The organism is Tatumella sp. JGM118, assembly GCF_018257515.1.
Taxonomy (GTDB): Bacteria; Pseudomonadota; Gammaproteobacteria; order Enterobacterales; family Enterobacteriaceae; genus Tatumella; species Tatumella terrea.
This window is the reverse complement of the sequence record NZ_JAERJR010000001.1, coordinates 173,015-230,685: the sequence shown is the minus strand read 5'-3', so window position 1 is coordinate 230,685 and position 57,671 is coordinate 173,015. Positions and strand designations below refer to the sequence as shown.

General features: G+C 51.7%; 53 protein-coding genes and 3 pseudogenes (1 of these 56 cut by a window edge). 29 read left to right on the top strand and 27 right to left on the bottom strand.

Annotated features, from left to right (window positions below; genetic code table 11):
- Both JK223_RS01085 and gss read left to right on the top strand, forming a co-directional pair.
- On the top strand, window positions 1-6 hold the final stretch of the coding sequence (locus tag JK223_RS01085; RefSeq protein WP_212712371.1) for an acetolactate synthase large subunit. It extends 1,659 nt beyond the left edge of the window; the window shows 6 of its 1,665 coding nt (coding positions 1,660-1,665); its start codon lies beyond the left edge, outside the window; its stop codon occupies window positions 4-6.
- Between the two features lie 489 nt (window positions 7-495).
- Window positions 496-2,376 carry a bifunctional glutathionylspermidine amidase/synthase gene (gss, locus tag JK223_RS01080; RefSeq protein WP_212712370.1) on the top strand — a complete coding sequence of 627 codons (1,881 nt, stop codon included), beginning with the start codon at window positions 496-498 and terminating at the stop codon, window positions 2,374-2,376.
- 444 nt (window positions 2,377-2,820) lie between these two features.
- Here gss and JK223_RS01075 read toward each other — a convergent pair whose 3' ends face one another.
- Complete coding sequence (locus JK223_RS01075) at window positions 2,821-3,696, bottom strand: LysR family transcriptional regulator (protein ID WP_212712369.1); 876 nt, start codon at window positions 3,694-3,696, stop codon at window positions 2,821-2,823.
- Window positions 3,697-3,800: 104 nt separating this feature from the next.
- Here JK223_RS01075 and budA point away from each other — a divergent pair, with 104 nt between their 5' ends.
- Together budA and alsS are read left to right on the top strand one after the other, a co-directional pair.
- Window positions 3,801-4,583 (top strand): acetolactate decarboxylase, encoded by a 783-nt coding sequence (budA, locus tag JK223_RS01070; protein WP_212712368.1) that lies wholly within the window; start codon window positions 3,801-3,803, stop codon window positions 4,581-4,583.
- A 33-nt stretch (window positions 4,584-4,616) separates the two neighbouring features.
- The gene (gene alsS / locus JK223_RS01065; protein ID WP_212712367.1) at window positions 4,617-6,293 is read left to right on the top strand and encodes an acetolactate synthase AlsS; all 1,677 of its coding nucleotides are present in this window, start codon (window positions 4,617-4,619) and stop codon (window positions 6,291-6,293) included.
- Here alsS and JK223_RS01060 read toward each other — a convergent pair.
- A complete protein-coding gene (locus tag JK223_RS01060; protein WP_212712366.1) occupies window positions 6,255-6,476 on the bottom strand; it encodes a hypothetical protein in 222 nt (73 codons plus the stop codon). The genes alsS and JK223_RS01060 overlap by 39 nt on opposite strands.
- 626 nt (window positions 6,477-7,102) lie before the next feature.
- Here JK223_RS01060 and JK223_RS01055 point away from each other — a divergent pair.
- Both JK223_RS01055 and JK223_RS01050 read left to right on the top strand, forming a co-directional pair.
- Window positions 7,103-8,230 (top strand): glycosyltransferase family 9 protein, encoded by a 1,128-nt coding sequence (locus JK223_RS01055; protein ID WP_212712365.1) that lies wholly within the window; start codon window positions 7,103-7,105, stop codon window positions 8,228-8,230.
- 132 nt (window positions 8,231-8,362) lie between these two features.
- Entirely contained in the window at window positions 8,363-8,533 is a 171-nt protein-coding gene (locus JK223_RS01050; RefSeq protein WP_212712364.1) for a hypothetical protein, read from the top strand.
- A gap of 1 nt (window position 8,534) precedes the next feature.
- On the opposite strand, the gene JK223_RS01045 is transcribed toward JK223_RS01050, so the two are convergent.
- The gene (locus tag JK223_RS01045) at window positions 8,535-10,340 is read right to left on the bottom strand and encodes an SgrR family transcriptional regulator (protein WP_212712363.1); all 1,806 of its coding nucleotides are present in this window, start codon (window positions 10,338-10,340) and stop codon (window positions 8,535-8,537) included.
- A 154-nt stretch (window positions 10,341-10,494) separates the two neighbouring features.
- Between JK223_RS01045 and JK223_RS01040 the strand changes: the two genes are divergently transcribed.
- Window positions 10,495-11,313: a shikimate 5-dehydrogenase gene (locus JK223_RS01040; RefSeq protein ID WP_212712362.1), complete on the top strand. Its 819-nt coding sequence runs from the start codon at window positions 10,495-10,497 to the stop codon at window positions 11,311-11,313.
- 81 nt (window positions 11,314-11,394) lie between these two features.
- Window positions 11,395-12,770: pseudogene (locus JK223_RS01035) on the top strand (fructose-specific PTS transporter subunit EIIC).
- A 306-nt stretch (window positions 12,771-13,076) separates the two neighbouring features.
- On the opposite strand, the gene JK223_RS01030 reads toward JK223_RS01035, so the two are convergent.
- The 4 genes from JK223_RS01030 to JK223_RS01015 all read right to left on the bottom strand — a co-directional run bounded on the left by JK223_RS01030 (window position 13,077) and on the right by JK223_RS01015 (window position 17,353).
- Window positions 13,077-13,568 (bottom strand): ecotin family protein, encoded by a 492-nt coding sequence (locus JK223_RS01030; protein ID WP_212712361.1) that lies wholly within the window; start codon window positions 13,566-13,568, stop codon window positions 13,077-13,079.
- A gap of 74 nt (window positions 13,569-13,642) precedes the next feature.
- Window positions 13,643-15,964: a Fe(2+) transporter permease subunit FeoB gene (gene feoB, locus JK223_RS01025; RefSeq protein WP_212712360.1), complete on the bottom strand. Its 2,322-nt coding sequence runs from the start codon at window positions 15,962-15,964 to the stop codon at window positions 13,643-13,645.
- Complete coding sequence (locus JK223_RS01020) at window positions 15,961-16,209, bottom strand: FeoA domain-containing protein (protein WP_212712359.1); 249 nt, start codon at window positions 16,207-16,209, stop codon at window positions 15,961-15,963. Before JK223_RS01020 ends, feoB begins: the two co-directional genes overlap by 4 nt.
- A gap of 196 nt (window positions 16,210-16,405) precedes the next feature.
- Window positions 16,406-17,353, bottom strand: coding sequence for an aminoimidazole riboside kinase (locus JK223_RS01015; protein ID WP_212712634.1), 948 nt, complete (start codon window positions 17,351-17,353; stop codon window positions 16,406-16,408).
- A 351-nt stretch (window positions 17,354-17,704) separates the two neighbouring features.
- On the opposite strand from JK223_RS01015, the gene JK223_RS01010 reads away from it, so the two are divergent.
- On the top strand, window positions 17,705-18,937 hold the full coding sequence (locus JK223_RS01010; protein ID WP_212712358.1) for an aromatic amino acid transport family protein: 1,233 nt from the start codon (window positions 17,705-17,707) through the stop codon (window positions 18,935-18,937).
- On the opposite strand, the gene JK223_RS01005 is transcribed toward JK223_RS01010, so the two are convergent.
- The gene (locus JK223_RS01005) at window positions 18,908-19,306 is read right to left on the bottom strand and encodes a hypothetical protein (RefSeq protein WP_212712357.1); all 399 of its coding nucleotides are present in this window, start codon (window positions 19,304-19,306) and stop codon (window positions 18,908-18,910) included. The two genes, JK223_RS01010 and JK223_RS01005, sit on opposite strands and share 30 nt — an antisense overlap.
- Before the next feature lie 584 nt (window positions 19,307-19,890).
- Between JK223_RS01005 and JK223_RS01000 the strand changes: the two genes are divergently transcribed.
- Window positions 19,891-20,457 (top strand): class I SAM-dependent methyltransferase, encoded by a 567-nt coding sequence (locus JK223_RS01000; protein ID WP_212712356.1) that lies wholly within the window; start codon window positions 19,891-19,893, stop codon window positions 20,455-20,457.
- Window positions 20,458-20,512: 55 nt separating this feature from the next.
- On the opposite strand, the gene JK223_RS00995 is transcribed toward JK223_RS01000, so the two are convergent.
- Window positions 20,513-21,079 (bottom strand): molecular chaperone, encoded by a 567-nt coding sequence (locus JK223_RS00995; protein ID WP_212712355.1) that lies wholly within the window; start codon window positions 21,077-21,079, stop codon window positions 20,513-20,515.
- A gap of 975 nt (window positions 21,080-22,054) precedes the next feature.
- Between JK223_RS00995 and JK223_RS00990 the strand changes: the two genes are divergently transcribed.
- A complete protein-coding gene (locus JK223_RS00990; RefSeq protein ID WP_212712354.1) occupies window positions 22,055-23,110 on the top strand; it encodes an acyltransferase in 1,056 nt (351 codons plus the stop codon).
- Between the two features lie 479 nt (window positions 23,111-23,589).
- Here JK223_RS00990 and JK223_RS00985 read toward each other — a convergent pair whose 3' ends face one another.
- Entirely contained in the window at window positions 23,590-23,838 is a 249-nt protein-coding gene (locus JK223_RS00985; protein ID WP_212712353.1) for a GlsB/YeaQ/YmgE family stress response membrane protein, read from the bottom strand.
- 287 nt (window positions 23,839-24,125) lie between these two features.
- Window positions 24,126-24,761 carry a membrane-bound lytic murein transglycosylase EmtA gene (gene emtA / locus JK223_RS00980; protein ID WP_212712352.1) on the bottom strand — a complete coding sequence of 212 codons (636 nt, stop codon included), beginning with the start codon at window positions 24,759-24,761 and terminating at the stop codon, window positions 24,126-24,128.
- A 165-nt stretch (window positions 24,762-24,926) separates the two neighbouring features.
- On the opposite strand from emtA, the gene ldcA reads away from it, so the two are divergent.
- Window positions 24,927-25,868, top strand: coding sequence for a muramoyltetrapeptide carboxypeptidase (ldcA, locus tag JK223_RS00975; RefSeq protein WP_212712351.1), 942 nt, complete (start codon window positions 24,927-24,929; stop codon window positions 25,866-25,868).
- Here the strand turns inward: ldcA and JK223_RS00970 are convergent.
- Entirely contained in the window at window positions 25,859-26,305 is a 447-nt protein-coding gene (locus tag JK223_RS00970) for a hypothetical protein (RefSeq protein ID WP_212712350.1), read from the bottom strand. The two genes, ldcA and JK223_RS00970, sit on opposite strands and share 10 nt — an antisense overlap.
- Window positions 26,306-26,430: 125 nt before the next feature.
- Between JK223_RS00970 and JK223_RS00965 the strand changes: the two genes are divergently transcribed.
- The 3 genes from JK223_RS00965 (at window position 26,431) to JK223_RS00955 (ending at window position 28,738) form a co-directional block, all read left to right on the top strand.
- Window positions 26,431-26,811: a DUF4186 domain-containing protein gene (locus JK223_RS00965; protein WP_212712349.1), complete on the top strand. Its 381-nt coding sequence runs from the start codon at window positions 26,431-26,433 to the stop codon at window positions 26,809-26,811.
- A gap of 534 nt (window positions 26,812-27,345) precedes the next feature.
- Window positions 27,346-28,368 carry a Ppx/GppA phosphatase family protein gene (locus tag JK223_RS00960; protein WP_212712348.1) on the top strand — a complete coding sequence of 341 codons (1,023 nt, stop codon included), beginning with the start codon at window positions 27,346-27,348 and terminating at the stop codon, window positions 28,366-28,368.
- 121 nt (window positions 28,369-28,489) lie between these two features.
- Complete coding sequence (locus JK223_RS00955; RefSeq protein WP_212712347.1) at window positions 28,490-28,738, top strand: CsbD family protein; 249 nt, start codon at window positions 28,490-28,492, stop codon at window positions 28,736-28,738.
- 519 nt (window positions 28,739-29,257) lie between these two features.
- On the opposite strand, the gene JK223_RS00950 is transcribed toward JK223_RS00955, so the two are convergent.
- Window positions 29,258-29,452, bottom strand: coding sequence for a hypothetical protein (locus tag JK223_RS00950; RefSeq protein WP_212712346.1), 195 nt, complete (start codon window positions 29,450-29,452; stop codon window positions 29,258-29,260).
- A 356-nt stretch (window positions 29,453-29,808) separates the two neighbouring features.
- Between JK223_RS00950 and JK223_RS00945 the strand changes: the two genes are divergently transcribed.
- Window positions 29,809-29,985, top strand: a complete 177-nt coding sequence (locus JK223_RS00945; protein WP_212712345.1) for a hypothetical protein — start codon at window positions 29,809-29,811, stop codon at window positions 29,983-29,985.
- 197 nt (window positions 29,986-30,182) lie between these two features.
- Here the strand turns inward: JK223_RS00945 and JK223_RS00940 are convergent, their stop codons facing one another.
- Entirely contained in the window at window positions 30,183-30,902 is a 720-nt protein-coding gene (locus JK223_RS00940; protein ID WP_249213396.1) for an aspartate/glutamate racemase family protein, read from the bottom strand.
- Between the two features lie 121 nt (window positions 30,903-31,023).
- Window positions 31,024-32,502, bottom strand: coding sequence for a PhoPQ-activated pathogenicity-related family protein (locus JK223_RS00935; protein WP_212712344.1), 1,479 nt, complete (start codon window positions 32,500-32,502; stop codon window positions 31,024-31,026).
- An 899-nt stretch (window positions 32,503-33,401) separates the two neighbouring features.
- Between JK223_RS00935 and JK223_RS00930 the strand changes: the two genes are divergently transcribed.
- Both JK223_RS00930 and JK223_RS00925 read left to right on the top strand, forming a co-directional pair.
- A complete protein-coding gene (locus JK223_RS00930; protein WP_212712343.1) occupies window positions 33,402-33,827 on the top strand; it encodes a GNAT family N-acetyltransferase in 426 nt (141 codons plus the stop codon).
- A 262-nt stretch (window positions 33,828-34,089) separates the two neighbouring features.
- Window positions 34,090-35,733, top strand: coding sequence for a dihydroxyacetone kinase subunit DhaK (locus JK223_RS00925; RefSeq protein ID WP_212712342.1), 1,644 nt, complete (start codon window positions 34,090-34,092; stop codon window positions 35,731-35,733).
- A 615-nt stretch (window positions 35,734-36,348) separates the two neighbouring features.
- Here JK223_RS00925 and JK223_RS00920 read toward each other — a convergent pair.
- Window positions 36,349-36,870: a GNAT family N-acetyltransferase gene (locus JK223_RS00920; protein WP_212712341.1), complete on the bottom strand. Its 522-nt coding sequence runs from the start codon at window positions 36,868-36,870 to the stop codon at window positions 36,349-36,351.
- Window positions 36,871-37,310: 440 nt separating this feature from the next.
- Window positions 37,311-38,819: a glycine betaine/L-proline transporter ProP gene (proP, locus tag JK223_RS00915; protein ID WP_212712340.1), complete on the bottom strand. Its 1,509-nt coding sequence runs from the start codon at window positions 38,817-38,819 to the stop codon at window positions 37,311-37,313.
- A gap of 348 nt (window positions 38,820-39,167) precedes the next feature.
- Between proP and JK223_RS00910 the strand changes: the two genes are divergently transcribed.
- A complete protein-coding gene (locus JK223_RS00910) occupies window positions 39,168-40,061 on the top strand; it encodes a dihydrodipicolinate synthase family protein (RefSeq protein ID WP_212712339.1) in 894 nt (297 codons plus the stop codon).
- A 225-nt stretch (window positions 40,062-40,286) separates the two neighbouring features.
- Here JK223_RS00910 and JK223_RS00905 read toward each other — a convergent pair whose 3' ends face one another.
- Entirely contained in the window at window positions 40,287-42,419 is a 2,133-nt protein-coding gene (locus tag JK223_RS00905) for a TonB-dependent siderophore receptor (protein ID WP_212712338.1), read from the bottom strand.
- A gap of 643 nt (window positions 42,420-43,062) precedes the next feature.
- On the opposite strand from JK223_RS00905, the gene JK223_RS00900 reads away from it, so the two are divergent.
- Window positions 43,063-43,836: a nucleotidyltransferase domain-containing protein gene (locus JK223_RS00900; RefSeq protein WP_212712337.1), complete on the top strand. Its 774-nt coding sequence runs from the start codon at window positions 43,063-43,065 to the stop codon at window positions 43,834-43,836.
- 359 nt (window positions 43,837-44,195) lie between these two features.
- Here JK223_RS00900 and JK223_RS00895 read toward each other — a convergent pair whose 3' ends face one another.
- From JK223_RS00895 to JK223_RS00885, 3 genes are all read right to left on the bottom strand, one after another.
- Entirely contained in the window at window positions 44,196-44,900 is a 705-nt protein-coding gene (locus JK223_RS00895; protein WP_212712336.1) for an alpha/beta hydrolase, read from the bottom strand.
- Window positions 44,901-45,186: 286 nt separating this feature from the next.
- The gene (locus JK223_RS00890; protein ID WP_212712335.1) at window positions 45,187-46,527 is read right to left on the bottom strand and encodes an ABC transporter ATP-binding protein; all 1,341 of its coding nucleotides are present in this window, start codon (window positions 46,525-46,527) and stop codon (window positions 45,187-45,189) included.
- 682 nt (window positions 46,528-47,209) lie between these two features.
- Window positions 47,210-47,827: a LysE family translocator gene (locus tag JK223_RS00885; protein WP_212712334.1), complete on the bottom strand. Its 618-nt coding sequence runs from the start codon at window positions 47,825-47,827 to the stop codon at window positions 47,210-47,212.
- 65 nt (window positions 47,828-47,892) lie between these two features.
- On the opposite strand from JK223_RS00885, the gene JK223_RS00880 reads away from it, so the two are divergent.
- The 9 genes and pseudogenes from JK223_RS00880 (at window position 47,893) to JK223_RS00840 (ending at window position 53,439) form a co-directional block, all read left to right on the top strand.
- Window positions 47,893-48,831: a LysR family transcriptional regulator gene (locus JK223_RS00880; protein ID WP_212712333.1), complete on the top strand. Its 939-nt coding sequence runs from the start codon at window positions 47,893-47,895 to the stop codon at window positions 48,829-48,831.
- Window positions 48,832-48,979: 148 nt separating this feature from the next.
- Window positions 48,980-49,425, top strand: a pseudogene (locus JK223_RS00875) (STM2901 family protein).
- Window positions 49,419-49,745, top strand: coding sequence for a DUF1493 family protein (locus JK223_RS00870; RefSeq protein WP_212712332.1), 327 nt, complete (start codon window positions 49,419-49,421; stop codon window positions 49,743-49,745). Before JK223_RS00875 ends, JK223_RS00870 begins: the two are co-directional and overlap by 7 nt.
- 139 nt (window positions 49,746-49,884) lie before the next feature.
- Complete coding sequence (locus tag JK223_RS00865; RefSeq protein WP_212712331.1) at window positions 49,885-50,349, top strand: STM2901 family protein; 465 nt, start codon at window positions 49,885-49,887, stop codon at window positions 50,347-50,349.
- Entirely contained in the window at window positions 50,343-50,681 is a 339-nt protein-coding gene (locus JK223_RS00860; protein ID WP_212712330.1) for a DUF1493 family protein, read from the top strand. The genes JK223_RS00865 and JK223_RS00860 overlap by 7 nt, the downstream gene beginning before the upstream one ends.
- Window positions 50,682-51,000: 319 nt before the next feature.
- Window positions 51,001-51,855 (top strand): RNase A-like domain-containing protein, encoded by an 855-nt coding sequence (locus tag JK223_RS00855; protein ID WP_212712329.1) that lies wholly within the window; start codon window positions 51,001-51,003, stop codon window positions 51,853-51,855.
- Window positions 51,833-52,123, top strand: a complete 291-nt coding sequence (locus JK223_RS00850; RefSeq protein WP_212712328.1) for a contact-dependent growth inhibition system immunity protein — start codon at window positions 51,833-51,835, stop codon at window positions 52,121-52,123. The genes JK223_RS00855 and JK223_RS00850 overlap by 23 nt, the downstream gene beginning before the upstream one ends.
- 487 nt (window positions 52,124-52,610) lie before the next feature.
- Window positions 52,611-52,904: a contact-dependent growth inhibition system immunity protein gene (locus JK223_RS00845; protein WP_212712327.1), complete on the top strand. Its 294-nt coding sequence runs from the start codon at window positions 52,611-52,613 to the stop codon at window positions 52,902-52,904.
- A gap of 205 nt (window positions 52,905-53,109) precedes the next feature.
- Window positions 53,110-53,439: a DUF1493 family protein gene (locus JK223_RS00840; protein WP_212712326.1), complete on the top strand. Its 330-nt coding sequence runs from the start codon at window positions 53,110-53,112 to the stop codon at window positions 53,437-53,439.
- 594 nt (window positions 53,440-54,033) lie between these two features.
- On the opposite strand, the pseudogene JK223_RS16830 reads toward JK223_RS00840, so the two are convergent.
- The 6 genes and pseudogenes from JK223_RS16830 to JK223_RS00810 all read right to left on the bottom strand — a co-directional run.
- Window positions 54,034-54,228, bottom strand: a pseudogene (locus JK223_RS16830) (DNA translocase FtsK); the annotation flags it as partial.
- Between the two features lie 703 nt (window positions 54,229-54,931).
- On the bottom strand, window positions 54,932-55,456 hold the full coding sequence (locus JK223_RS00830) for a type II toxin-antitoxin system YafO family toxin (protein WP_212712324.1): 525 nt from the start codon (window positions 55,454-55,456) through the stop codon (window positions 54,932-54,934).
- A 338-nt stretch (window positions 55,457-55,794) separates the two neighbouring features.
- Window positions 55,795-56,319, bottom strand: coding sequence for a hypothetical protein (locus JK223_RS00825; RefSeq protein ID WP_212712323.1), 525 nt, complete (start codon window positions 56,317-56,319; stop codon window positions 55,795-55,797).
- Window positions 56,316-56,945 (bottom strand): glycoside hydrolase family 19 protein, encoded by a 630-nt coding sequence (locus JK223_RS00820; RefSeq protein WP_212712322.1) that lies wholly within the window; start codon window positions 56,943-56,945, stop codon window positions 56,316-56,318. Before JK223_RS00820 ends, JK223_RS00825 begins: the two co-directional genes overlap by 4 nt.
- A gap of 2 nt (window positions 56,946-56,947) precedes the next feature.
- A complete protein-coding gene (locus JK223_RS00815) occupies window positions 56,948-57,229 on the bottom strand; it encodes a phage holin family protein (protein ID WP_212712321.1) in 282 nt (93 codons plus the stop codon).
- A complete protein-coding gene (locus JK223_RS00810; protein ID WP_212712320.1) occupies window positions 57,216-57,599 on the bottom strand; it encodes a phage holin family protein in 384 nt (127 codons plus the stop codon). Before JK223_RS00810 ends, JK223_RS00815 begins: the two co-directional genes overlap by 14 nt.
- Between the last annotated feature and the right edge of the window lie 72 nt (window positions 57,600-57,671).

Here is a 57,671-nt window from a genome sequence, read left to right as displayed (position 1 = left end):
CTGTAAGCCTCTGCGGCCCGCAAATGCTATGGGCCGCCTTTCCACATAACCCGCCAGCCCGGACGAGCGTAAGAACATGCTACGGAGAGAGTCAGGTGACGAATAAAGGATCCCGCTGTCAGTCTCAGTTGCCAACAGGGGCTGCGGGCGGCTGTTCCACATAACCCGCCAGCCCGGACGAGCGTAAGAACAAGCTACGGAGAGAGTCAGGTGAGAATAAACGGTCCCGCTGTCGGCCTCTGTTGCGCAAAAGGGCTGCGGGCAGTCTTGTCGCCAGAGGATACCCTGATGAAAGTGACAACGTCACGTAAACCCCGGTTTATTTCATAAATTTTAGTGCTATGATTATTTTGCCCGCCCCGTCTGCCGTCCGCTGTATCCGGCACCCTGCTCCGGGAAACACTCCCTGAACCCGCCCCGCCCGGGACGCTCCTGACATCAGGGATACTGAACACGCCCGGCCTCAGGCTGGCTGTTTTTCGATTAAGGCAAAAAATGACTGTGGAACTTACGCAAAATCACGCTCCTTTCGGCACAGTATTAGGTTACGCCCCCGGTGGCGTCGCCATCTATTCTTCTGATTACGATTCGCTGGACAGCGAAGAGTTTCCGGACGATGCGTCACTGCGGAGTTATCTTGGTAACGAATACATGGGCTATAAGTGGCAATGTGTCGAATTCGCCCGTCGCTTTCTGTATCTGAACTACGGTGTGGTCTTTACCGATGTGCGGATGGCTTACGAAATCTTCGCCCTGCGCTTTCTTCGCCAGGTGGTTAATGACGATATTCTGCCATTGCAGGCTTTTGCTAACAGCAGTGCCCGGCCACCGGTGTCCGGCGCGTTACTGATCTGGCAACAGGGAGGGGAATTTGAAACCACCGGCCATGTCGCGGTCATTACCCGTGTCTATGCCGGAAAAATACAGATAGTTGAACAGAATGTGGTCCATAGCCCGTTACCTGCCGGACAGCAATGGACCCGTGAGCTGGTGTTGCGCTGTGATAACGGTCGCTATGTTATCGAAGATACCTTTGATGACACGGAGATCCTCGGCTGGATGGTTCAGACCTGCGATAGCGTCGACAGCCTGCCTGCGCCCGAAACTGCGGCGGAATACCTGGCAATCCACGCTAAACGCCTGCCGGACGCGGACAGATTTTCCGGTGAATGGCTGGATAACAATAACCCGGTTGAACATGCCTATATGCAGGCCAATCACGGTGCGGTGATCAATGCCGATCCCTGTCAGTATTTTACGATCTCCCGCAGTGCAGAACAGGAACTGATCAGCGCCACCAATGAACTGCACCTGATGTACCTTCATGCCACCGATAAAGTACTGCGGGATGACAGCCTGCTGCGCCTGTTTGATATCCCTGAAATTCTCTGGCCACGCTTGCGGCTCTCCTGGCAGAGGCGCCGCCATCATATGATCACCGGCCGGCTCGACTTTTGTCTGGATGAACGGGGCCTGAAAGTCTACGAATACAACGCGGATTCTGCCTCCTGTCACACAGAAGGCGGCATCGTGCTGGGGAAATGGGCACGTCAGGGGGGCGTTAACGAAGGTAAAGATCCCTGCCGTCGTCTGATCAATACGCTGGCGGATGCCTGGAAACACAGTGATGCCCTGCCGTTCGTGCATATTCTTCAGGATGAGGATGTTGAGGAAAATTATCATGCGCTGATGATGCAACAGGCATTAACCGATGCCGGCTTTGAAAGCAAAATTCTGCACGGCCTCGGGGAATTACACTGGAGTGCCACCGGTCAGTTGATTGACGCGGATGCCCGTGAAGTGAACTGTGTCTGGAAAACCTGGGCCTGGGAAACCGTGCTGGAACAATTGCGGGCCGAATGTGAAGCCGAAACGCCGGCCGCGTTACCGATCCGTACCGGAGAAGCCGACCATCAGGTCCGGCTGATGGATGTACTACTGCGACCTGAGGTGATGGTGTTTGAACCGTTGTGGACCGTGATCCCGGGCAATAAAGCGATCCTTCCGGTGCTCTGGTCGCTGTTCCCGCACCATAAATATCTGCTGGATACTGACTTCACCATTAATGAGGAACTGCAACAGACCGGCTATGCCATCAAGCCTATCGGGGGACGTTGCGGCAGTAATATCGGACTGGTGAGTCACAGTGAACAGTTACTCGGCGAGACAGGCGGCCGGTTTTCCGGGCAGACCAGTATCTATCAGCAACTCTGGTGCCTGCCACGGGTGGCCGGACGATATATTCAGGTCTGTACGTTCACCGTCGGGGGCCACTACGGCGGGGCCTGCCTGCGTTCTGACCCGACGCTGGTGATTAAGAAAGAGAGCGATATCGAGCCACTAAGGATCATCGACGATCAGGACTTTATCGGCTGACGCCTGACGCTTAGAGGTATCCTGCGGGAGTTCTGAAGTCATCGCTGCCCTTTTTCCCGGGGATAGCTATCCCTGTGATAACGCCTTTATTCGCGGATCATAAGCCTGAGAAAAATGACTCTGCGTAATCTCTTTGCTGGCATACAGGGAGCCCCGGGACAGAACACCCGCCAGCAGGACATGTTAAGCAGGATATGCAGTGACAGAAAAAGTCAGACGGCGACGCTATTGCCCGATGGCCTTCCCTGATGTACAGCGGGCCACGGACAGCCTCCCCGGCAGGACACGTTAAGCAGAATATGCAGTGACAGACTAAGTCAGACGGGGGAGCTATGCAGACCGGAAAACTCCGTTTCGATCATAAATGATATTGCGGGGATCCGTTTTCATTCCGCGCCCCCCTGCCACCCTCCTGGCGGAGGCCATACCACGCCACCGCGTCGCTTACAGCAAAGCCAGAAAATGCTCGCCCGCTTTACTCAGGTTATGACGCCGCCAGGCCAGTGCAACCTGAGCTTTCAGTGGCGCGCCTTCGATAGGCAGATAACAGACATTCGCCTGGTCAATTCTGCTGTGTGAGATCGGCACTATCGCATAACCAAAGCCGGTCGCCACCATACTGATAGCCGATGTCGTCTGCGGCGATTGCGCAAAGGTCGGCGGCGTAAACCCCGCATGATGACAGGCCGAGATCACCGAGTCATAGAGTCCGGGCGAGATCTCCCGCGGGAAGATAATCAGCGTGTCATCGCGTAAGTCTGCCAGTGAGCTGAGTGCAGGACGCTCTGCCAGCGGATGATTCAGCGGTAACGCTACGACCATCTCTTCATTATCGATCACCCGATAATCCACTTCCCGGCTTCTGTCGCAGGGCAGACGAATAAACGCGATATCGATGGCACCTTTCAGCAATTCATTAATCAGCGCTGACATATGCAATTCGCCGGGCAGCAGATTAATCATCGGATAATGGTCGCGGAAGTTGTGTAACAGCGTAAAGACCTGTGGGTTGAGTGCGGTTGAGGACGCGAAACCTATCCGCAGCGACCCGCTCAGTCCCCGTCCGACACTGCAGGCTTTCTCAAACGCCGAATCAGACATTTTCAGGATTTTAATTGCATCTTCATATAGCACTTTTCCTGCCGGTGTCAGTTCAACACTGCGGGTCAGCCGGCGCAGCAGCGGGCTGCCGATTTCATGCTCCAGCCGCTGTATCTGCTGACTTAACGGCGGCTGGGAAATCCCCAGACTTTCTGCCGCACGGGTAAAATTCCCCGCATCCGCGACCGCAACAAAATAGCGTAAATGCCGAAGTTCCATATCAAAAACGTCTTAAAGTGAGTAGTGCATCATATTGGAATTATCCCCGCCATCCTGTCAACCTTTAGGCCATAAGGTTAAACATAAAACCTCAGGGATAAATCATGGAAACGAAACATTGCGGGTGTTCCTGCATCAGTGATATTACCAGGGCAGCGTTAAAATTAGAAAAAGATCGCGGGGAGAATATCGTCTACCAGGCCTCACTGATGAGTGCATTACTCAGCGGCGTCTATGAAGGCGAGACGACTATCCGTCAGTTACTGGAGCACGGTGATTTCGGACTCGGAACCTTTAACCATCTGGATGGGGAGATGATCGCGTTCAACAGTGATGTGTTTCAGTTGCGCAGTGATGGCAGTGCGCGGAGTGCCTCACCGGATCAGAAAACCCCGTTTGCGGTGATGACCTTTTTCAATCCGACACACGAATACACCATCAGAGAACCACACAGTCGTCAGCAGATCCACGACATTATCGATGCCAATGTCGCCAGTCAGAATATCTTCTGTGCGCTGCGCATCGATGGTCATTTCGACAAAGTCGATACCCGAACCGTACCGGAACAGCACCGTCCTTATAAACCCATGATGCAGGCGGTTGAAGAACAGCCGGTGTTTCATATTGAGCAACAGGACGGAGTGCTGATTGGTTTCCTGACACCGGAATTTATGCAGGGGATCAATGTCGCCGGTTATCACGAACACTTTATTAACCAGCAACGCAGCAGTGGTGGTCATGTGCTCGATTATCAGGTCAGGGAAGGCCGGCTCACCTTTGGTACCATTGAAAAACTGGTGATCGATTTTCCTAAGGACGAAGACTTCCGTAACGCCGATCTTAATCCTGAAGATCTGAGTGCAGCCATCCAGTCTGTTGAAGGCTAATCCGCTATCGAACAGGCGAGTAAGGACCTTATTGTGAACAAGAGTGATAAAAAAACCGAGTGGAAATGTGGTGCCGACCTGGTCGTTGCCCAGTTAGAAGAACAGCAGGTCAAATATGTGTTTGGTATTCCCGGCGCTAAAATTGACCGTGTTTTCGATTCGCTGGAAGATTCTTCGATTATTACCGTTCCGGTGCGACTGGAAGCCAATGCCGGATTTATGGCCGGTGCCATTGGCCGTCTGACCGGTAAAGCCGGAGTGGCACTGGTTACCTCCGGTCCGGGTTGCTCAAACCTTATCACCAGTGCGGCAACCGCGACGTCAGAAGGTGACCCTTTTGTGGCTATCGGCGGTGCGGTCAGCCGTCAGGACCATCTGAAACAGGTTCACCAGACCATGGATACCGTTTCCATGTTCCGTCCGGTCACAAAATACTCCGCTGAGGTTACGTCCTCGTCTGCGATTGCAGAGGTTCTCTCTAACGGCTTCCGGGCGGCTGAGTTTGGGCGTCCCGGCGCCTCATTTATCAGTCTGCCGATGGATATTGTGAATGAACCGGCCAGCGGGCATGTACTGAGCGCACGGCTGCCCTCGCTGGGTACAGCACCGCAGAAAGAGATTAATGAAGTCTCTGCCCTGATCGCTCAGGCGAAAAATCCGGTCCTGCTGCTGGGTCTGATGGCCAGTCAGCCTCGTAATGCCGATGCCGTTCGCCGTCTGCTGACCCGCAGTGAAATTCCGGTCACCAGTACCTATCAGGCGGCCGGGGTGATCGACCAGAACCACTTTTCCCGCTTTGCCGGACGTGTGGGCCTGTTCAATAACCAGGCCGGTGATCAGTTACTGCGGAATGCAGACCTGATTATCACCGTCGGTTACAGCCCGGTGGAATACGAGCCGGTGAAATGGAATCAGGGAACGGCCCGGCTGGTCCATATCGATGTCTTACCGGCCGAAACCGACAGCCACTATTCTCCGGACATTGAACTGATCGGGGATATTGCCGGAACCGTGGATCTGCTGGCAGAACAGATTAATCACCGCTATGCACTCAGCCAGAGCACCACGCTTATCCTGCAGGAACGTCAGCAGCAGCGTGAGTTACTGGCCCAGAAAGGCCGCAGCCTGCAGCAGTTTGCCATTCATCCGCTGCGTCTGGTCCGTGCCATGCAGGATATCGTTAACAGTGATGTGACCCTGTGTGTCGATATGGGGAGCTTCCATATCTGGATCGCCCGTTATCTGTATAGCTTCCGTGCCCGTCAGGTACTGATCTCTAATGGTCAGCAAACGATGGGGGTAGCCCTGCCCTGGGCGATCGGTGCTGCACTGGTTGACCCGCAACGGAAAGTGGTTTCTGTCTCCGGGGACGGCGGCTTTATGCAATCGAGCATGGAACTGGAGACCGCGGTGCGTCTGGGTGTGAACATCCTGCATATTATCTGGGTCGATAATTGCTACAACATGGTCGCTATTCAGGAAGAGAAAAAGTACAACCGTGCGTCCGGCGTGGATTTCGGACCGATCGATTTCAAAGCCTATGCCGAAGCTTTTGGTGCCAAAGGTTTCGCGGTGACCTCCTCAGAGACGCTGGAATCGACCCTGCGGGCCGCCATGGATGTACAGGGCCCGGCCGTGGTGGCTATTCCGGTTGACTACAGTGCCAATGCATTACTGATGAGCCAGCTGAATATGGCTGAAATGTTCTGAGTCACCGCCACAGCGAAACGTTAAGTGACGGTGAAAAACGGGTGCCTGCGGGTGCCCGTTTTTGCAGGGACAGCCGGCGAACATCCCGTTCAGCAGGTTACCCGTCACCGCGTTATCTGTCATATCCCGCGCCGCGCCGGTTTTCTCTGCCACCAGTACCGGCGGTGACAAAGGTGAGCGCACTCACTCCCCGGGGGAGCTGAAAGATGTCCCGCTGGCCGGCCCGCGGGCTGTTCTCCCCCCTGCCCCGGGAGTCAGCACCCCTGCGACAACACGCCCTCCTCCTGGTCAGGTCTGAGGACTTAGATCCCTGCCTGCTTAGCGCTTATTTCTGTTATTGCTGTCCGCGCGGTAGTTCAAGGGTATACCGTTATTCACCGGCAATCCCGGTCTGAGGACGGGCATTGTCAGTTTCTGCTGCCGGTTATCCGTGCATCGTTTTATCACTGCGGGAAACGCAGGAGGCACCTCAGACAGGGCAGACCGGCCGCCAGGGCATGAACGCCCGACGGGTGTGTATCAGCCTTCCTTATTTGTAGAATAATATTTACCAATATGATAAAAAAATTGCTGTCCGGGGGGCGGCTTACAGGCCATAATTTCAGTGGGTTAACGGTGCACCGGTGACCACAATGTGCTCCGGAGACGCTGTTTATCCGCTTTAGACTGGCACCGGCAACCGCTTCCTGCTTTTCCCGACAAAACATACCGGTATGGATTAACAGATCACGTTAATTTACTCATTATCCTGTTTCTGAAAATCCTGAGCTCCCGGGCCCTTACCTTTCAGAGATACAGAAGGTCTGGCTATGGGCGTTTTAAAAACTATCAATCACAGAAAGAACCGTATTATCCGCCATCTTAAAGGCCGCCTGCTCGCCCACTGGCTGAATCTTCAATATTTCCGGCAGCCACCCGAGCTGACCCGGCTGCGCCATATTCTGTTACTGCGTCTCGATGATAAAGCCGGCGATATGGTCGTGACCACCTTCACCGCCCGCCATCTGGCAGACCAGGGATATAAGGTCTCGGTACTGACCGGCCCGGTGTGCGGGCAGATGCTCTCCGGGTGCGACTATCTGGAAAAGATCTTCCTGTATAAAAACAGAATGTCATTGCATCAATTACGCGCCGAAAAATTCGGGGCAGTGATCGACTTTGATGATGTCCATGACTATGAGCGGTTAAAGTTACTCTGGCGTCTGGGGGCTGGGTGTAATATCGGCTTTAATAAAGACGGGCTGAAAATCTACCATTATTCCCTCGCCCACCTGGACGCAGATACCCACATTACCGCTCGGCACCGGAAAGTTCTGGCCCTGTTTTCTATTTATCCGCAACACACCCGTTATTTCCTGGGGGGATCGCCGCAGGAGCGGGAAAAAGTCTGTCGTGCCCTCAGTTATTCCCCGGGGGAGAGTGTGATTGCCATTAACCCGCTTTCCGGCGCGCCGGATAAAGATTTCTCTGTCACTCAGGTGCAGGCAATTATCGCTTATCTGCGCCAGACTAGGCCGGACTGTAAAATCGTGATCACCGGCATCCCGCAGAAAGTCAGGGAATTTGCCGGCCCCGGAGTCTGTATCATTCCCGACAGTACCATTAGTACGGCCATTGAAACGGTCAGGATCGCCGAACTGGTGATCAGTATCGACACCTCGATAGTCCATATCGCCAATGCCCTTAACCGCAACCTGCTGGCGGTCTATAACCGGCGACGGCTGAAAGATACCGGACTTCCCGGTTATAAAATCTGGGCACCGAATTATGTTGCTGCGCGGCAGATTGTGGTCAGCGAACCGCAGGTCAGAGATGCTCCCGTCGACGCGATCCTTACCGGTATCGAGGCCTTCCTGAACCGCGGCACGGGTCTGCGGCAGGATGCGCAGATTGCCGCGAGCCCGGCGGCAGATATCCGGGAAAACCAAGGAAAATGACGATTTATCCGCGCTGATCGCAGGTTTTTTACCCGGCAGGGCACGGGATCTGATGAAAATAAAGTGCGGCAAAAACCCTGTTATCCGCTACACTTAACAGTATCTGAGGCCGGAACCGCCGGAGGTATAGTTATGATAGCCGGATTCGTTGCACTGATGATTTCCCATTCCCGGGTGCTCCCTGTGACCAAAGCGCTCTATCCGACAGAAACTCAGTGTCAGTCTGCACTGAAGCATGACCAGAAACAGCGTCCGGGGGCGGAACTGCTCTGCGGTGAGGTTATGCGCAGCCGCCTTCTCTGAGTCATTGCTCTTCATTTCCCGGGCCTGTGGCAGGTGCCATCCAGGCCCGGGTGAAATCAAACCAGCCAAGATTATTCAGCCGGATCCCCTGTGCCTGTCCCGGGCTTTTCAGCCGCATCCAGTGGTGAAACAGCGGCTGTAACCAGCCGTCATGGATCACCTGCTGAGTCAGTTGCTTGCCCTGCAAAGATTCATCCCGCCAGGCGTGCTGCCATTGTGTAAAGCGTTCAGCATCCCCGCCGGAAACCGAATGCCTGAGCAGCGGCAGGCTGAACAGCCACGCGCCGGCATTCCAGGTTTCAGGGACCGGGAAGTTGACTGTGCCCAGCCAGAGATCGGCACTCTCCTCCCCGCCAGCCCACTCTTCATAGTCCTGTTCGATCAGTTCCAGCACAATGTCCTGCGCCTGTAACAGATGCTGCATCTCACGGGCCAGCATTTCAAATTCAGGATGCTGGCGATGAAAGGCCAGCCGGAGGACGCGCCCTGGCTCCCCGGCGGGTAAGGAATCCGGACGGACCGCCTCCCCTTCAGACATCCTATGCAGCCAGTCCGGCATCAGACTGGCGGCAGGGATCCAGAAGGGACGGATCGCCGGCACAAAACGCTGAATAAGCGTATAGGGATTGAGAATTTCGCGGATCCAGCGCCGTGCCGTGCTCTGCTGCCAGTGGGGAGAACGGCTGTCACAGAGCAGAAAATAGCCCCCTTTTTCGGGGAACATCTCACCGCAATCTTCGCCAGGTGGCCCGGTCAGGCTGAGAGCCTGTCCCGAAATATACTCGATGTCACTCAGGCTGGAGCTAAGCCACGCTGACGGTTGTGCCCTGTTGCGGTACTGAGCCTCTGCCCCTCCCTGAGGAAGGCCGGCGGCCTGTTTCAGCGTTAGCGGCCAGACGATGACCTCTATTTCATCGAGGAGTCCGCGCAGACCGAAGTAGTGGTCAAAGGCCCGCATTCTCAGATGCAGGCGGTTATTTTCTTCCACCAGATAAGGCCCGGTCCCGACCGGCGAAGCTGCAAAGCCGGGCCGGCTGGCAAAATCGGCCGGTAATATCAGTGCCGCACTGTCCGTCAGCAGCAGAGGTAACCGGGGATCCGGCTGGCTGAGGGTGATCTCCACCGTCAGGCGTCCTCTGGTATTAATCCGGGACAGGTGGGAGAAAAGTGGCTGAGTAGCGATGCGTTGCAGCGATACCACGACGTCCTCACTGGTCAGTTCCCGGCCATCGTGAAAACGCACCGCCGGACGCAGATGAAACGTCCAGTCACGGAAGTCCCGGTGCGACCAGAAATGCGCCAGGTCCGCTTCGGCAAGACCGGTCTGTTCATTGACCCGGGTCAGACCGCTGAAAATTTGCTTCACCAGATGGATTTCAGAGCGCCGCAACGGTGTGCCCGGGGCAAGGTTCGGCATGGTGCGGTAATAGGGGATACGCAGCGACTGGTAATCTTCCCGAACCTGATACCCCAGTTTCTGCCGCAACAGCCCGGCCACCAGCTGCTGCTGGTCCCCCAGCAGACCGACCGCACTCCGGATATCGCCCTCATCCAGTAGTTGTTCCGCTTTTCTTAACAGCAGTTGCGCTTCGCTGTAATACAGGACCAGTTCCGACTGATGACCCCGGCCGGCACTGGGTTGCCAGTTCAGCCAGCCGGCCTGTTGCATACGCAGTAATAACCCCCGCATGTGGCGCTTTGAGCAGCAGAGTTTGTCCGCCAGCTCCCCCAGTGTCAGTGTCACTTCACGCTCAGGATAAAACGCCAGCAGTCGGCGGTAATGTTGTTCAAGCCGTGGGAAAGACATAAAAGCGGAACTCCCGGGATAAAAAGACAGCCGTTTTTAACTTCCTCTTTTTAGTCCATTATCAGGATAACGGCAAGTGTTGTTACCGTTGTCCGGAGACAAGCCCCCGTGCCCTGCCTCCGAAATGCCTGACTGAAAAAACAAGGAGCTGTAAATGACCCGTCATCTGAATAAAGACACCACCCTTTGTATGTCTCTTGCCGCGCGTCCCAGCAATTTCGGCACACGGTTTCATAACTTCCTTTACGATGCCCTGAACCTTGATTATCTGTATAAGGCGTTCACCACCACAGATCTCGCCGGGGCTATCAGCGGCGTACGGGCGCTGGGGGTTCGGGGATGTGCCATCTCAATGCCTTTTAAGGAACATGTGATCCCGCTGGTGGATGAACTGGATGCCTCGGCGAAAGCGATTCATTCCGTCAATACGATCGTTAATACCGAAGGTTACCTGAAGGCCTATAACACCGATTACATTGCCATCGCGACATTGCTCAGGCAGTACAAAGTCGATAGCGGGTTGACGTTTGTGCTGCGTGGCAGCGGTGGTATGGCAAAAGCGGTCGCCTGCGCCCTGCGGGATGCCGGATTTACCCGTGGCAGGATCATTGACCGGGATCCGGCAAAAGCTGGCCGACTGGCCGATCTGTATGGGTTCGAGGCTGGCAGTGACATTACCGGGTTGCAGCCGCAACTGCTGATAAATGCGACCCCGCAGGGGATGGCCGGCGGCAGTGATGAACAGACTCTCGCCTACCGCGAGGAAGAGATCGCCGCCGCAGACATCATCTTTGATGTGGTGGCATTACCGGAGACGACCCCCCTGATCAACGCGGCCAGGACGCTGAAGAAGACGGTGATCACCGGCTCTGAAGTCTTTGCGATTCAGGCCGTCGAGCAGTTTGCGTTATATACCGGGGTCCGCCCCTCAGAAGAACTGTTCCGCCAGGCCGCCGCCTGGTCCCGGCAGTAACGACTTAGCCCCGCTGTCGCCTGACAGACAGGCACCTGTGTGTACTGATAATACCGGCCTCAACATAAAAAGGTGTGTCTGATGAACGAACGTATCATTGCAGTGACCGCCTGCCCGACCGGTGTGGCCCATACGTTTATGGCGGCGGAAGCCCTGAAAACAGCGGCCGCAAAACAGGGGTTTCTGTTTAAAGCAGAAACCCGTGGGTCGGTGGGTGTCCGTGACACCTTCAGTGATGAAGATATCCGTGAGGCTGAGGTGGTGATTATCGCCGCTGATATTGAGACTGACCTTTCGCGATTTCACGGTAAGCGGCTTTACCGGACCAGCACCGGCCAGGCGCTGAAAAAACCGGAAGAAACACTGCCCGATGCGCTGCGCCTGGCGACGCTTTATCAGAGTAACACGGCGTCCGCGAAGGCGGGGCGAACCGAACTGCCGGCAATTTATCAACATCTGATGACCGGAGTGTCGCATATGTTGCCACTGGTGGTCGCCGGAGGGTTATGTATCGCCCTTTCCTTTGTCTTCGGGATCAATGCGTTTAAACAACCCGGCACTCTCGCCGCCGCGCTGATGGAAATTGGCGGTAAGGCCGCCTTTGCCTTAATGGTGCCGGTACTGGCGGGCTATATTTCCTATTCTATTGCGACCGTCCGGGTCTGGCCCCCGGACTGTTCGCCAGGATGCTGGCCTCCGCCAGCGGCGCGGGCTTTCCTGGCGGGATCATCGCCGGTTTTCTGGCGGGCTATACGGCCCGGTTCCTGACACAAAAAATCACCCTGCCGTCATCTATGGAGGCCCTGAAACCGGTGCTGGTGATCCCGCTGCTGGCGACCGTGATCTCCGGGCTGGTGATGATTTATGTGGTCGGTGGCCCGGTGTCGGCCGTGATGAGAGGGCTGACCCACTTCCTGGCCGGGATGACGACTGCCAATGCGCTGTTACTCGGCATTCTGCTCGGTGCGATGCAATGTTTCGACCTCGGGGGTCCGGTCAATAAAGCGGCCTATACCTTCGGCGTCGGCCTGCTGGCATCCCGGTCTTACGGGCCGATGGCCGCGATTATGGCGGCAGGGATGGTCCCTGCACTGGGGATGGGTATTGCCACCTGGCTTGCAAAATCGCGGTTTACGCCGCCGGAACTGCAGGCCGGTAAGGCGTCTTTTGTGCCGGGTCTGTGCTTTATCTCTGAAGGGGCTATCCCGTTTGCTGCCCGTGACCCGATGCGGGTTATCCCGTCCACGATGGCAGGCGGTGCGCTGGCCGGCGGATTATCGATGTATTTCGGTTGTACGCTGATGGCCCCCCACGGGGGATTATTTGTCCTGGCTATCCCCCATGCCGTCGGGCACGTCGGAATGTATTTAGTGGCGATTATTGCCGGGATTCTGGTGACCGGTGGAATGTACGCGCTGCTGAGACGGGCACCGGCACAGGACCCGGTTCACGCCTGACGGCAGAAAGGGGCACATTGTGCCCTTTTCTGAATACCTCTGACCTGTCCTGTATCACCGGCACCCCGGCAGTCACTCTGACATGGTCACCTGAGAGTGATATCTCTTTCAGCAACGAAAATCAGGGGAGGACAGGCTACCGTTAACTCTCCCCCGCTTCTTCCCTGTTCCCCCGGGAGCCCTACCGCCCTGTAACCCCTTCGCTACTCTCTGCAGGCTTACCGGCTGCGTTGGTGTTACTGGCTGAGGCACAGGGTCATCCTCACTGCCAGGCGGGCGGGCCGGAGGCGAAAACACGTCCACGGGTTAACGTAGTTCTGATTTCACCACATCCTCACCGCCTTTCCACAGTCGATAACTGACCTGTATCCCCTGCGGGGCATAGACCACCAGCGGTAGTTTGCTGTTGTAGCGCAGCAGTTTTTCGGAGGCGGCCGGTAACGTCACCAGCCGGGAGGTCTTCTTCGCCGGAATGCAGGCCCGGCGTGTCGAGATAAGCCCGGGTTGCAGAGTGACCCGGTAGTAAGGATATCCCCACCCTTTGGCCGTTTCCTCTGTCATCGAACCGGCAAGATGCACCAGGTTACAGTCAGTCATCGCTTTTTTACCGATGATCAGCTCCACACGATAGTGCTGTTCATTGCTCAATGGCGGTAACAGGATGACGTTACGTTGCATATGCGCTTCGGCCAGCGGATACGGTTTCATCACCCGGTCTTCATCGGTGGTGGCGGCCTGTGTGATCAGGCTGGTGCCTGTCAGCGGTATAAGCAACATCATCCACGTAAATTTTCGCATAAGATCTCCATAAATCACCGGTAATTGCTGCCCGGGAGCGCTGCCAGACAGTGACTCCCGTAGCGTGACACTGCTTAATGGCATCCTGACCGTGAACCGCATCCCTGGCAACCTCCGCAGGCAGAGACCGGGACAGATTGCACGGAAATACGCGGTTTACACCGGCCCAGAATTCCGACCAGGATCAGGTTATAAAGAATTACCGCAAAGAGTATAGCCCCGGCCCTGAACGGAGAAGATGAAAAACTGAGGATCTGCCAGGCAACCGTCGCCACCGACCAGGCGGTACTCAGTCCCCAGAAGACAGAAAACAGCATCCAGCCACGGCTGCTTTCCCGGGCAATCGCCCCTATCACAGAGGCGCAGGGCACATACAGCAGAACAAAAAGCAGATAACAGAAGGCCGCCCCGCTGCTGGCAAATTTCTGGTGCATCACCTTCAGGGCGCCGCTGCTGATCTCCGCATCGCCCTGGCTGGCCGCGATAGGATTTTCCAGCACCTGTAACGTGAACGTGGTCGCCAGACTCTCGCGGGTTTCCTGCCAGGCGGCAGCAAGTTCACTGAGGGGGCGGAACGTCTCAGGGTCAAAACGGTCCTCATCGATCACCTGCGAGGTATAGAGCGTGTTCAGCGTTCCAATCACCACTTCTTTGGCCATCGCCCCGGTGATCAGTCCGACCGTTGCCTGCCAGTTATCCGGCTGCACCCCGAACGGGATCAGCAGCGGTGTCAGCGCTTTACTGACTGTCTCCAGCGCGGCCTCCTCTCCGGGCCCCGCCGGGTGCCCCTGCAGAGTAAAGCTGTTCAGCCCGCTGATCAGCAGGCTTACCATCACAATGACCTTTCCGGCGCGCCAGACGAACTCCCGCAGACGCTGCCAGCTCTGTAATCCGACACTTTTCAGGTGCGGCAGGTGATACAGCGGTAATTCCATTACAAAGGGACTGGCTTCACCACGCAGCAGGGTATGTTTCAGTAATAATCCGGTCAGTATGGCAACGAGGATGCCGCAGAGGTAGAGACCGAATACCGCCAGCGCCCCGTGGCTGCTAAAAAAGACCGACGAAAAGACAACAAAAATCGCCAGCCTGGCACCGCAGGACATAAACGGGGCCATCAGCAGGGTCATTAACCGCTCCCGGGGCGCATCCAGCGTCCGGGTTCCCATCACCGAGGGAACGTTACACCCGAAGCCGATGATCAGCGGGACAAACGATTTCCCCGGCAGTCCCAGCGACTGCATCAGCCTGTCCATCACAAAGGCGGCGCGGGCCATATAGCCGGCATCTTCCAGGAACGCCATCAACAGGTACATGATGCCGATTTGCGGAATCAGGGGGAGGACGGTGGTGATCCCGCCGCCAATGCCACTGGCCAGAAAATCCGTGACCCCGGGTGGCAGACGACTCATCCACCCCAGCCACTGGATGCCGTGCACAAACAGGGTGACAGAACCGGACTCGAAAAGAGGCTGTAAGGCCCCCCCGACGTTGATGGCCAGGAAAAACATCAGGTACATCAGCAGCAGAAAAACGGGTAACCCCAGCCAGCGATCCATTGCCAGCCGATCCAGCCAGAGCGTCAGCCGGTGAGGTTTGGCAACCCGATGGTGGGTGACTTCCTGCGCCAGTTCCCGGCAACGCTGCTGACGATACCCGGCGATCTGCAACGCCATCGTATCGGCCTTTTCTGCCTCCGGCAGTATTTCTGACAGAATCTCCTGGCTCAGAAACCGGCGGCTATAGAGGTCACCTTCCAGCACCTGTAATCCCAGCCAGGTCTGTAACTGTGGAGAAAAGTGCCCGGTGATATTCTCTGAAATCTGCCGGCGAATAGCGGCCAGTTCCGCCGGGAGTTCCAGTGAACAGGCTGTGCCGGGGCCGTGTGTCTGAAGGTGAGCGATGGCATGTTTCAGGGCCTGTATCCCTTCTCCGCGCGTTGAGACCATCGGGATCACCGGGCATCCCAGCGCACGGCTCAGCAGATCAATATCAGGGACGACATCACGCTGCTGTGCCACATCCATCATATTCAACACCACAATACAGGGGATACCCGTTTCCCTGAGCTGTAACGTCAGCCAGAGATTCCGTTGCAGTGCTGCGGCATCCACCACGTTAATCAGTAATGCGGCATCCTGTTGCAGGATGAACTCACTGGCAATCTGCTCATCCAGTGATGTCTCCGGCGAGGTCATGGTCAGTGAATAAAGCCCTGGCAGATCCACCAGCCGGACCAGGGCATCCCCGGCCGAAAAGAACCCCTCTTTTCTTTCTACCGTGACACCCGCCCAGTTGCCTACCCGCTGTGAGGCGCCGGTCAGCTGATTAAATAACGTGGTCTTACCGGTGTTCGGGTTACCCGCCAGCCCGATGGTTAATGGTTGCTGACTCATACTGACGCGCTCCTTTCACTGCTCGGTAAGGGTTCCAGTTGCAGCAATGCCAGGTCTCTGCGGCGTAACATAATGGTCAGTGTCGGCGTACTGATTTCCAGCGGGTCACCCAGCGGAGCCGCCCTGACGACCTCAAAATCTGCCCCCGGTAGCAGACCCAGTGACAAGAGTTTCTGACGAAAGGCCGCCGGCGTTTGCGGACTGATGGCCCGGATCCGATAGCGGCAGAAGGGTTTGACTGGCATAAGCTGTCCTTACTCGGTTGAAACCCGTCACGGGCGGTAGAGTTTCAGTATAATGAGAATCGTTCTCATATAATTTGATGTAAGACAAGCGGGGAGAAAAAATACCGGATGAAGGAACACCGGCGAACCTGCGGGGATAATTACCGAAAACAGGGCAGATAAGCCGTCAGTGGGTATCAGCTTATCTGCCGGATAATTATAACGGTTTCAGTGACAACAGACCGGCTCCGCGGATAAAATCGTTCAGCTTTGCCGGTGTCGGTAACGCCGGTAAAGCCCCTTTGTGGGTGGTGGCGAGTGCCCCGCAGGCTCCTGCCTGTGACAGCAATGCGCTCAGCCGTCCGGTTTCCGGCAGCCCGTGTCGTGCCAGCCATGATAACAGCCCGGCCATAAAGGCATCGCCGGCGCCGGTCGTATCAATACTTTTGACGTTGTAGCCGGGGAAGCTGAACTTTTCCTGTCCGCAGAAGACAATCCCGCCCTCCTTACCCCGGGTAATCACCTTCAGCGGGGCCGGATAGCGTGACAGTAAGTCCAGTGCTTCATCCCAGTCAGAGGTTTCATCTTCCGTCAGCCAGAACAGCTCTTCATCCGAAAGTTTCAGAATATCCGCACTGCCGCACTGTTGTTCGATGATACGACGCATCTCGGCTTTGTCTGTCCACATCTGTTCCCGCAGGTTTACGTCAAAGCTGACCCATCCTTCGCGGGCTTTCACTTTTTTGCTGGCCTGAACCACCGCCTCACGGCAGCTTTCGGCAGCCAGTGCCAGTGAACAGTAATGCAGGATATCTTTACCGAATACCGGCAGATCCCGGGAGGTCAGAAACTGGTCGGCGGAAGGATTAACCAGGAAAGAGAAACTGCGTTCACCGCTGGTCGCCAGATCCACCACCACCGTACTGGTACGGTGTGTCTCATCGGTCAGCATAGATTCTGTGCCGACCCCCTGCTCTTCCAGCGTACGTTTCAGGAAACGGCCAAAAGGATCATTTCCGATGCGGCCGATAAACGCACTGTCACCCGCGAGCCTGGCCACACCCACGGCAACATTCAGGGGTGCACCTCCTGCGCAGGCCTGGTAATTCATATCACCGGCAGGGAGTAAATCGACGACTGCGTCACCCAGAGCCCAAATTTTCATCATATATCCTCGTTACTGACGGCCAGCCATGTGCATCGTCCACAGCCCGACTCTTCATTTTATCTTTAATCTGAAATCTTCACCGACAGCAGGCCGGGAGGGAAATTATAGCGTTAAATACTGAAGGCTCCGCCATAACCTAACGATTTGTCTACTATTTTATCTGATAAGTTCACTACAATGACAGTACGAATGCGACAGTATTGCTCCTAAAGTCTGAACTTCTTAGGGATATTCTTAACTTTAATTACTCGTTCAGTCCATCAGATCCCTTAGCCCCGATAACATATAACTTTTTATTATGGTAAATTACCCCACTTTTTTTTCTCACCAGGTGGATACATTCGCAGAATGATTAAATGTTGGTCAAAAGAAGAGACTTTGTGGAGTTTTGCGCTATATGGTACTGCTGTCGGCGCCGGGACATTATTTTTGCCTATTCAGTTAGGATCGGCCGGGGCGGTAGTGTTATTTCTGACCGCCTTACTCGCCTGGCCCTTAACCTACTGGCCGCACAAAGCGTTATGTCAGTTTATTCTGGCCTCGAAAGCCGATAACCAGCAGGAGGGTATTACCTCTGCCGTTCAGCAATTTTTCGGTAAAAAAATCGGTAACCTGATTTCGATCCTTTACTTCGTCGCGTTCTTTGTCGTGATTCTGATCTACGCTGTCGCCATCACCAATTCACTGGCTGAACAGCTGGCGAAGCATACGGTGGTCGGTGAAGGTACGCGGATTTTGCTCAGTCTGGCCGTGGTCGCGACCCTGAATCTGATTTTTCTGACCGGGCGGCATGTGACGATAAAGGTCATGGGGTTTCTGGTATTCCCGCTGATAGCCTATTTTCTGTTTCTCTCGGTGTACCTCAGCAGTCACTGGCAGCCTTCCCTGCTCACGTCCGGGTTGACCTATACGCCTGATACGCTGCATGACATCTGGTTTTCGATTCCTGTGATGGTTTTCGCGTTTAGTCATACACCTATCATTTCTACTTTTTCCGTGGCTCAACGCGAGAAGTATCATGATCAGGCGATGGCTAAATGCAAAAAAATCATGAAAGTGGCTTATCTGATTATCTGTCTGAGTGTCATGTTTTTTGTCTTTAGCTGTTTTATGGCGATCCCGGCCGCCGATGTGGAGATCGCTAAGACGCAGGGACTGACCATTCTGTCTGCATTGTCGATGATGTCTTCGTCGGCGGGCTGGCTGAGCGCCTCGGGGATCATTGTCGCCGTTGTGGCAATGTCAAAATCCTTCCTCGGGACCTACTTCGGGGTCATTGAAGGTGCTACTCAGGTTGTGTCTTCATCCGCACAGTTGGCCGGCTTCAGGCCCGGCCCCGGACTGAGCCGCGCATTATCGGTGGCGATAGTGTCTCTGCTCACCTTTATTGTGTGTTGTATTAACCCGAATGCGCTCTCGATGATTTATGCCATCAGTGGCCCGTTAATCGCGTTGATCCTGTTTATTATGCCGACGCTTTCGACCTGGCTGGTCCCGGCGCTACGCCCTTACCGGTCTGTGGCCAATTTTCTGGTACTGATCGTGGGTCTGTTATGTGTTTCGGTAATGTTTTTTAAATAAGTTCTGCCGTGGCCCGTGAGTTAGCGGGCCACGACTTTTCAGCGTCTGCGCTCGTTCTCCGCATTTCACCTTCGGATTGTGCTTTCCGCCTTCAATCCTCTGCATTCCATCTTTTGCTTTTTGCGTTCTGAGCCCTGTATGCCGGCTTCTTATTATCAGCTTCTGTTCCGGTCTCTGCTTTTTGGAGCTTGTTCTTTGCATTCCGGCTTCTGCCGTCTTCCTTGCGCATTTTACTTTTCGGCTGCTTCCTTCTGCGCTCTCTATTCCGGCTTCCTTTTTATCAGCGTTTGTTCCGGTCTCTGCTTTTTGGATTCCGCCTTCTGCTGTCTGCCTTCTCCCTTTTGCATTTTGCATTTTGCATTTTTTCAATCAGGCTTCTGTTCCCATAGCAGACCTGTGCACGGCTGCTTATCCGGAAAACATCCTGCCCGTTTCCATAGGAATATCCGGTCCGGCGCAATAGACCGTACAGCAGCGATCATTCGCTTAACTGCCCTTCCTGATTGTCGTTCAGCCACGGCTAAGCGGGAAAAAGGAAAGTGACGTCGCATGACGCAGTGCTGGCCTGACGTCCCGGGCGGAATATCCGTGATAAATGATAGGGTGATTGGGATGTTACCCCTGATACCACTGAGACCACTGAGACCACTGAGACCACTGATATATATGGTATGGGTGATATGACGGATATGGGTGATATATGAAATAACCGGTGTAACTTATATGACCAATACCACTGATATAAATGACAGGACGGTTGTCGCTGATATGACCGCACCGCTGAGAGCCGACCTGTCAGCTTAGATGCCCGGTGCCTGTCAGAATTCGGGCGAACATCGCACATTCACAGCTTGCAGACTATTCTGATAATGTTCTCTTTCGTTATCATAAGAGGCACTTTATCTCTGAATCGGGTACATAGTAATAAGGTTAACTTGATCATGGAGGTTTACATGCTGGCATCTGCCATCAGCCTGGTACGTTCTAAGGCAGGTTTTGTTCAACAGTTTATCCGTAACCCCAGAAAAGTAGGCAGCATTACCCCATCATCGATGGCCTTGTGTGAATCTATGGCTAACTGTGCAGACTGGACCACAGTTCAGAATGTCGCGGAACTGGGTGCCGGAGACGGTGTTCTTACTAAAGTTTTACTGAAGCATATGCCGGCTGATGCGGCGATAGATGTGTTTGAAATCAGTCAGCCACTGGTTTCCCGGTTACGGGCAATCAATGATCCCCGCCTGCAGGTCCATGCAAAATCAGCTGAACGACTGCAGGGCCGGTATGATGCGATTTTCTCCGGTTTACCGCTGCTTTCACTACCGGTACCGGTGCGGCATGCAATACTTTCCGCCGTTCACCAGGCTCTGACACCCGGCGGTGTTTTCGTGCAGTTCCAGTATACCTCTTTAACCCAGTCAGAGCTTTCGCGCTACTTTACCTGGCAGCGACAACGGGTATTAAAAAACGTGCCACCCGCCTGGGTCTATAGCTGTACTCACCACTGGTCGGAAAGCTGACCGATCCGGAATTCCGGGTGACTGACGATAACACCCGGTCTGTGTTTTCAGCGGATTACTCTGCCGGATCCGAATCCTGTTGCTCCGCCAGCTCTTCATACATCGCCTGAATCGCTCCGCGGGCAATAGACGCCAGAGTGCGGTAAAACGGTGTCCGTGCATGGGCTTCTGTTTTGCCCAGAAAGGCCCCACACCATGGCAGCAGATACTGATCGAATAACGTAAATTGTGCCAGATACTCATCCTGCTGAGACTGATCCTCCAGCCAGGAGGTTGCCAGTAACAACATACCAAAATGATCTGCCGGAGTATCGGTCAGTGGCATGCCGCGCTGCTGAAGAAACGACCGCACCTCCTCTTCACGGGGACCCTTTTCCCACTGAGAGCCGAACGGAGAAACCGCCGGCTGTTCACCGCCAAACAGCGCCTGGTAGTCAGCTTCCAGCTCTGGCAGGTCACAATTATTCTGCAATGTTTTCAGCAGGTCGTCCTGTTCGAGTGGCCACTGTGGTTGCAGCTTACCTTCACGGATCAGTGTGAACAGGGGCTGTAAAACAGGATCATTCGGGGCACGGTTAAATAATGAGCCCAGGATACGGCAGATTAGCGAAAATTCATTCATTGAGGTTATCTCTTGCAAAGTTCAGTGTTGATGCGGGCCGCCGATCACCAAACTCAGCGATTCACCCCACGCTTTCTCAGGCGCCGTATTTAATGTTGCCTGCTACGCCTTGTCAATGCCGGCAACCGATTTATCGCTGCGGTCAGCCATCTCTCCCGGAGATCCGGAGGATGTTCCGTCCGGCCAGGTGAGGTTATCTGAGGTCAGGCTGCAGAGTTTTCCATAGTATGCCGCACAATCTTTGCTGGCCGGAACGACCGCTATCCGCTACTATCCCTGCCCGCCGTCCGCCGTCAGACCCTGCCGTCTGTCACATGCCCTGACCGGCAGCGGGCCTTATTAACGCCGGGCATAATTATTCCGGGGCCTCCGGTTAACCCGCACCTGCGGCCTGTCATCCTCCGGCCTCTCCGCAGGTCAGCGGCAGAAATTATCGTGTCTTCTCTGACGGTGCGCTGATAGGTGTGTCAGCACCGCACACCTTTTATGCACCCCGTAAGCAGAACTGGTGTTATTTCAGACCTTCTGAACCGGATTAATTTCACGGTACCGTAAAAGATATTATCAAAAATATATTTCTATTCCCGACGATAATACGTCACCTGCCTTTATATTTAACACACCTTACGGGAAATGAAATTAAAACAACATTAATGAAATGCCCCACTTCTTACTCCGGATTAATAGTTATCATCGCCGGCCTTCACCGGTACTCTCTGTAATCCCTGTCACGTATTTAAGAAATAAAAATTGACCCTGTATTTACCCTGCATTAAATTCACTTCCTTTTATTATCTGCTTTTAAATAAATACCGCTCACGGAGAGTCAGACAGCTCAGGTTCAGGAGAGTGACGATATCAGCCTTCCCGTCAGCGATATAACCCCGGGGGATCATATAAAAATCACTCATCACTTTATTATTGATGATGTGGCATCCCTGTAATCAGGTCTGACTTAGCAAAAGACTGTCTGGCATGACGACTTTCCCTGCGGTAAAAATTTATGGATTAAAGATGAATGGAATAAGATTCAGGTCGTTAGATGGTTTACGTGGGAGCATGGCGGTATTAGTTTTGTACAGCCATTTAATCGGCAGCTATTTTGGATGGCGGCCTGACCGGCCCCTGGCGGGAGCCACCTTATGCGTGCTTTTCTTCTTTATGCTTAGCGGATTCGTATTGTCAGCATCACACTCTAAAAATGAAGGCTTCTCTTACCTGCTGATACGCTTTGCCCGTCTTTGGCCATTACACTTCATGACTACAATAAGCATGTTATGTATTTATATTTATAATAAAAGAAACGGATTTTACTATTCCTCTGAAGAAGTTTTCACATTAGACACGGTCCTGAAAAACATTCTGTTTCTGCATGGAATGATACTTTATAAATTCAAACTGCTTAACGAACCGTCATGGAGCATCAGCCTCGAATTCTGGTGTTCTTTGCTGATCCCTTATGTATTTCTGAAAGCCCGCTTAAAAATCAAACTGCTTCTCATCCCTCTGCTCTTGTTTATCTCTTATCTGTGCTATCCCTTAAAGCCCCCATCAAATGTTCTGATGGCAGCGATTTGCATGCTGATGGGGAATGTCGCTTATTCTGTGAAGGATTCCTCGTTTATCCGGTCCTTATCAACCTCTGCTCTGTTCAAACCTCTCGCCTGCCTGTGTGTTATTTATTGCACGGCAGGAATATGGACAGGCTTCCGGGGGATAAACGCCTACCTGTGTCTGCTTTCATTTATTCCCTTATTGTTCCTTGATTTAACCGCAGAGGAATTCTTCGTGAAACGTTTCTTTTGCTCGGGGATCATCCTGTTCCTGGGCTCAGTCAGTTTTCCTTTGTATCTTTTCCATGAATCGGTGATTGTTTCCGGTATCGTGCCGAAAAAACTAGCCTTCCCGCTATATTCTTTGTCAGTATTAGTCATCAGCTTAGCCATATCCTATGTCTACAACGAAAAAATCGGTAATCCTCTTTACAGAAAACTGAAGACGTTAATCTCACGAAAGAAATCAGATGTCTGAGCCGATGCCGGTGAAATCACCGTGTCTCTTGCTGTGATAAACTCATAGCCGTGGCCTCATCTGTCCTGAGAGGGTATTCCTGATGCCCCGGGACGTTAATCACTCACAATAAGGCCACTGGCTCCCTCCTGATGACCAGATGATCCACGCCTGCGGGCTGAAGATCCGGGCGTCCCGGAAAATGCTACAGGTATCATTTACCGTTGCAGTGACAGCCTGCCAGCGGGGGCGTCAGTCCACCGATAGCGGGTCCGGTAATTAAAAAGTGGCCAGTGTAAACAGCGATACCGCGGGGGGCGATGGTTTTCCTGCTACACCGGGGCTCCCGGCTGCGGTTTTCATCACAGGCCATTAAGGCGGGACTCTCCGGCTGTCTCTGAGGTCATTCCCTGATGTCCTGCCAGCGATAGCGCTGAGCGTGGCCGTAAAAATGCCATAAAAAAAGGCCATCCGGAGATGGCCCTTTTCTGAAAGACGAATCAGCTTCTGACTTTTCTGTAAATCCACAGCACGACCAGAGATCCAATCACCGCGACAACGAAACTGCCGAAGTTAAATCCATCCACTTTCCCGAAACCGAAAAGGGTGCTGATCCAACCGCCGACAACCGCGCCGATAATCCCCAGGATAACGGTGACAAAGAAACCGCCGCCATCTTTACCTGGCATAATCCATTTGGCGAGAATACCTGCAATCAGGCCAAAGATAATCCATGAAATAATGCCCATAACTGCTCCTTACATGAAATGAGTCTGCGTCAAATTTTACCCGATGGCCCGGTTTTCCGGCCACAGGGATGATAACCCTCACACCTGGCAAAGGTAATCCGTGATAAAGCCTGGCACATTTTCAGGCATTGTCACGTTACGCATAAGATTTTGCTATAAATAATGGCGGAACAGGGAATTATCTGCCGCCGGAGATAAGTATAGTAACAGAAAGGGAATTATGCGATATCTGCGGCGAACACCATGACCGGATGGCGTTTTTTTCACCCGCCGGTCATTCGCAGGTATCAGCTATCCTGATAGGCGTTGGTGACTTTCCATAAATAACGCGGCGCCTGGCTCGCAGGATGTTTGCGCTCAATATAACGATAAAATTGCTGCGGCGTCATATCATTGATCATGGCAATCGCCCGCTCACGGTCAGAAGAGAACGTACGTAATAATGCACCCGCACCGTTTGAATAGGAAACAATCGTGGCGTATCGCATCGTCACCGGATTATGGATGCCTGACAACATGGTCTTCTGCAGGATCCTGATATAGGCCGTACCGATTTCAATATTTCTTGCCGGGTCTTTCAGGTCTCTGCGGCTTGGCTCGCCATGTTTGCCCTGAACCCGATAGACTTCACGACCGGCAGTTGAGGCTTTAATCTGCATCAGACCGACCGCGTCGGAACGGCTGACCGCATTAGGATTTCCACCGGACTCGACACTAATAATGGCGCTGATTAAACGTTGATCAACACCATAATGACTGGCAGCGTCTTCGGTAAAAATAGACCAATTGTCATTGGTCAGAACTTTTGAGGGTGGTGCTTCAATTAAAGGTGTATATTTCTGCTGTGCAATTTGTTGCCGGGGCGGCTCACTGGCACATCCTGCCAGGAATAAGGCAGAAAGCACAAGATACTTTATTTTCACGTGTTTTTATCCTGATAGTTTTGCGTCGCCTATGATACAGGGTTAGAACCCGGGTGAAATTACCGTTTGTCTGAAATCACCGGTGGCTTAAAGACGTGACTTCGACGGCTGTTTTCTTCATGATGTTATCTGTGTTGTTTACTTTCTCCTGAAGACGATAATGCTATGACTTCCCGATATACTATCCGACTGATTGCCCCTTCCGGTTATTGCATCAATCAGGCAGCGGCCTGGCGCGGCGTTCAATACCTGCAGGATCTCGGTCACCGGCCGGAGAACACGGAGGTCATCACGCGACGTTTCCAGCGGTTTGCCGGTACCGATGCTGAACGCCTGGCAGACCTGAATGACCTGGCCGACAGCCCCTCGCTACCCGATATCGCTTTGGCTGTCCGGGGTGGGTATGGTGCAGGCCGGTTACTCTGCGATATCCGTTATTCCGCCCTGGCGGATCGCCTCGCTCAGCATCCCGTAGCGCTGTGTGGCCACAGCGACTTTACCGCCATACAACTGGCGCTGTTCGCTCAGACCGGATTCATCACCTACAGTGCGCCGATGCTTGCCGGTAATTTTGGTGCAGAACACCCTTCAGCATTTACCCTGCAACACTTCCGCGACATCCTGAGGCAAAAAAGTTATACCATCCGCTGGCGTGGAAATACACCAGAAAATCTGTCACTGAAAGGGACGCTTTGGGGAGGAAACCTGGCTATGTTGTGCTCGCTGACGGGGACGCCGTGGATGCCGGTGGTGAAGCAAGGGATTCTGGTGATTGAAGATGTGAATGAGCACCCTTTCCGGGTGGAACGGATGCTGCTGCAACTCTGGCATGCCGGTATTCTGCAACAGCAGCAAGCCGTGATCCTCGGAAGCTTCAGCGGCGCGACACTGTCTGAGTATGATCAGGGGTTCAGTTACGACACGGTATGGCAGACTTTGCGCGAGCTGAGCGGGATCCCGTTTATTTCCGGACTGCCTTTTGGCCACGAGCAGGAGACCGTCACACTGCCTATCGGCGCCAGCGCTCACCTGCAGGTCGCGGACGGCGACTGTTCGCTGACACTGACCGGGCATCCGCTTCCGCCCGCATCCCTGACTCACGAATAGCGGTGTTCTGCGCGGCGGCCGTCACCGGCTTCGTCATTTTTCGCCGTGTGGGTATCACTCCACGGCGTCAGCGTCAGTAACGGATCAGGACGGGTATAAGTTCTTTCGCAGGGGACCAGTGCCGTCGTACCGGCATACACAAAAAAGGTATTCTGTGTCGCTTTATCTACCATCAACTGGTCTCCGTTACGAAACAGGGTGATCCATACCGGCTGGCCGTCATTGAGCCGGGTCCTCTCCTGGCCCGCGGCTATCTGGAAGTTATCGTTGTCCCACATCAGGGTTGAGATACCGTACTCCGCACGGTCAATCGTCATGGTGTCCCGCCCCGGACAGGAGATCTGAAACTCATCGCCATCATTGGGCGGAGTTAAAGCCAGCGCGGCCGTCAACGGCGTCATTATTGCCAGTGTAGTGACCAGTATTTTATTCATCATTCGTCCCGGAATATCTTCTGTCAGAAATATCTGTATTACCCCGGTCACGATATCGCTGTTGCACGACAGAAAAAGTCGCAGTACGTTACAACATTATAAAATTCATGACGGGTTATGACTATCTCATGAGCATTCAGACCGGGCCGTTACCTGCCCGCGCGCAACTCTTCCGGCGACTGGCCGCTTCACGATTCCGCAGTCGCTTCCATCTCGGTGATAAAGAAAGGCAGTACTGTCTGGATAAGGGAGCCGGGGTCGTGATGAGCCATGCCGCAGATTTTGTCCGTGACCGCCTCTCTGCTGCTGAACCGGCCAATGATGGCCGGCAGACGCCGATGCGCGGGCATCCGGTATTTATTGCGCAGCACGCAACAGCAACCTGTTGCCGGGGGTGTCTGCAAAAGTGGCACAACATAGCGCAGCATCAGCCGCTGGATGAGCACCAGCAGCAATACATCTGCGATGTGCTGTTCAGCTGGTTACAGCAGGAAATTAACCGGCCCTGACTACGATAAGCCCCCCGGCGCCGTCCACCGATGACAGATTTACTGATAAGTCAGTCAGATAACGTCCGGGTGCCGGACGGAGAAGCGAAGAGCTGAGAGGATGTTTTGCTTTTCTGATCATCGTTTTTTTACTGCCGGTGCTTGCCGGTTGTACATCTTCACCGAAAGGGGCGGATATACCGTTATAGCCCCGCCCCTGCCGGGAGGGCGCCACAGGCCCGTGGCGCCCCGGATAGCCGATCAGGATAGCCATGTCACCCTGCCCCGGGACAGAATCAGTTCAGATAGCGGGTGACTGAAATCTTCTGACCCCGCGTGCCACCTCCCCCCGGTGGTCATCCTGCAGGGGGTATGCCCGCCGTCTTCCGGCTGATCGTGTCAGGCTGAGGGATGCCCTGCGGAATCTGAGGGTAACCTGACAATGTCCCCCTGCCGGTCGGGTCATCATCATCAACCAGGATGATGTTTCTTCTGTTGCTGTGACATATTTTGTAGTAATTTTTTATCCGTCTTCAGATAACAAGGAGTTAAGCCATGCGGGCTTTACCAAAATGGGCAACCTCACTACTGAGTGTTGTTCCGGTCGTCTTTTGTTTTTCAGTTTCCGCCTCCCCTTGCCTGCAAAATCGCGCAGCCATTGATATCGGTTCCGGCAGTACGAAAATTGCGGTGGCCGAAGTCGATACCTGCCAGCATCAAATCCGTAAGATGCTTTATCAGCAGCAACTGCCGGTATCTTATAACGATGCACTGATGCATGCGACAGACAGTCGCTTACCGGATAGCATCATCGGTCAGGGGCTGGATGCCCTTAAGCAGGAAATAAAACAGGTCAATCGTTTCCATCCGGTCACTATTGAAGGCGTTGCGACTGCGGTGTTCCGTAATGCAGAAAACGGACAGCAGGTTGTTCAGTTATTTAATCAGCAAACCCCGGCGCATATTCGCATTATCAGCCAGCAGCAGGAAGCCCTGCTCGGTTTTGCCTCGGCAAAGGCAGCATTAAATCAATCCGGGGTAAAAAACGACGATATCCTTGTCTGGGATATCGGTGGCGGATCCATGCAGATGACCACCTGGGATACGCAGAGCGGGCGTCTGACTCCCGTGATTTACCAGGGTAAACTGGCCTCGGTCACTCTGAAAAATTACATTGTCAGCCTGTTAAAACATCAGCCACTCCGCCCTGACAGTTCGCCTAATCCGATAGGTCATGATGCCGGTGACGCCCTGAAGTTTGTGGAATTCTATGCCAGCAATGATGTGGATGCCTCACTGAAGCGGCTGATCCCGCACCGTAAAATTATCGGCATCGGCGGAGTGCATGATTATTCCCTGCGTCAGCAATTTGCGGATAAGCCTGACAGCTATACACTGACACAGCTATCCACCCTGGCGGGACAGCAGGTGACTAAGGGTGATAATGAATTGCATGGCGATTACCGGGCCACAGATGTCAGTAACCTCCTGCTGGTGGAAGGCTATATGCGCGCACTGAACATTCCTGAAGTCACCCTGGTGAAAGCCAGTCTTGTCCAGGGATTACTGGTTCGCTAAAGACCGATATCTGTAGCAATAAACCCCCGCTCATCAGAAAATTCTGGTTCCCTGATGGGGAAAAAAACCTCTGCTATACTTAAATTGATTTTACATAACAGTGAAACAAAGGAGAGTTTGCATGATTGGTAAAGTACAGGATAAAGCTGAAGAACTGGCAGGTGCAGCACAGGAAACTTATGGTGATGTGACTGATTCACCAGAGCATTCTGTTAAAGGTGCTGCACGTAAATATGCCTCCCAGGCAAGCTATGCGGTTCGCGATGCTGCAGATACGATCAAGACTCAGGTATCTGATAAGCCCTATGCCGGTGTTGCTATTGCAGCGGCAGTGGGCGTTGTCTTCGGTTACCTGCTGGGACGTAAATAATTTTCTGAATTAGTCCCGGATCCGGAAGTCTCTTCCGGCTCAGGTACGACTCTCTTACCCCGCAACTTCGGTTGCGGGGTTTTTATTTTTACAGCAGTAACGTCATACCGCCCTTTACTGTCGTACATTGCGGCGACACCGTGCGTTTCCCTGCATCTTCTGAAACACCCTGTGCCACCCCTGCCGCACATTTAAATTAACCTGTTGATATTAAAATATTTTTACCCATGACAGCGAATTATCACAAAATTTTTTTGATGAATTCATTGAGCGGGCTTGCAATTGAGAATGATTACCACTATCTTTAGCTTTATCGAATACCTGACTGATTTAATCAGGTATTTGATACGACATTGCTCACATTGCTTCCAGTTATCTTTGCCCGCTGACCGCGGGCTTTTTTTTGCCCGGAAAAGAGGTCAGCGCCTGATTTAACGTACGGAAAGAATATCTGTGAAAGGAAAAGCCCGTTTGACAGAGTCTGTCAGAGCGTCTGACAGTACTCAGGGTGATAAGGCATTAGCCGAGGTGAATACAACCATTGACCAGGTTTGCGACTCCGGCAGGATTCATTTCGACTTTCTCCTGCATGCCGTTGGCCAGTTTAACCATAAACGATTTGTTATCGCTGTTCAGATGACCGCTTTCAATTTCTGTCATTTCCGTGACAGCCACATAACAATAACGCCCGTGTAAAAACATTTTTGCCAGCATAAAGACTCCTTTTTGATTACCGGTAAAATTATCCTTTACCAATGTTACAACCATTTTGCAGTGTATGTTTTCCATAAGTGGCAACAGAAAAATTTCGCTGCCATAACATGCCTCACCGGAGGGCTAACGTCCATGACCCGGATCATAGAAAAGGCTTTTTTCAGTCAAAATCCGTCGGTTGCGCCGGGTTCTGCGGCATAGTCCCTCTGCCCTGCCGGGACACCGGAAATAAAAACTTCGCAGTAACTCCGCCACTCTCCCGCTGTTACAGCGCCTGTCAGTAATTTAACTCTCAATGACAGTAATTTACTGTCGGGCATTTAGGATGCTGTGGACACTTTCACGGAGAGCAATGCATGAAGAAAAGATCCTTTGCCCTACTGTTTTTATTTATTTCCGTTGCGCCTTTTGCCAGGCCGCTGCATTCGCAGATGCCCCCTGTGCATGCAGGTTACCGGCAACCGACGGTAGCGGATACTGCAGAAATCCCCGACGAACATATTCGCGAACCTATGACCCGCGATAAATTCTGAGTATTTCCGGTCTCCGGCAGTCTGCAACACTATAACGCGGCGGGCTGTCCTGTATCACAGGGAGGGCCGCTCGGCTGTCCGCGGACCACACAGTCTCTTTACTCCGGATTATTCCGGAGATTTGCGGGCCGGGGGCGGGGTAAGCCTGCACGGATGCCCTGCTTCCTCAGCAGCATCTCTCTGCAGAAAGAGTATCGTCAGCGAGTTCCCTGCGCGACTGTTAACTGAGTATAGTAGCGGATAGCAGATTCAGCGAGGTTTGACGCCGTATCTATAAATAGTGGCCGGCCCGGCTCCGGTGGGATCAGCGGGCTGATATCTGTACAGGCAATGAGAACAGCATCCGCCTGACAAAGGGTGGGATGGCTCAGCACCGCCTGCCAGCAGCTCCTCACCTGCGGGTCCGCAAACCCGTTTTCTTTAATCAGCCGGATAAGGATTGTGACCAGGCTTCTTAATTCCGCTGAATCAGAGACTTCCCTGCCGGTGGCCAGGATCTTCTCCTGCCAGAACCCCGCATCCATGACCGGTTCCGTTGCCAGAACGGCAACCTTCTGCACTGTCGCCGGAAGCTGCCGGACTGCGCTTTCGGCAATATGCAGCACCGGCACGTTTCCGGCGGCCTGGATTATCTCCTGAAAATAGCAGTGCGCCAGATTACAGGGCACCACAATAACATCGGTCTGTGCCCGGACCAGAGACTGAACGCCCTGACTGAGGGCACGGGTCATGGCTGCATCGTCAACCGGATGACCTGGCCGGAAAGGTGTCGGCAATGAAATAATATGCATGAGCGGGAAATCTTCATCGTTGCAGGCCCCATACTGAGACTGGCAAGCGGAAATCAGCATGTCGATAAACGGGGCGGTAGAACGCGGCCCCATGCCGGCAAGTACACCGATAGAAACTGTCATCATTATCCTTTACGGTGAATAAAACAGAGCCTGAAGGCACAATACTGTCGTATCTCTCCTTCAGGCCCCTGAAACCTTTAAGACTGCGTAACTCCCCGGGCAGAAGGTGCCAAAAGCTGTCAGTTTATGGCAGCCGAAGTCCCCTGCCGGGTAGCGTCTGACAGGCGGCACCTTTCGCAGGTGGCGCGGTGTCAGGGTATTTATCGTCGGGCGTAATGTACACCTGGGTTGTCGCCACAAAACCATCGCTGAAAGTGGCTTCAAGGTAAGTGGCCTGCCATCCGCTTTCGGGGGTTGTCAGCGGAATGTTCAGTGTATCACTTTTGCCGGATAAACTAACGGGGGTGGAGCGGTATTGTATATCGCAGGCATAGCGAAAATCCCTCGCAGCCGGGTTGCTGGCTGTCCATTGCAGCAGGGTGGCCGGCTTTTCGGTAAAAGTGACGGTCAGTTGTGGTTTTCCGTCCCTGCCAGGTTGCAGGCTTTCCGAAATTTCTGGCAACCGTTGTTTATTCAGGAAGCGATTCACAAACGTGATCAAAGACGACTCAGCCACCGACAGGATACCATTATGTGTGGAATTCGGAACCACCCGCAAAGATTTTTCACCCGGTAACCGATCATAGTAAAAGTGACTGTTGTCAGGCACATAGAAGTCATCACCACTGGCATTAATAATATATTTTTCAATTGCCAGCCGGTTGCCCATGTCCGTATTCAGATAAGCCAACGGGTCTTCCAGCGTCATCAGCGAGGTAAAAGCCGCTGAATCGATCTGCTGGTCGATCCCCTGTTGATAATAAGGATAAAAAGCCAGCGGCCAGTTTTTGCCGTAGGACTGATACATATGCCGGAGTGATTTTTGAGTCTCCAGCAGATCCATCACAAAAGGCACGACCGCATCGACATCCGGATCTGACAACGCCGTCAGCCATGCGGCCCAGCCCCGTTTGGAGGCCCCGGTAACCATAAAACGCGAGATCTTCTGTGGCATCAGTTCCTGTTTCGCCAGCCTGAATGCCTGCGAGACCGACGCCGCCATAGGGATATGCAGGGATATATTCCGGTATTTCTCCGGGTCGCCGGCAAACAGCTTCCAGGAATAGGCCACACTGTCGTCTTCAGCCAGGGGTTTTGCCATCCCCTGATAGTTGAGTACCTGATTAGGCACATTACTGACCGATATCACCACCGTCCGGGTGGCCACCGCGATACGGGCCAGCTCCTGCTCAGTAAAGTTAGTGGGTTCGGCCGGGATCCCGGAACCCTTGTTATTACTGCCGTTATTGATGACCACCAGTGCATGGGTCTCTCTGGCGGATTCAGGAATATAGATATCGACCCCGTTCTGCCAGCGCTCCGGTGAAACCTCGCCCTGAGGAGACCACTGCTGTGAATTCAGCAGGTATCTGCGCAGCATCACGCCGGGCAGTTGTTTTTTTTCCTGAAGAGAATAATCAACCGGACGTGCCGCAAGAAGCCGCCGGTAATCGGAAATGACATGCGTCAGACTGGCGGTGTTATTTTTCTGCGCAGGAGAAGACAACGCCAGACTGGCGGGTGAAATAAACAGCAGGGCCAGATAAAGTACTCTCACTTTCATCTTAAGATTCCTTTCAGAGATAATATGAAATCATTTTTTGCAGTCCGGAGCATGATAACCGCCCTCTCTCAGAGGAAACCTGATCCCTGTCCCGCAAACGAATAACCGTTTCCCGTAAGGTTTATCATCCCTTCCGGGCTGACAGCGTGGTGTACCAGGGTTAGCTGTTCAAACGGTGGCATTGAAGGCGGTGCCCCGCTTGTTCATCGGTCTCATAGGGAGCTTTTTATTGCGGCGCGGGAGAGCCCCTGGGGTGATGGTCAGGGGATGCTTCTTACAGGCCGGCGGGTTTAGCCCAATATCCATACGGCGCATCGATATCACGGCGAGCGGCTTTACCGTTAAGGAGCGTGATACCGTCTCCTGTGCAGGACAGGGATTTTTATCCGCGGGTCTCCGCGCCGGATAACGCTTTTGCCGTTTCACGTTACAGCTCCGGACAGATCCCACGTCAGGTCACGGCCCGCCCGGGAGGGTTGAATCACCGACAGAAGCGATTTCTCGTTTTCATCCGCGGGGTCTCCGCGCCGGATAACGCTTTTGCCGTTTCAGGTTACAGCTCCGGACAGATCCCGCGTCAGGTCCCGGCCCGCCCGGGAGGGATTAATCCCCGACAGAAGAGAGGTCTCGTTGGCGGAATTTCAACAGTACTGGTCTCCACAGGTATAACCGCAGGCTATTTCCTGCTGAATAAGTGAAACAAATGCAGAAAGAGCCTCTGTCTGTGTGCTGAAAATAGTGGCCACGACACAGAAATTACCCCGGCCACCAGGAGATTTTCCGTCCCCGGGCTTCTCCCCCCGGGAAGAGAATGATACCTTCGATTTTCCCGTGGAATGCATCACCGTTGCCCGGATATCCGCCGGCTCAGGTTTAAGCCGGCCAGCTAAGGAGAGTAAATGCAACTCACTGTCACGACAAAAGTTTCCGATGAAGAACGCGATGCACTGTTTGCAGGACTGAGAGGTTATAACCTGCAGTTCCTCGACCCGGGACGTATGGGCCAGTCGGGCATCTTCAGCCGTCGGGATAACGGTGAGATTACCGGAGGACTGATGGCTTCCCGTAAAGGCTTATGGTTTTGTATTGACTACCTGTGGGTGACGGAGGATTACCGGGGTCAGGGGCTGGCCAGCCAACTGATCGCCAGGGCAGAAGCGGAAGCCGTACGTCACGGCTGCCGGTATGCTCAGGTGGATACCTTCAGTTTCCAGGCTCTGCCTTTTTATACCGGCAGGGGGTACACCCTCAAAATGACCCTTGAGGACTTTCCTGAAGAAGGTATGCAACGACATTACCTGACCAAAAGCCTGGAATGCCCCTGACTTCCTGACCTGTGGGGGTGTCTCCCCCTTTCCTGCAGGCGGTGTCGGTCGCCGCGTTCTGACCGGCATTGTCTGAAACTGCCGGAGCCGCTGACTGCGCTCACCGGTCCGGAGTCTGACGCTTCCGGCCTGGCAAAGCGGCTCACCGCGGGCGCTGTTTAAAAAGTGATCTGCATCACATAAGGAAGTGAAATCCCCGCCGGAAGCCCCGTTCTGACCCACACTCTAAGCACGACTTAAGCCGTTATCAGGAGTGATATTGATGAGTCATTTTTTCTACGACAAAAAAGAGAACCTTATAGACGATGCCCTTGAAGGAATTATCCGTACCTCACCGTACGGAAATCTGGCCAGGTTAAAAACAGATCCTGAATTACGGGTAGTGGTGCGTAAAGACTGGGATAAATCTCAGGTCGCCTTACTTTCCGGTGGCGGGTCAGGTCACGAGCCGATGCATGCCGGGTTCGTCGGGAAAGGAATGCTGACCGGGGCTATCTGTGGCGATATTTTTGCCTCCCCGGGCGTCGACGCTATCCTCAGCGCCATCATCAATGTCACCGGCAAGGCGGGCTGCCTGCTGATCGTCAAAAACTATACCGGTGACCGCCTGAATTTCGGACTGGCGGCCGAAAAAGCCCGCACGCTCGGCTATGATGTCGAAATGGTGATGGTGGAAGATGATATCGCCCTGCCGGATAACCCTCAACCGCGCGGTCTGTCAGGCACCATTCTGGCCCACAAGATTGCAGGTTATGCCGCAAGCCAGGGAGCGTCACTGAAAGAGGTCGCACGCATCACGCGGGCCGCACTAAAAAAAGTTGCCACTATCGGTGTCGCCCTCTCTTCCTGCCACCAGCCTGGTGCGGAAGAAAGTGAACGGGTGCCGGCCGGTAAGAGTGAGCTGGGGATGGGGATCCACGGCGAGCACGGCATTATTACTCTGGATACCCAGAACAGCCGGAAAATTGTCAGCCGGTTATGTGATGCCTTATCAGAGCACCTGAACAAAACCTCTGACATTCTGCTAATGATTAACAATCTGGGCGGATTCTCCGTGCTGGAACTGGCGCTGGTCAGTCAGGCGGTACTCGACTCCCCGCTGGGGAAACGTGTCCGTTTTGTGCAGGGCCCCGCCACCCTGGTCAGCGCGCTGGATATGAAAGGAATATCACTGACGGTGATCCCGCTCACAGCGAAACTGACCGAAGCTCTGCAGGCTCCGGTTGAGGTCAGCGGATGGGTACCGCTCTATACCCCGTCAAAAATGACCTGGCAGAAAGCCCGGGCTTTGCCCGACAATACCGACGTGACCCCGTCAGAGAATGCCCGGGTCGCTGCCGTTCTGAAAGCGGCCTGTAAGGCACTGATTGATAATGAAGATGAACTGAATACCCTGGACAGCCATGTGGGTGACGGTGATACCGGCTCCACACTCGCTACCGGGGCGCGCTTTGTGCAAAAAGCCCTGAAGGCCGGAAAACTGCCGCTGGATGATACCCCGGCACTGCTGCGCTGGCTGGGCGAAAGTATTACCACGCCGATGGGGGGTTCCGGCGGGGTGTTGCTTTCTTTACTGTTCAGCGCCGCCGCAGAAGGCTATGAAAAAGAAAATGATATCGGTAAAAGTTTACTGGCGGGACTTGAGCAAATGAAAAAATATGGCGGTGCCGGTCCCGGTGATCGCACGATGATCGATGCCCTGCAGCCTGCACTGGAAGCGCTGGCCGGCCATAAAAGCTGGGATAAAGTGGTCAAAGCCGCGAAGAAAGGGGCCGATTCTACGTCTGAGATGAAAAAAGCCGGTGCGGGTCGTTCTTCATACCTGAGTGCCGGAAGCCTGAAAGGTCATATCGACCCGGGAGCCAAAGCGGTCAGTGAGGTATTTGCCGCCATTCCCGAAAAGTGAGGCTGGCGGTCAGTCTTTTCGACTACCGTCATACAGGGTCAGGCCGCTAATGCCTGACCTGCTGCATTGCCGTCCTTTACAGTAATGCGCCGCTATATTTATAACGAGAGCTGAGAGGAAACGCGCCTCTGAAACACGGGAGCAGCATCCGTATGACCTCTGGTAAGTTGCAGATCCTCTGTTATTCTGACCGGGGGTGGCCGGATGCCCGCAGGCAGCACTCTTCAGGGCTTTACCGGCCATTCGGCAACTTCAACAGCGCGTCCCTTAGCCCAAGGGACTTCCCTCGGCTGACCGGCGGCTACCACTAACTTTTTCGTCGATTGTCACGCAGGAGTGACAGGCAGACTCCAGCCGTAGCCGGATGCGTTAGAAGGCCTGTTAACCACCGGCGCTGCCCGACTGTGCTGTTATTGTACTTCAGGAGAGCGAAAAGACTGACCACTCTGTCGGAAAATCAGCGGGCGCTGAACACTACAGCTTCCGGAGCCAGAAACAGGCTCATCAGTTCACATGACCATGATTTCTGCGGAATGCTACCGACGACTAGCGGCGTCCCGGATGGGCGAAATACCTCGTCAGGGCTAACAGCGGCTTGTCACCTGTAAACTGTGTTCAGCGGTTATCATCAGTTACACCGTTATTGTCTGCGGTCAACTCCTGTCCAGCCAGTGTCCGCAGAGTATCACCCGATAACCTGAAGTAATTCACTGAGTCAATCACCTGCCCGCCCACACCGTGATAAAACAACTGTACTGGCGCATCATGTTTATCCGAAAGCCAGTCCAGCTGCAGGCATCCGGCATCCAGCGCCGCCGCTGCCAGCGTTTTCATCAGCAGCGTGCCGGTTCCCTGACCTCTGAATTTTTCTGAAACAAACAGTTCTTTGATAAACATCTGCCCGCTGTATCGGGGAGCCGGGAACTGAATAGCGGCACAGGCAAATCCGGCGACCACACCGTCCTGCACTGCTTTATAAACCCGTGTTCCGGCCTGCGGATGGAAGACCTTCCGGCGCAGGTAATCCGACATTTCCTGCCTGGTGACCGGGACCGGGCCGTGGTAATAGATTTCCATTTCGATAAAAATATCCACCAGCGTCATCCATTCACTGGCAGTGCATCGGGTGACTTTCATAACCTCTCCTGTCCTTATTCCCCTGCGGGGAAGTCCAACCTGCTGCCCTATGGACACACACTGACGACGGCACCGGCCGGCACGCCGTATTGTCCCGCGGCATCTGCAACCTGCCTCCGGGTGGCGCGCATAATATACCGGTTAACAGAGCCTAACCGTTCGCCCGTCCGGCCCGCAATCCCTGAAATGATCTCCTGTCGACCGGATAGCCTGTTCTGCGGCTCAGCAGCAGACGTCCCGGGCCGGAATAAAACTGGCGGCGAAACCTATCTTCCCGGAAACTTTTTTACCGGCCCGGCCGGTACAGGGCAAACACCGCCGGGTAAACCGGACAGTATTTCGGCCAGGTGATCAATTATCAGGGAAAGACGACAGGTGAAAAAATACCGGCTGAGGGCAAAAAAAAACCGCTATCCGGGAGGATAGCGGCGGGGTCAGCATTAACCGTTAATGTCCGGATGCTGATCGACTAAATTGCGACGTTTACTCTGTAAACTCTCAATTTGTTCATCGATATCTTCGATACGCTGTTCGATATTGTCGTGGTGCTCCTGCAGTAACTCTTTAGCTTCTTCAATAGAAGATGCGGCAGGCGTTCCGCCGTAAAGCGGTTTATTCGCGGTTTCACGCATACTGATCCCGGTGACCACCCCGATAATACCGACAATCATCAGGTAATAAGCAGGCATATAAAGATTACCCGTAGCTTCTACAAGCCATGCGGTCAGGGTCGGGGTAATACCGGCCACCAGAATAGAGATGTTATAGGTACTGGCTAACGCACTGTAACGCACTTCGGTCGGGAACAATGCCGGCAAGGTAGACGCCATCACACCGATCAGACAGTTAAGAATAATCGCCTGGATCAACAGGCCGAAAAAGAGTGCCGCTATACTGTGATGTGTAATCAGCATAAACGACGGAACAGAGAGAAGAACCATCGCGATGCTACCGATAATGATAAACGGACGACGTCCGAATTTATCACTCAGTAAGCCCATCATAGGCTGCACAAACAGCATTGCCAGCATAATGACGACGATGATTAACACACCCCGGTCTTCAGAATAGTGCAGATCATGGGTCAGGTAGCTTGGCACATAGGTCAGCAGCATGTAATACGCGACGTTAGTGGTGATCACGATACCGATACAGGAGATCAGGTTACGCCAGTGTTTACGAGCCACTTCTTTGAAAGGTACAGAAGGTCCTTCGCTGAGCCCCTGTTTAGAGCCCTCTTCCAGCGATTCAACGTGCTTCTGGAATGCCGGCGTTTCTTCCAGCGCATTACGCAGATACAGGCCAACCAGTCCTAACGGCAGTGCCAGGAAGAACGGAATACGCCAGCCCCATTCGTTAAAGCTTTCCTGACCAAGCATCGTGGAAAGTAATACCACGATCCCTGCACCACAGACGAAGCCCACCAGAGAGCCAAAATCAAGCCAGCTCCCCATAAAGCCACGCTTCCTGTCGGGGGAGTATTCCGCCACGAAGATGGAAGCCCCGGTATATTCGCCTCCCACAGAGAATCCCTGCACCATTTTGGCCAGCAACAGCAGGATAGGTGCCCAGACACCGATGGTGGCGTAGGACGGAATCAACCCGATACAGAATGTACTCAGGGTCATCAGAATAATGGTGATAGCCAGTATTTTCTGACGGCCGTATTTATCTCCCAGAACACCAAAGAACATCCCCCCCAGCGGGCGGATGATAAAGGGAACGGAAAAGGTTCCTAAGGCAGCGATAATCTGGATACCTGGCGAAGCATCAGGGAAAAATACTTTACCTAATACAGTCGCAACATATCCGTAAACCCCGAAGTCGAACCATTCCATTGCATTACCCAATGCGGCGGCAGTGATTGCCTTTTTCAGACGGGCGTCATCGATAATCGTGACGTCCTTAAGCCGCATCGGCTTTACTTTTTTACGTTTTATTTTAAGCATTCTTTTTCCTTAAAACACTAATACTCTGGTAATCACTCGCGTATAAAGCATAGGTCAATCTTGTGATCATTCAAACGTATGGCGAGTTATTCTTAACAATAGTATCAGATACGTAGCGGCTACGCTTCGGGTTAAGGGGGACTGACGGGCAGGAGAAGACAGAAGCCCCCTGCCACCTGGCTATAATTTCGCCACAAATTCACGGGAGTAGCGGCCAGCGTCCGGATGTGTCCCGCTATTTTCTCTCCGGGGGTAGATCCGCAGGCCGGTGACGGTCGTTGAATTAAGCGTTAACTCTATTTATATTGGATTTCCGTTCACTATCACCTCCCGGGTTCAGGTTAAAGTATGTTTACAGGTCTTAGCGCATTTCCTCTGACGCCTCTGTCAAATGATGATATCGATGAGGCCGCATTTATTCGTTTGCTCACGCGTCTGACCCACGCAGACGTCAATTCACTGGGCGTACTGGGTTCCACGGGCAGTTATGCTTACCTGACCCGCGAGCAACGGAAGCGCGTCACCGTTATCGCGAAAGCGCATGCAGGTAAGATTCCGGTGATGACCAGTATCGGAGCCATCAGCACTGCCGAAGTCCTGCGCCTGGCAGAAGATGCGCAGTCAGCCGGTGCTGATGCATTGTTGCTGCCTGCCATGTCTTATCAGCCATTAAACGATGACGAAGTTTACAGTCTGTATGAGGACGTCTCGGCAAATGTTTCCGTGCCGGTCTGTGTTTATGACAATCCCCGGTGTACACACTTCAGTTTTTCAGAAAATCTGCTCAGCCGGATCGCCGCCTTACCACAAATCCGTGCCATAAAAATGCCCGGGGCTCCGACTGAAGCCGGTACCATTACCGACCGTGTCCGGAGATTGCGATCCCGCGTGCCGCAGCATGTTGCTCTCGGGGTAAGTGCTGATGCCTTTGCGGTTGACGGCCTGAATGCAGGCTGTGATGTCTGGTTCTCTGTGTGCGGAGGGCTTTTTCCACGCACCGCAAAAGCGATTGCTGACGCGGCCGCACGGCATGATCAACAACAGGTCGCCGCGTTAAGCGAGCGCTTCACCCCGTTATGGGCACTTTTTACTCAGCATGGCGGAGGGATCCGGGTGATCGCCGCCGCTGCTACCCTGCTCGGGCTGGTATCGCCGGAGTGCTTACCCCGTCCGCTGAAAGCATTAGGCCGGGATGACGTCGCAGAGATTGCGGCCGTACTTCGTGCAACCGGTCTCGAATAAATGCCGGGATCACCGTAATGCCGCCCGATGGCTGCAAGATACAGAGGTATTCTTCAGGATAGCCGAAAAGGATAACTGAGGGATAAAGCAGCCGGTCTGACTGCAGAGGAGAGCTCAGAAAACCTCGTCCCGCGTCGCTGGATCTCTTCAGGACGCGGGACAAAGTTTCATCAGGAAAACAACAGCGGCCAGCAACGGGTGTCTGTGGCCGACAGGATTTCAGACTTAGAATTCAACACTCGCGCTGAGTACCAGATTACGGGTTTCACCTTCGATGACCCGTAAGTTGCCTCCGCTTGAAGTGTAATATTCTTTATTGAACAGATTATTCAGATTCAGCTGTAAATGGGTTTTCTGCCCCATGAACTGGTTATCCCAGCCGATAAAGCTGTCTGCCACGGTATAAGCTGGCAGGGTAAAACTATTATCTGCATCACCGGCACGGGTACCCATGTACCGGACACCGCCACCGATACGGAAGCTGCCAGGCAGAGCGTTAAACCGGATATTATGGCTTAAATAGACTGACCCTGAATTGCGCGGGGCATTCTGCAGGCGGTTGCCATTGTTATCTGAGTTCGTCTTATCATTAACAATCTCAGCCTGGTCATAGCTGTAATTAGCACTGATATCCCAGTCCGGATAGATCTCACCATTGACTTCGAACTCTACCCCGCTGGAACGTGCTCTGTCCACCGCATAGGTGCTGCCATTCAGGGCCAGAGCAACATTACGCTCATCAATACGGTACAAGGCAATCGTCGATAACAATGCAGGCGTTATCTGCCACTTGCTGCCGACCTCGTAAGTGGTTCCCTGCTCCGGCGCCGCGACATTGCCATAATCATCCGGCGTCGTTGACGGTGTGAATGATTTGCTCAGGCTGCCGTAAAACGAAACATCCGGGGTCAGCTTATAGATAAGCCCGGTTTGTGGCAGAAACTTATTCCCTGTATCGCTATACGTCAGCGTGGACTGCGCTCCACGCGATTCGCGCTGCTCGTAATGCTGATAACGGGCTCCGGCTACCGCCGTCCAGTCGTTTGTCAGATCGATACTGTCTTTGAAATAAACCGAACGGCTGTGTAACCGGTTCAGTAAATTACTGTCAGCCGTTTTTTCGGTGGAGCTGTCGGTGATAGTTTCCAGACCATAGACCGGGTGACTCAGCGTGAAATCGGTATTCTTTTTACCGTTATACGCGTGAGCGCGATAGGTCTGATTCATCTCATAATCAGTGCCGAATACCATGTTATGCGTCATCCCCAGGATTTCAGGGGTGCCGATGGCGTCCCAGGAGACATATTTTGTTTTGTGGTTAAACCCACGGAAGGCATCCGGACGCCGGGTGACAACACCGGTCGTCGTATTCACCGCCGTGGTGGTCATCGTATTGCTGTTATATTTTCGCTGGTTAAGGCCGACAGTAACCCGGGTTGACCAGATATCATTGAACTGATAATCCCAGTGGGAACTGAATGTCTGGTTACGTCCCCATGCATGATTCGAATAATCGTCCAGTCGCGTCTTGTAACCGATATCGATGGGCTTACCATTAATAAATGCCGTTCCCCGGTCATAAGGGATATCGTACTGATAATCTTCATAGCTGATGTTAAAACTGGCTTTATCGCCATACCACTGCAGCGAGGGGGCTAGCAGATTATGTTTTTCATTACCGAATCCACGCCAGTAATTCTGGTCCTGTTTTTCAGCAATCAGACGGAAAGCAAAACCATTGCCTAAAGGCCCGGTAATATCGATATTCCCTGCGCCACCGCCAGTGCTGTTATAATGACCGCCAACGATGGTATGCCACTCATATTGTGGTTTTTTACTAACCACATTGATCATTCCCCCCGGATTCAGGATCCCGTACAACAGAGAGGATGAACCTTTTAACACTTCGACATGATCCGTTGTGGCATCAAGGTTCAGCCCCTGACTGCTGCGGATTCCATCACGGAAGACTGAGCCGTCGGAGTTAGAACCAAAGCCGCGGCGAACAATACCATCCTCGGTCTGGCCAAGAGTATTCGCTTGTGACGCACCACTGACGAAACGCATAGCATCAGATAAATTCGTCGATTGATAGTCCTGCAGTTGCTTATTAGTCACTTCGCTGATGGACTGTGCTTCATCCAGTTTAGAAGTCGGTGTCTTACTGGCGACCGAAGTGGTCGGACTGGAATAGCCGTCGTCAGTCTGTGCCTTTTTATCCGAAGCCGTTACGGTTAAGACACTTGTATTATCAGCGGCGTAGCTACCCGCCGACGAAACTAATAAACCACTACATACTGCAAGCCATATTTTGGACAGAGGAGGCCTGCGGTATTGAGACTTAACGTTCTGATTCATTGTTGCTTTTTTCCGGAGTATTGTCTGAGTTTTTTTAGTGAAAGTAATCCGGGTTGCCGGAGTTTTCGGCGCGATGACCTGAAAATCGCAGCGATACTGGCAGTGTTCCCGGGGCTCTCTTAATGTAATTGAGAATCATTTCAACACGAAGCTCTGTAGTAGTAAACACAAAATACACTCCGATCACTACATTCACCTCATAACCCCACCCCCCCCATGAAAAACATAACAAATCTTCATTATCAATAGTTTATAAACATAAAGACCACTAAAAAAACAACACTTCGGGTCGGAGTTATACTTTTAATAACGCTAATGCGGGCATATGACTACAAGGGTGTCGGGTGTAAACCGGAGAGATCTCTACCTCTGTCCCGGAATATGTTGCCTGTCACGGAACGGGATATGACGCCATCAGCAGTGACGACATTACCGACAGGACATAGAAACAGCATAACAAGGTGTTGATATTTCCACCCCGGCTACCCTCTCAATGAAAAAGTCCCCCCGCTTTCCGCCCCCTCTGGCGTTTTCACCCGTTGTCAGTTCTCTTTCTGTGAGATACGGTAACCCTTCGGTGGAGCCGGGGTGAGTGACCCAGCGGTCATCATTTCGGGGGATGATCAGATCAGGAGTGAGAGTCATGGCCGTAGATAGTCAGGGTTATATAACCCAACCAACGCGCAATAAAATACAACCCGCATTTTCTGGTGTCGTTGCTGACCTGGTCAGAAGACTCCCCTGCTGTTTTCCTGAACAGATACATAGCCTGTACCTGTATGGCAGCGTTGCCGAAGGCCGGGCGACGGTGGGACGATCGGACCTCGATGTGTCACTTATTTTTCACGGGGAGCCTGATGAGCAGACGGCACAACACCTCGCGCGCATTAAAAGTGAACTTGAAATCGATCACCCTGTTGTCAGCAAAATTGATTTTGATTGCGGTCTGTTACAACAGGCTCTGCACCCCGACAACAGGCTGAGCTGGGGATACTGGCTCAGGCATCACTGTGTCTGTGTCTACGGAGAGGATCTGAGTCAGCGATTCCGGGCATTTACACCCTCTAAAGCCATTGCCCTGGCGTTGAACAGTGACTTCCCGACGGTGGTGACGGAGTTAATGGCTCAGAGACAGGCTTCCGGCGATGAAAACAGGAAACTACTCCTGCAACGTGCCGTGGCAAGAAAGCTCATCCGGGCAACCAGTATTCTGCGCGATGAGCAGGATACGGACTGGCCGGAAACGCTTACTGAACACAGTGATAAATTCATTCTCCGTTATCCGGCGCTGGCGGGAGAAATGAATTACTTAATGAAAATGGCTCATCAGCCGTACGACGAGGAGACTACTTTCGAAAAAAGAGTCATGGCTTTTGCCGGCTGGCTGAGTGTGGCATTCCGGAATCAGCAGCACTGAGACGATAACGGCTGCAGGTCGCCATCCGCTTGATATATCGCTGGTCAACCGGGGTATCAGACGTGATCAGAACACCGTGCTCCTGACAGGCATACCTCTGATGACAGAGACCGGGTTTTACAAACCGCAGTCTGACCGCAGGCTATAATGCCGGTTCAGGGCACTGATATAAATCATCCTGTTTGAGAGGGTTGTGTGGCAAATATCTGTACAAACGCCGCCCGCCCATCACCTCGCAGGTATACCTGACAATACCATGCTGTCCGGGTCTGGTATCGGGCATGCACGGCTGATGCCCCGGGGGGCAGTTCAGAATTTCGCCGGGGGCGAATTCAATAAAATAAAAGCGTGACTAATTATCAGGCGATGAACTGAGAGACTTTGCCTGCCAGCCATTGCAGAAATTCGTTGCGTGACGGATGAGGATCGATAACCTGTGGCGGGAGAGTATTCATAAAGGTAAAGTGCTCCGCATCCTCAATAATATGCACTCCGCCACCGGCATGTTCTTTCAATAATTCATTAAGAAATATCGCCTGTGAAGGTGGGGTTACCTTGTCCATCGCCCCCACCCAAATCTCAACGGGTATCCGGACGGAGTTAAGTGACCGCGGTGCTCTGAAAAAATCTGCCGGAGGTGCCAACAGTACCAGCCGGTCCGGAATTTTTTTTCCGTTAAACGCGACCTCTTCTCTCGCCAGGGTACTGGCTATCGCCCCGGCCTGCATCAGTAAAATCACAGTGCCCAGCGAATGCCCGACGCCGGTCAGCGAGCGATAATTTGTACAGAATTCTGCCGCTGTAACGTCAAGCCGTTGGACACGTTCCAGTAACTCTGCTTTCACCGGAAAGGGAGACGACAGTAATTCGAAATGGGGTGCTATCACGGATATTCCCTGACGGGCAATCCCCTGCAGAAATTCCAGATGACGAAGAGGATTTCCACCCAGTCCTGATGCGAAAAGAATACATTCTGTCGCATCCTTTGCCCTGAACAACGTCACGTCAAATTCACTGTCCGCGTTGCTGAGCTGTAAGGTTTCCGGTCTGATACTGTCATTCATGGGATAAGCACACTTTACCTGCGGGATAAAAATATAGCATTTAATAATGGCTGAAGGTTTGATTGTCTGATTGATGATCAGGATGTATTTTCACGGACTGAGCGACAATGCACCTCTGCACCTCTGCACCTCTGCACCTCTGCACCTCTGCACCTCTGACATCATAATAAAATGTTATGCGCCAGCACCGCGCACAGAATCCCCCCTTCTCCTTTAACAGAATCTTCTGCCATCGGGGCGACAGAGTCCGGAACAGGCACACTACCGGCATCAGGAACAGATGCAATTATCTTTCTATCGATTTTTTGTGTCTGACTTCAATAACAATCGATTTTTTTGAAAGCTCCTCAATTATAGCATCTGTTTTTTTAGTATTTTCAATATCGGTGTTAGCATCCCATTCATCAAGCAGGAAAAACCTCACTGCATCATCAGCAAACAACCTGCCTAATGATTTCATTATTTTTTCACCGGAGGAGCCGACATCATCATTAACTCCTATCTGATTTTCATGATTAACTAATATTGCGTTAGTTAACTGAGACTTTAATTTCTTTAAAAATGAAGACTTTCCTGTACCGTTTGGGCCTGTGATAGTATACCTGCCCGGATCGGCGCTATCAGAAAATAATACGCCACACAGATCCGTCGGACTGATGTTCAGCCCCGAACTATGACAATGAATTTTTATCCTGATATCTGCGTCATTGAAAAAATCAGCCCTCTCCAGAGTCGTGTGAAAATGCTCTAAGTTTTTAACCTTACTTCTTATCACCATCAATTGGGTTGTATGCATACTTGCTGCATGAATACTTTGATATAACTGTAAGCTCCTTGGGAGTACCGCTACCAATGATCCCATTATATACGGGTGCATCATTACAGTATGATGTGAGATATAAATGATCAAAGGAATGGAAGTCATTACTGGCAAACAAGCAACAACCTGTTCGATGAGCTTATACTTCAACTGATTATCAAAATATACTTTCTCTTTATCCTTAGAATTAACCAATGATTCTTCAAAATGCTTTTTCATTCCAAAAAAAGCATTATCCCATATTTTATTTATTGCTCTGAATGCCTCTATCTTTGAGGATTGAATTTCTGTTGATAATTCTTTCACCTTCTTCTTTGTCAATAAGATCAGAGACAATGATACTACCATGCAGGAAAGCAGAGAGATAGTTATCATCGTCCCTAAAATTGCATACAGGGCCACAACAGTAAAAATAACATTTAAATATAGCGCTATTATTTCGACATAATAAAATGAAGCTTCCTCAATAGTGGGGAGTGACTCACCAATAATCCAATGACTAACCATTTCTTTATTTTTAGCAGAATTAACCCCCCATACCTCTTTAGCACGGGTCAGTGTATTCCTGTAATAATCAGACCAGACGGAGTTTGATAACTTAACTCTGAAATAAAGTGAGGATGAACCGAAAACATAACAGGCAGCGATACTCAAAAAGAAAATGACTATATAATAAAAGGAACGACCTGGCTCAAGGTAAGCAAATCTCCCTGCAAGACCTATAAAGTAAGTCGATAAGCCCACCAGCGCTTGCTGGATAACAACAAGTAAGAAAGCTACGTAAAAATATTTATTTTTTAAAATCATAAGAGTACTCCCGGAGCAATAAAAATAGCATTCCTGATAAGTAAAATAATTTTTACATGCTATTAGTTACATCCCCGGAAACCTCTCTCTATATTCGAAAAACTTATGAAAGCCTCAATCATGGCATACATGAATAGCCTCATAAGCATACTTTACATTCATCTGATTCGGCAACAAGTTGTGGCCGATCATATGATCAGGGCTCAGGTCGGTTTATTATCCATCCTCCTCTGGCAGACATTACCCAGCAATCAATGGTAACAAACACACCCTCTGGCACTCTTGCTCACTGGCACGTTATCTTTTGCACTTTGAATATATACATTGAAAATATTATCCCCTGACCTCCGGATATCGCCCGGTCTGTTATTGCTAACTAAGGCCTGATGGTTGATTCAATGATGACCGCCCGGAAAGCCGTAGTCATTTTCTCCTGCCACTGCCTGATTAGCGATAGACCTTTAGCGCAGGAATTTCGATGATCGCATAACTTATTAAAAATGATAAAAATAACAAACTGTTGGGGATCTGTTAACGACGAAATCATGTTAGTTGAAGGCTTTTATAATCTCAGGAAAAATACCGTTTTATACTGCTGTAAAAATAACCCGGGAAGTGGCTCCCCCGCAGGATAACTTCCCCTGCCATATTTACTGTCTATTGTTTTAATCGCCGGGGTGGCTTAACGCGTCCGGGAGGCTACTGCCAGCAACACACCAAAAATTACCAGTAAGCCGCCAAAAATTCGATCCACCCGGTGACGTACCGCCAGAAAGCGGTCACGAACCCTTCCCGCAGAAAAACAGAGCCCTACCAGACTGAACCAGACCATATGAGCCACCGAGATAAACAGTCCGTAGCCGATTTGCGCTATCAGTGGTGTCTCCGGCTTTATCACCTGCATAAACATACTAACGATAAAGACAGAGGTTTTAGGATTCAGTACATTGGTCAGGAAACCGGTGCGTAAAGCCCCTGCATCTGACAAAGGTGCCAACCGGGTGTCAGTCACCGTGCCACCGGCTTTTGTGCGAAGCATTTTTATGCCCAGCCAGATAAGATAAACAGCGCCTGCCAGTTTGATGGCATTAAACAACCAGAGTGACTGCTGTATCAGCACGCCCACACCCAGCAATGTATAAGAGACATGAACCAGAACGCCTAAGCCTATCCCGAACGCTGTGAGCAGCCCCGCACGACGCGAAAGCAGCAAACTGTTGCGTGAAACCATAGCAAAATCGGGGCCGGGGCTGATGACGGCGAATATTGTGATGGTGATTACAGCTAGCAGTTCAGTCATAATACTTCCCTTTGTAACTTAATGAATGTACCGACTTTACTGTACATAACCTCCGGTGAATAACGATGTTATCTGACAAAGATTGTGAGCCTGGATCACCATTACCGTCGGCTCGTCTGCCGTCTCTGATTGCCTTACGCAGTTTTGAAGCAGCGGCGCGCCACGAAAACTTTAGCCGGGCAGCCACGGAGCTGCATATTACCCATGGCGCGGTCAGCCGGGCGGTCCGACTGCTTGAGGAGGAACTGGGCGTTCCGCTGTTTGAGCGGCGCAGCCGGCGCGTCTTTCTGACCGAAGCCGGTCACAAACTTGCCATTGCGGTCGGCGAAGGGCTGGACGTTATGCAGCAGGCTGTTGATGCCTTGCGCGCCAGCGTACGGCAGCGCCAGCGGTGGGTGCTTTCCTGCGAACCCACACTGCTAATGCGCTGGCTGCTACCTCGCTGGCCTGCGTTCCAGGCACAGCATGCAGGGACTGAGATATGCCTTGCGGCCGGTGGCGGGCCTTTTTCATTTGCCGGCGGCCTGGACCTGGCGATCCGGCGCGATGACTTTGACTGGCCGGAAAGCTATTTTGCCGCACCCCTCTTCGCAGAAAAGGTAGGGCCGGTATGTCGCCCGGATAAAGTTTCCCGCTGGTTTACCGCTAATGCCCCGGGTCCCGAACTGGCTGCGGGCGCTGAGTATCTTCATACCCGTACACGCCCCGATGCATGGCAGGCATGGGCCCGCGCCGCAGGTCAGCCTGCAGTCGGTCCGGGAGGCCAGAGTTTCGATCATTTCTACTTCAGTCTGCAGGCAGCCGTTGCCGGACTTGGCGTAGCGATTGGTTCGTGGTATCAGGTTTGTGACGATCTTGAGAGTGGCGTTTTATCTGCGCCAATGGGCTTCGCCGGGGATGGCTCCCGCTACTACCTGCTCTCTCGTGAACCCTTCGAGCCGGGTAGCCTGCAGGCAGACCTGCTTACCTGGCTTCGGACACTGAATGAACCACTTCAGGTGTAAGCCACGATTTTATGCGTTCCTCGAATAATAACCGGGGATCAGACAATTGCCACCAAATTGCCCGAATACCGTAAAAGCACCAATTGTACAAAATTTGATCTTCTCGTAAGGTGTACCGGACCGATACCGATGAAGATGAGGAGACCGTATGGACACGGTTGAAGAACTTAAGGGTACGTATTTTTATAGAGGAATTCCCAACCTTTCTGCAGGAGAATTATTTCCCGGGTTCTCTCCTGATGCTGTAAATGAGCAGTCTGGTACATCTGATATTGTGGCCGTTGCATGCTAATTCCTGGCCAGCCTGTTCGACTCACAAGGGGTAAATTTGGCGGTGCAACGAAAGGGACATCTGTAGCCTCAGAAATGGCACGACGGCGTCTTAATCCGGAGCTACCCTTTCGTCTCCCGACATTCACTAATGCCAGCCTGCGAACCTTAAAACCTAAAATGGTTAACCCTCCTGGAGCATTCGTCGGGCGTACGGTTCCTGTATTGGGGTGGGTCATCGTCGCCTCTGATGTGGCTACAATCGCTTTCAGGGCTACAGTAAATTACAACCGCATTGCCAGGGGGAACGATAAAATATGGTGACCGATGAAAAAGTCCTTAATTACTTTCGCCGGCAACTACCGGTGGTTAAATCGTTACTAATGAAATCCATTCCACTTGATGCAGACACTATTCTGCAGGAATATGCTGAAGTAGAAGATCTGGCGCTTGCGATAGATAAATTCTCCGAAGAATTTGATATTGATGTCTCATCATTAAATATTGAAAATTATCTCCCGTGGAATATTCCGTGGTTTTTCCGAAGCTGGTTTACTAAAAAACCGGTAACCCAATCCAAAAAAACGCTCACCGTCAGAATGTTTGCTGAATCCGCCAAATCAGGCCGATGGTTATATGATTAACCCTTACTTTCAGGGAGCGACGACTCCCGGACGTTGTTTCCAGACACCTTCTGCAGTAAATATCCGGGGGTTTGATAACTTAAAACAGTAGCTGGTTCTGTATTTTTAGCCTGTCGTCTTTTGAACACAAGGAGGCCATATGGATACGGTTGAAGAACTAAATGGAACTTATTTTTATGCAGGAAGATCTAACCTCAAAGCAAGCGAACTATTTTTCATGATTTTTTGTGAAAAATTTGTAGAGCAGCCTGGATTAGGGGTAGCTGATTTTTCCGCTGTAGTCGCTTTACTGGCTGGAAGGAATGATCAGCTAACGAGAACCAAGCCTCGCGATGCAATCGACGGAACCTCGTACCTATCAAAAGCATCACGCAGAGCCTTTGGCAACGCTAAATTCCCATACGGGATCAGATTACCAACCTTCATCGGCGGTTACACTCCCTGGACAATGAAACCCCGAATGGTCGCCAAAGTAGGTACGTTTGTTGGCCTAACTATTCCTGTCATTGGCTGGGTAATCTTAGCCTCTGACGTGTCACAAATTTCATATAAAACCGTTCGTGATTACAATAAAATTGCCAGGGGTAATGATAAGGTATGGTAACGGACAAAGAGGTTCTTAAATTCTTTCGTAACGAGCTATCAATACCGCTTAACCGGAAGTGGCGTCCAATCCCTTTGGAATTAGACACGCATCTACAGGACTATTGCGCTCCCGATGAACTTCCTTATGTGATCGAAGATTTTGGTCAGAAATTTGATATTGATGTTTCTGAAATCAATATGAATCGTTACTGTCCAATAATCAAAATACCCTTACTTAAGCGATTAATAAAAGGCCGGGCAATCATGAGGAAAATAGTCTCTGAGCGCCCGCCATTTACCGTCAGAATGTTCGCTGAATCTGCCAGAGCAGGCCGCTGGTTATATGATTAACCTTCCCTTTCAGGGAGCGATGATTTCCGGACGTTATTTCCAGATACCTTCTACAGAAAATAACCGGGGGTTTTTATTAGCCAACACGACCAAAGGGACTTTCTTACGTATCTATCGGAGCAAGAGCTTTGTTTAGGAAAAATCCCATACGTATCTTCTTCTGTAAATAAGGCGAAGTAATCTCCAATACTGAAAAATCGATAAATAGTATGTCGGGGATGAAGGTATTACTAATTTAGATTTTTGCAGTCAGTGGAGTTGAAGCCAGAAAAATGGAAACTCTATAAACATATATCTTCTGCTTAGATGAGGATTAATCATGGATGATGGCATAAAAATAGTGATTTCACCGGTTCAGCTTGCTGCAGTACTGACTGATAGCTCTGTGACGGAAGGTGAGACGCTAAGTAATCGTCTATATGGAGGGCTGGGACTCGTAATGGGGACGTTGGAGCTTGCTGGCGTGAGCGCGCTGTGCATGGTGCCTGAACCTACCGGTCTGACCAAGGCTGCATGCGTAGTTATTGGAGCCCATAGTATGGACAGTATTAATACTGCTTTACGGGTTTATTCAGGTCAAAATATACAAAGTGCAACTTTCCGTTTAGCTGTGGTGATGGCTAAAAAATTCGGCGCTGATGATGACACTGCCTGGAACATTGGATTGACCGTAGATGTAGGTGTGCCGGTGGCTTTTTCTATTGGGCTTGGAGCTGTGAGAGTAGCTTCTGTGCGCGTGGGAAGAATCCAACTGATTCAACATGAATCAGCACCAGGGGTAAAACCTGGTGGCCATACGATATCAAGACATGTTGCCAAAACACAGGATGAATTAGCAAAGCGCCTTGAAAGTACTGCACATCTGATGCGAAAGCCTGATATGGTCAGTTCATTTAGTAATATCAACCTGGCAGAGAAATCCATCGCTAACGCGTTGAAGGTGAATAAAGAGTGGATAAAAATTTGGGCTTCACGCCAGGCACGGCATAATCTAATTATTACCTACGATGCCGGAAAAGTTATTGGTTACTCACTTTTCAGAGGTAGTGACAAGTTAATAAATACGACTAAAGTAAAGATTGTACTTAAATACGAAACTTATAATGGTAAGCCATATTATATTTTAACCGCATTTCCGGAGGTTTATAATTATGCTTTCAACTACCCAGATTGATATTATGATTGAAGGTACACTTAATCAGGACTTCGACTATATTACCGGAGCTAAAACTATTGATGATGCCATCGATATTTATACAAAAGGATTAGCTACCCAAGACCATCAGGATTTAAAAAAAGAAGTGTTTGCATTTCTTTGTAACGATGACAATGCTATCAAATCAGAATTCAAAACGCGTTATTGTAATTATTTTTCGGCAGAGGAAGGCAAGGGATTGCTTTTACGCGTGCTTAAGGGTCTGGAAAAAGCGGAGAAGAATTGAGAGTTAGTCACCGAAGAATCATTAGCCTCGTTCATCAGATGATCACCGTCTGTTCGCCACTGCGACCTTGCTGCCGGGATTCTAACGAGATTATTGTCTTCGATTGCCCGGCCCCCCAAATAAAGGGACTTTCTCGCTGATAAGGCTCTTAAGTAAATTAAGCAGGGTTCTATCCTTGCGACCAGATGACAAGCCTCAGTGTGAACCGTTCTGTTAATGGCCCGGCTGATCTACCGATATCCGTGAGGCGGCACGTATAATTACCGCAGTTTTTCAAGAACAATACCGCTAATATCGAGGCCAGGGCTATTACCGGGTGGAGGAAGCAGATGACAGATCGAGCAACCGACGATAAGGCTGGCAGGGATATCTGGATGGGCAGTACTGAACTCATTTCAACATCGAAGCTACATATAGTTCCGGATCACAAGCCTTATAACGGTAAACCCTGGTCCATTCTCACAGCCTTCCCTGGAGGGTAAAAACGGTGAAAACATCCTATCCGTTAATCAAAAATCTGATGGGTGCGTATCTCAATCAGGATTACGATTACATCTGTGAAACAGAATCTATTGAAGGGGCTATGGATTACTACATCTCCGATTGCCCGACCGAAGTTCTGGGCCAACTGGCCGACGAATTTGAACTCTTTCTCACTGATTACCCGGATAACCCGGACAAAGCGTTTGAGGAAATTTTTCAGCCCGGAATTATTATTACGGATATCCGGGTATTCTTTAGAGTTTTTATCCAAAAAATTATCAGGGCCGATAAGGAATAGCAGCTTCAGAATTCAAAACCTGAGTTTATGCGTTACTTTAACTGCCAGGAAAAACTGCCAGAACATTGGGAATTCGTAATATTTCACCCTTTACGGGTCGCTCAATTCCTTTAGCCGGAGTGATTATCCTTAGCACTGATATCTTGCCAATCGCCTATTGTACATAACGTAACTACAACATTATTGCTCAGGGAAATGATAAGTTATGACAGATAAAATCATAGAGCCTAAAGTGTATGAGCTGGTGAAGCCTTATGCCGGCACTTATCTATTCAATCTAAAAAAGGTAGAGCTGACACCTGACACTGATTTGGATACCGATCTAAATATTGACGAACTTGAAGCTGAAGATCTGATGAATGACTTTTTCAGGGAATTCAGTGTCGAACGGGGCCATTTCAAAATTGAAACTTACTACCCCTCTGCACCTTTAACCCGGAATCCCTTCAGGAAACCTCCGCCAATACCTGTCCCGGACTTCACTATCCGCATGCTTATCGAATCAGCAAAGGCAGGACGCTGGTTATATGATTAACTCCTCTGTTCCGAAGCTATCCTTAAGCATTTTAATCAGACTAGATGTCAGAGGCCTCATGCCTCCCGTTTTTGTCAAACGAAAAACTATCTATGCCAGAGCCGAAAGGATACGACACTACCTCAGGAATGGATGTTGCTTGCAGTTGTAACCGACCGGCAAATTGGGGATGTCCGGGTCAGACTCTGAGCGATACTGCCGTTACTCAGTGATGTCAGAAATTGGATAGGCACTGCTGCCACTATGATAGCCCCGAGTGCATCCAGCGGGTGATCGCAGTAACTAGTCCATAGCTAAAGCTTTGAACCCACCAGCCCGGAACCCATTATCCCCGCAACCCAGGACACCAGAAAATAAGCCACCTGTTTCAGAGAACATATCCAGTATGTCGGAGGATCTCTAAAAGTGAATGGTTCTTTTTTCAGGGATGCTTACAGTACTTTCGGTGTGATTTGTGCTTTTACACTAAACAAATAATCCTTAAAAAAAGACCCGTCAGATAAATCTGGCGGGATCCTCGTGTGAGTAATAACAGACATTCTGTAAAAAGACAGTTCGAATGTCTCAACTCAGTTGATGAATGGTATCCGCTATTTAAGAAAGAACTTCCCGATTACCATTATGTCCTGGTTCTGAGACAATCCCATCAGCCTCCATTTGCTCAATAAACCGTGCTGCCCTGTTGTAGCCAATTTTGAACTGACGCTGAATAGCTGCAATGGATGCACGGCGATTTTTTACTACAAATGCAACAACCTCATCAAATAAGGGATCAGCTTCATTATTTCCCGATGCTGTAACCTGCAGCAAGGGTTCGCTTTGTTTTTTATGGACTGAGGGGATTGACTCACACCTGACTGCTACCAGAAATTTAGGGTCTATACCTTGCTCAATAGCAAGATGTTCGAGGAACTCATGCAGGGCTTTATCGATGTCTGAAGGGTTAGTTACATCTAAAAATTTATGTCCTTTAGCTGTCAAGATCCACTGTTCAGAGTATTGCTCCCAAACGATAAAAAATTTCATTTTTCTTCCCACAAAGACGAAACAGAGGATAGTAATATAGACTCCAGGATCATGTAATTAAATCCCTTTTTCTGTTCCGAAAATAGAGCCTTACTGCCCACAGAATGCTTCCGATACTGATATAATTTATCGGTTACCCCTGACCCTGTGTGCAAGATGTTTTAGTTTTCCCGGAAGCTACACCTAATAGAAAATCTCCTGCCTCCTGATTACAGAAATTCTCCGTATTGTGCTCATCGTGAACACTGGCAGAAGAGATACCGCTCACTCCACTCCATAATGTATCAGCGTAAAGAGCCTGCCAGATGGTGCATCAGCCAGGTTGATAAAAATAACAGGGGCCAGAGGATCACTGATCGCAAAACCTCTGAAATCTTTAACGCTGAGAGGCCGGTGAGTATTCCGGAAAGCTTTGTATGTGTTGTTTTATCACTGAAAGAAAGGAAGGAAGAGTTCCTTATGTGACTCAGCCAGTAATGACTCTCTTCCTGTACTCTGCCGCCATGCGGATGATCGCGGCCATTTTTATTTCATTTTTCTGGAAAGAGTGTCCTTCCGGATCTTCTGCTAACTCAAGAACGTAAAAGTGATGTATTCCATTCCACTGAAAGTATGAGTAAAAAAGCAGAGTATCACTGGAACGCCATGACTGGGCCCGGGCCAGCCAGGAGTTTAGTTCGGTATCAGTGTGTCCATCAAAGACATGTACATGATGAAGCTGTTCGTTCTTTGCTGCAGGCTTGGGGAAATGGTTAGGTTTATCCTTCCCAAAGAAATCAACAATCGTCAGATATTCCATCTGGACAGACATGTCAGGCGCGGGAAGATTACCTAAATCAGCGCTCTGCATTTTGTAATCAATGAATCCGTCATAGAGTTCGGTGAGTCCACCAGTCGAACCCATTCTGTGTGATATCGTCTGGCTTACATCAAAAACCAGACGATGTCCGTCGTCAGAGATAACATTCCTGAGGAAAACCTCATCCCCCATCAGGATGATGCCTTACACACTTTTTTCTCAGTATCACTCTGTACCGGGGAAGCAGGAACACGCTGAGCCCTTACAGTTTCAGCAATACGAAACATCTTCTCACGACTGCAGCTTTCCGCACCCGGATTCTGTTTTGCTGGTTTACTCATAAAACCTCCTTGCGGGGACAATACTCACAGGCAATGTGGATCCTTATGAATAATGCATAGCGAGTAAAATTTGCACAATTATAACACACCACTCAGGCCTAAAAAACACCCCTAATCAGTCCCTGAAATGCTGTGCAAGATGTTTCAGTTTCCCCGGGCTTCAACGGACCTCAGTCATCTTAAATGACGCTATGGATTTGCCTGATTTACGGATTGTATTTCTCTGACAGATGCGAGCTGGTGGTTCGCTTTTTCTATCGCAGCCAGTAGCGGTGCTATCCATAACACCGCCTGGCAATATGTCAGCCTGCCGGAGGAAGCGGCACCAGTACCGGAGCGGTCAGTGCGGCTGGCAGAGGCAGGCAGGGCTGCGGTACGTAAACGGTACGTGGTGCGGAGCAACCCGTCAGCAATATCAGCAGGGATAGCATAGTCACTGCTTTTTTCGCGCCTGAGGATAGTTCTGTATTCAATGACGTTCTCCTGTGATCGGGCGTCTGTACCGGCTGCTGCCGTGACTGAATCTGCAGCCACCTTATTGTACAGCGATGCTAAATCTGCCTGACGCGCGATAACCTTACCCTGCAGAACGATTTGCGCCTCTGCATTTTCTGCCCGTTTCACGGCCGTTCTGTAATATGCGGTCATCACTGCAGTTCCCAGCAGTGAGGTCACCAGCACCGACAGCATTATCGCCATCAGCTTAATATTCATCCGGCTTCCCCGTTTACCATCATCTGACTCAAAGCCCGCTGATAGCGTTCAGTCCTTTCCTTCAGCCCCTTCCTGCCACCGTTAATCAACAGTGTCACGCTGAGTATGTCTCCCGGGCATTGCAGACAACCCCGGCAGGCATAAAACCAGGCTGCAGAGCGGGCAGCTTCGGTGTCTTTTTCAAGCAACTCAGGCATGGAAACCAGATCCAGATTCAGCGCTGTACCACAGGCAGTGTAATTATCGCGGCCGGTGATTTGTATCAGCCCGCGACCGCGGTATTTCCAGCCATCATCTTTATACCGGTTGCCCATTCTGTTCTGATACACCAGTGCAGCTATCGCTGCCTGCTGCGCCGGCTTTCCCCGTCTCCGGCCCAGCATTTGTGCCTGATACGTGGTTATCCGTCTTCCGAAGGTTGTCAGTAATGCCTCAGGGGTATAGTTAAAGCTCTCCAGAAGCTGCCGGAATCCTCCCGACTCGTGCCCTGTCTGGGCGATAAACATTGCCTGGTCCTGCGGTGTCTGTATCCCGAATTCTTCCATTGCAGCCATTACCGGCCGAAACCAGCGCACAGCGAGTCCGGCGCTGATACCAGCCGCCATCCGAAATTGTTCCTGTTCCATGGTCAGAGCCTCAAAGGAGAGAGTAACCGTGCAATATTTCCTCTGGCACGGCATACCGCTATACAGATAACAGAATTAACCAGTACCACCGGCCAGTGTGTTCCGGTGTAATGTCCTGACAGATAACCTATAGGGATGCTGCCGTAAATCATCACCACAGCCCAGGCTATCAGTGAGATGAAAGGCCGGTACCGGTGCCCCTGCTTTTTCCAGAACATCAGCACGATGACTATCACCATACTTAGCAGCGAATTGCACAGTGCAGGCCAGTTATGAATCTGCATTGCCTCCCCCTCCCCGTATCCGGGTCAGAATCTGAGCGATACTTCCGTTACTCAGTGATGTCAGAAAGCGGATAGCCACTGCAGCCACAATGACAGCCCCGAGTGCATCCAGCGGGTGGTCCCGGTAACCGGTCCATTGCTGAAGCTTTGCCCCCACCAGCCCGGAACCAATTATTCCCGCAGCCCAGGACACCAGAAAATAAGCCACCTGCTTCAGATGCCCGAGACCGGGTGAAGACGCGACATAAAACGTTGCACCGGCGAACGCACCAAACAGTACGCCGTAATCAGCTCCGGTAAGCAGACCATACAGACTGACTCCGGTCAGTGCCGCAGTTGCAGCTCCGGTACCGGATATGGGTTCGGACATGATGTCCTCCGAGTTCAGGGATGAGTGACCGGGCAGTGATATTTTGGGTGGAAACTGTGACCACCGACTCAC

Excerpts from the sequence above, each read along its gene's own strand:
- JK223_RS00895 (WP_212712336.1), bottom strand. The coding sequence starts at position 44,900 with ATGAATGACAGTATCAGACCGGAAACCTTACAGCTCAGCAACGCGGAC.
- JK223_RS00820 (WP_212712322.1), bottom strand. The coding sequence starts at position 56,945 with ATGGAACAGGAACAATTTCGGATGGCGGCTGGTATCAGCGCCGGACTC.
- JK223_RS00855 (WP_212712329.1), top strand. The coding sequence starts at position 51,001 with ATGGATGATGGCATAAAAATAGTGATTTCACCGGTTCAGCTTGCTGCA.
- JK223_RS01020 (WP_212712359.1), bottom strand. The coding sequence starts at position 16,209 with ATGCCAGTCAAACCCTTCTGCCGCTATCGGATCCGGGCCATCAGTCCG.
- JK223_RS01030 (WP_212712361.1), bottom strand. The coding sequence starts at position 13,568 with ATGCGAAAATTTACGTGGATGATGTTGCTTATACCGCTGACAGGCACC.
- JK223_RS00955 (WP_212712347.1), top strand. The coding sequence starts at position 28,490 with ATGATTGGTAAAGTACAGGATAAAGCTGAAGAACTGGCAGGTGCAGCA.
- JK223_RS00970 (WP_212712350.1), bottom strand. The coding sequence starts at position 26,305 with ATGATGAATAAAATACTGGTCACTACACTGGCAATAATGACGCCGTTG.
- JK223_RS00825 (WP_212712323.1), bottom strand. The coding sequence starts at position 56,319 with ATGAATATTAAGCTGATGGCGATAATGCTGTCGGTGCTGGTGACCTCA.
- JK223_RS00935 (WP_212712344.1), bottom strand. The coding sequence starts at position 32,502 with ATGAAAGTGAGAGTACTTTATCTGGCCCTGCTGTTTATTTCACCCGCC.
- JK223_RS00965 (WP_212712349.1), top strand. The coding sequence starts at position 26,431 with ATGAGCATTCAGACCGGGCCGTTACCTGCCCGCGCGCAACTCTTCCGG.
- JK223_RS01040 (WP_212712362.1), top strand. The coding sequence starts at position 10,495 with ATGACCCGTCATCTGAATAAAGACACCACCCTTTGTATGTCTCTTGCC.
- JK223_RS01075 (WP_212712369.1), bottom strand. The coding sequence starts at position 3,696 with ATGGAACTTCGGCATTTACGCTATTTTGTTGCGGTCGCGGATGCGGGG.
- JK223_RS00960 (WP_212712348.1), top strand. The coding sequence starts at position 27,346 with ATGCGGGCTTTACCAAAATGGGCAACCTCACTACTGAGTGTTGTTCCG.
- JK223_RS00860 (WP_212712330.1), top strand. The coding sequence starts at position 50,343 with ATGGTAACGGACAAAGAGGTTCTTAAATTCTTTCGTAACGAGCTATCA.
- JK223_RS00850 (WP_212712328.1), top strand. The coding sequence starts at position 51,833 with ATGCTTTCAACTACCCAGATTGATATTATGATTGAAGGTACACTTAAT.
- JK223_RS01055 (WP_212712365.1), top strand. The coding sequence starts at position 7,103 with ATGGGCGTTTTAAAAACTATCAATCACAGAAAGAACCGTATTATCCGC.
- JK223_RS00880 (WP_212712333.1), top strand. The coding sequence starts at position 47,893 with ATGTTATCTGACAAAGATTGTGAGCCTGGATCACCATTACCGTCGGCT.
- JK223_RS00890 (WP_212712335.1), bottom strand. The coding sequence starts at position 46,527 with ATGATTTTAAAAAATAAATATTTTTACGTAGCTTTCTTACTTGTTGTT.
- JK223_RS01010 (WP_212712358.1), top strand. The coding sequence starts at position 17,705 with ATGATTAAATGTTGGTCAAAAGAAGAGACTTTGTGGAGTTTTGCGCTA.
- JK223_RS00815 (WP_212712321.1), bottom strand. The coding sequence starts at position 57,229 with ATGCAGATTCATAACTGGCCTGCACTGTGCAATTCGCTGCTAAGTATG.
- JK223_RS00830 (WP_212712324.1), bottom strand. The coding sequence starts at position 55,456 with ATGGGGGATGAGGTTTTCCTCAGGAATGTTATCTCTGACGACGGACAT.
- JK223_RS00870 (WP_212712332.1), top strand. The coding sequence starts at position 49,419 with ATGGTGACCGATGAAAAAGTCCTTAATTACTTTCGCCGGCAACTACCG.
- proP (WP_212712340.1), bottom strand. The coding sequence starts at position 38,819 with ATGCTTAAAATAAAACGTAAAAAAGTAAAGCCGATGCGGCTTAAGGAC.
- budA (WP_212712368.1), top strand. The coding sequence starts at position 3,801 with ATGGAAACGAAACATTGCGGGTGTTCCTGCATCAGTGATATTACCAGG.
- JK223_RS00810 (WP_212712320.1), bottom strand. The coding sequence starts at position 57,599 with ATGTCCGAACCCATATCCGGTACCGGAGCTGCAACTGCGGCACTGACC.
- JK223_RS00995 (WP_212712355.1), bottom strand. The coding sequence starts at position 21,079 with ATGAATGAATTTTCGCTAATCTGCCGTATCCTGGGCTCATTATTTAAC.
- feoB (WP_212712360.1), bottom strand. The coding sequence starts at position 15,964 with ATGAGTCAGCAACCATTAACCATCGGGCTGGCGGGTAACCCGAACACC.
- JK223_RS01050 (WP_212712364.1), top strand. The coding sequence starts at position 8,363 with ATGATAGCCGGATTCGTTGCACTGATGATTTCCCATTCCCGGGTGCTC.
- gss (WP_212712370.1), top strand. The coding sequence starts at position 496 with ATGACTGTGGAACTTACGCAAAATCACGCTCCTTTCGGCACAGTATTA.
- JK223_RS00940 (WP_249213396.1), bottom strand. The coding sequence starts at position 30,902 with ATGATGACAGTTTCTATCGGTGTACTTGCCGGCATGGGGCCGCGTTCT.
- JK223_RS00930 (WP_212712343.1), top strand. The coding sequence starts at position 33,402 with ATGCAACTCACTGTCACGACAAAAGTTTCCGATGAAGAACGCGATGCA.
- JK223_RS00885 (WP_212712334.1), bottom strand. The coding sequence starts at position 47,827 with ATGACTGAACTGCTAGCTGTAATCACCATCACAATATTCGCCGTCATC.
- JK223_RS00905 (WP_212712338.1), bottom strand. The coding sequence starts at position 42,419 with ATGAATCAGAACGTTAAGTCTCAATACCGCAGGCCTCCTCTGTCCAAA.
- ldcA (WP_212712351.1), top strand. The coding sequence starts at position 24,927 with ATGACTTCCCGATATACTATCCGACTGATTGCCCCTTCCGGTTATTGC.
- JK223_RS00945 (WP_212712345.1), top strand. The coding sequence starts at position 29,809 with ATGAAGAAAAGATCCTTTGCCCTACTGTTTTTATTTATTTCCGTTGCG.
- JK223_RS01045 (WP_212712363.1), bottom strand. The coding sequence starts at position 10,340 with ATGTCTTTCCCACGGCTTGAACAACATTACCGCCGACTGCTGGCGTTT.
- JK223_RS00910 (WP_212712339.1), top strand. The coding sequence starts at position 39,168 with ATGTTTACAGGTCTTAGCGCATTTCCTCTGACGCCTCTGTCAAATGAT.
- JK223_RS00985 (WP_212712353.1), bottom strand. The coding sequence starts at position 23,838 with ATGGGCATTATTTCATGGATTATCTTTGGCCTGATTGCAGGTATTCTC.
- JK223_RS00920 (WP_212712341.1), bottom strand. The coding sequence starts at position 36,870 with ATGAAAGTCACCCGATGCACTGCCAGTGAATGGATGACGCTGGTGGAT.
- JK223_RS00840 (WP_212712326.1), top strand. The coding sequence starts at position 53,110 with ATGACAGATAAAATCATAGAGCCTAAAGTGTATGAGCTGGTGAAGCCT.
- JK223_RS00925 (WP_212712342.1), top strand. The coding sequence starts at position 34,090 with ATGAGTCATTTTTTCTACGACAAAAAAGAGAACCTTATAGACGATGCC.
- JK223_RS00950 (WP_212712346.1), bottom strand. The coding sequence starts at position 29,452 with ATGCTGGCAAAAATGTTTTTACACGGGCGTTATTGTTATGTGGCTGTC.
- JK223_RS00865 (WP_212712331.1), top strand. The coding sequence starts at position 49,885 with ATGGATACGGTTGAAGAACTAAATGGAACTTATTTTTATGCAGGAAGA.
- JK223_RS01000 (WP_212712356.1), top strand. The coding sequence starts at position 19,891 with ATGCTGGCATCTGCCATCAGCCTGGTACGTTCTAAGGCAGGTTTTGTT.
- JK223_RS00900 (WP_212712337.1), top strand. The coding sequence starts at position 43,063 with ATGGCCGTAGATAGTCAGGGTTATATAACCCAACCAACGCGCAATAAA.
- JK223_RS01015 (WP_212712634.1), bottom strand. The coding sequence starts at position 17,353 with ATGAAAATTTGGGCTCTGGGTGACGCAGTCGTCGATTTACTCCCTGCC.
- JK223_RS00990 (WP_212712354.1), top strand. The coding sequence starts at position 22,055 with ATGACGACTTTCCCTGCGGTAAAAATTTATGGATTAAAGATGAATGGA.